Raw genomic sequence first — 57,671 nt, 5'->3', positions numbered from 1 at the left:
GCGCCTGCCGCGGGTTGCGCGCCCAGTCGGCCCAGTGGCCCAGGTGCAGCCGGATCAGTGAGGAACGGGCCTGGGCGCCGCCGTCCTCGGCCTGCCAGTCCTGGCCGTTGATCCCGTTCGCCGAGATCGACACGGTCACATAACCCTGGGACGCCAGCAGCCGCTGGTCGCGGAGGTAGCCCCGATGGCTCGGTATCGGGAGCGTCCCGGCCGGGCAGGGCCAGGCGCCGACGGCCTGCCCGTCGTCGCCGTGCGGGGCGTAACAGGTGGCGTGGCGGCCGTGCAGGAACAGCGCGAGCGGGCGCGGGCCGGCGACCCCGGTGGGCGCGACCACCACGGCGCTCATCTCGACCGGGACGGAGAACCCGGGCAGGCGCACCGACTTGAGGCGGTACTCGCCGGTGGTCGTGCGGTAGCGGCCGGGCTTGCCCGGATCCACCGGGCCGGCGGGCAGTGGCGCCGGCGGCCGGGCGGCCGGCCCGGGTGCCTCGGTGGCCGCGGACCGGGTGTCCAACCGCCGTCCGCCCGACCAGACCTGAAGGTCTGTCAGCTCACCGGTGCGGGCCGCGTCGAGACCGAGCCGGAAGGTGTGTCCGTCCCGCTCCGGCTTCGGCACTCCCAACAGCCGTCCGTCCGACCGGAATTCCACCCTTGCGTCGCCCATCGGCACCTGTCTGCCGGACCGCCACACCAGTTGGGGCGCCGAACGCCCCTCGTCGATGCGCCAGCCCGGCGGCAGTTTCCCGCCGGACTCGGCGGCCGCCGGGGCCGGCCGGGCGTGCGCGGCGGTGCCGGACACCCCTCCCACGAGCGCGAGCACCGCGGCCGCGGTGACCCATATGCGCCGGGTACGGACCAATGTTCCCTCCTCGGAAGGCGAGCACGGGCTCCCCGGCCGTCCCGAGGAGCCCCTCGCGCCCCGGAGGACGGGGAGCAGGGGCTGTGGGTTGCCTGTGAAGGAAGAGGGATTGGTTACTTACGGAAGAGGGATTGGTTACTCACGGGAGGGGAGGCGGAGCATCCCCTCCCAGGGAGCCGGCTGCCGCGCGACGGGATTCCCGACCGTCAGCTCCACGCCCGGTACGGCTCGTCGAGCAATTGGAAGACCGGCTCGCCGCGCACCGGGTCCTTGGCCGTGGAGAGCTTGACCCGGTCGCCGCTGTGGATGCCGATCGGCGGGCCCATGACGCGGCCCCGCACGACGAATCCCTCGGCCATCTCGATCAGGGACACATTGCGCGCGGCGGGCGTGTTGCGATGCACCACCGAGGAGTGGCGGACCGTGCCGATGCCCTCGCTGCGCTCCGTGCGCAGTTCGCTGCCCTGGCAGACCGGACACAGCAGCCGGTGGTAGGTGGCGGTGCCGCACCAGGTGCAGCGCTGGAAGACGATGGCGTCCTTGTGCTGGTCCGCGTGGCGGTGGTCCGCGGGCGCGGGGTCGAGAACGCTCGTCGCGAATCCGACCGCCGACTGTGCGGCGCTCGCCGAGTGGTGGTACACGCTGGTCAACTCCCTGCGCTCGCCCGGAAACCCGAATCCCGCGTGCCCGGACCCGGCCGCGCACGCATGTGCCCGGTTCGCCGTGCCACCGTGCACGTCGTCAGCGTATGGCACTCAGTGTCATCCGTAAAGGCACTGCGTACCCCAAAATTGCGAGGATTCTGCGGACGGCCACCGGGTTCCGGGGCCCGTCAGGCGCGGCCGAACGCGGTCTCGATCTCCTGCACCACCCGCCACAGCGGGGCGTCCCGCCGGGAGACCAGGACGACCACGTCGTCCGGGTGTCCCGCCGGCCCGCCGAACAGCGCGGCCGACGTCCCGTCCGGCGCGGGCCCGGCGTCCTCGGTACCGAACGCGGCCTGTACGTACCCGAGGGCGTGGTCGACCGTCGCCGCCGCGTCGCCCTCGCCGTCCGAACGCAGCCAGGAGCGCAGGGCGTTGTTGTGCGCCGCGACCACGGCCGCCGCGATCACGTCGGCCCGCAGCGTCCCGTCCGGGCGGCCGGCGTACCGGCCGCGCAGATACTCGGCCAGGGCGCGCTCGTAGCGCCACACCACCGACAGTTCGTACGCGCGCAGCCCGGGCACCTTCTTGGTCAGCCGGTAGCGCTGCACCGAGAACGTGGGGTTCTCCGCGTACATCCGCAGCACCAGCCGCGCCGCGTCGCACACCCGCCGCACCGGCTCGCACCCCGGCTCGCTCGCCGCCAGGAAGGCGGTCATGTCGGCCAGACAGCCCTCGTGGTCGGGGAAGACCACGTCCTCCTTGGAAGGGAAGTAACGGAAGAACGAGCGCCGCCCGACCCCGGCCAGGGCAACGATGTCGTCGACGGTCGTCTGCTCGTAGCCGTGCTCCAGGAAGAGCCGGAAGGCCGCCGCGATCAGGGCGTCCCGCATGGGTGGCTTCGCGGGCGGCGCCGTGCTGCTGGAGCTCATGGACGCGAACGTAGCATTCCACCGCGCCTCATGGCACTCAGTGCACGCCAGACGGGGAACTGAGTGCACTCCCCTTCCGCTGGTCCTGCTCGGTCTGAACCGGCGGACCGGTCCCGCCGTATGTGTTCTCGGGGATCGCGGACACCCGTGCGCACGGGACGTAGAAGGAGAGCAGTGTGTCGACACCGCCCGACCCTGAGCAGCCGCACCGCGGGCCGATCCTGGAACCGGTCCGGGTCCTTCGCCCCCGCCGACTCGACGCTCTCGCGGAGCTGATGCGCGAGATCCGCGAGGAGGCGGAGGCCGACGAGAAGGCGAGAGAGACCGGGAAACAGACCGGCAGGCAGACGGGGAAACAGGCCGGGAAGAAGGCTGGGAAGCAGCCGGGTCCGGCGGACTTCGAGGCCTTCGACGGGGACCGCTGGCCCGGTGCCGGCACGGAGGACGAGACCCAGGAGCTGCCACCGGTCGTCGACGGCCCGCGTGGCCACGGCCACGGCCGTGGCGCCCGTTCGTCCCATGCCTTCGGCTTCGGCCCGGGGCTGCGCCGGGCCGCCGCCGTGGTGGCCGTCGGTGCGGCCGCCCTGGTCGGCTTCGGCTGCGCCCTGCTGCTGCCCGGCCGCGAGGGCACCGCCGCGGCCGCCCAGCCCTCCCCGTCCGCCACCACGGCCCCGGTCACCACCCCACCGGCCTCGGACACCTCCACCGACCCCGACGGCGCCGGCACCCTGCGCGAGGGCGACACCGGCCCCGAGGTCGTCGACCTGGAGCAGCGCCTTCTGCGCATCCCGGACGTCTACCGCGACGGCTCCACCGGCGGAACGTACGACGCCGCCCTCACCGCGGCGGTGGAGCGCTTCCAGATCTGGTACGGCATCAGCGGCGACGAGCGCGGCGTCTACGGCGACGACACCCGCAGCGCCCTGGAGTCGCGCACCAGCCCGACGGACGGCTGAGCGGGGACGAACGGTCCGGTCGGCCGGTCCGGCGCGCACCTTCGAACGCCGGGCAATGGATCAGGAAAATGCCGTGATCGTGCGAGGAGCGGGCGTCACCATGGGCAGCCACCCGGCAGCTCCGTGCCGCCGTGTCCCCACCGTACGACCCCGAAGGCCATGCCGATGAACGGCTCCCGCATCCCGGGCCTGCTGCTGCCCGCCGTGTTCCTGCTGGCCCTGGTGGTGGGCCTGTTCTGGTACTGGCGGCACCGTGACGACGACTGATCGCCGCGGCTGCTCCGCTACTCCTCGTCCGCCGTCGGCACCCGGATGTCCAGCACGCACACGTCGTCCCGCCGTTCGCCCTCCAGCATCGCGTCGAGCAGCGCGTTCAGGGACCCGGGTTCGGGGGTGCGGACGGCCTCGGCCAGGCGGGTCAGGCCCAGTTCGATGTCCTCACCGAGCCGCTCCACCAGGCCGTCGGTGTACAGCAGCAGCCGGTCGCCGGGCTCCAGCCGGAACTCGGCGGACTCGTAGACCGGGTCCGCCGAGGCCCCGAGCAGCATGCCGTCGGGGCGGTCGAGCCGCCGGACCTCGCCCGCGCGCACCAGCAGCGGCGGCAGGTGACCCGCCTGGGCCCAGACGAGACGGTGCTCGGCGGGCTGGTACCGGGCGAGCACGAGGGTCGCGGTGGACTGGCTGTCGCGCGAGTGCAGGAGCAGGAAGTTCAGCCGGGCGAGCGCACCGGTCAGCGAGGAGCCGGTGGTCACCATGCCCTTGGCGGTGAACCGGAGCTGGGCCATGGTCGCGACGGCGTCGACACCGTGGCCCGCCACGTCGCCCACGACGAACAGCGCCGAGTCGTCGGGAAGTTCGATGGCGCTGAACCAGTCGCCGCCGACATGCACCCCCGCCTGCGCCGGCAGATAGGCGACCTCGACCCGCAGTCCGCACAGCTGAACCGGCCCGTCGGGCAGCGGGAGCAGCGCGTGCTGGAGCCGGATGCCCAGCGCGCGCTCGGCCTCCAGGACTCCGCGCTGCACCAGCATCGCCCGCTCGCTGTCCACCAGGGCGAGTTCGGCGCTGCGTTGCGCGGTGAGGTCCTGGACGAAGCCGTGCACCTCGACGACCATGCCGTCCGCGGCGGTCACCCCCTCCGCGACGGCCCGCAGATGCCGTACCGTGTTGCCGGTCCTGATCCGGAACGGAACGTCGAACGACCCGCCGGTGCGGGTGAGTTCGGCGACCGCGCGGGCCAGCGCGGGGGCGTCCTCGGGCAGCACCAGGTCCGGCAGCTGGTCGAGCGCGACCGCACCGCGCCCCGGGTCGCGGCCCAGGATCGTGTACACCTGGGACGACCAGGTGACCTGACGGGTGAGCAGGTTCCAGTTCGCCCAGCCGAGGTTGCCGAGCCGCTGCACGTCCGCCAGGCGCTGCTCCTGGCGCCCCTCCATGTCGTGCCGCAGCCAGGTCACCAGCAGCCCGTCGCCGAGCCGCGTGGCCCGTACCGAGTAGGCGGCCCGCACGGTCGTCCCCGCGACGACCTCCTCGTGGACGAACGGCTCACCCTCGTACGGCTCCCCGTCGAGCGCCTTGAGGTACCCCTGCCACAGCGACTCCCCGGCGACGGAGGGATAGCTCTCCAGGATGCGCGAGCCGACCAGCTCGCGGCCGGTGCGGCCGAAGATGTCGACGGCGTTCGGGGTGGCCGCCTCGATGCGGTAGTCCTCCACCTCTCCGATGGCGGTGCGCAGCGGGGTCAGCAGGACCGCCGCTCCCGGCAGTGCGTCCAGCACCGTCTGCGCCGTCCCGCAGAAGTCCGGGGCCGGCGGTTCAGCCGGGGCGCCGAGAGCGGTGAGCCGGCCCGCGCACAGCCGGGTGACGGCCCGCAGCAGCTCGCGTTCCGCCGGCACGAAGACCGCGTCCCGCCGGCGCAGCACACCGAGGGTCACATCGGTCGTGACCGGCAGCCAGGCCCGGGACAGCCAGCGCCCGGGCGGTTCGTCGATGAGCCGGTGGTCCCGCCGGTCCTGGGCGAAGTGCTCCAGCCAGAGGGGCTCACCGGTCTTGAGGGTCTCCAGCGGGGCGAACCCGCTCAGCGGCGGTACCCGGTGCCACTGGGCGGCGAGTGTCGCGTCGACACCGGCGTACCCGATGAGTTCGAGCCCGTGGCCGGGCGGCCGCCGGTACAGCAGCACCGCGTCGGCGCCGACCCCGGGGGCCAGGTGATCGAGCAGCGTCCCGGCCAGCTCCTGCGGGGTACCGACGTGCACCAGGGCCGTGCTGAGGCGGCCGAGCGTCTCGGCGGTACCGGGCGGGGCGGGCGAGACGCGGGGTTCCGCCGGGGCGGGCGGTTCGGTGCCGGGATCGACGGCCGGGGGCACGGCGGCCACCAGGGCGCCGAGGGTGAGCCAGCACTCCTCCAGCAGCGTGCGGTTCCCGGCCTGGGCCCGCCGCAGAAGCGCCTCGTGCGCGGCGTCGGGGGAGCAGCCCGTGGTGGCCATCAGGGCGCCCTTGGCCCGCTCCACCACGGCGGAGACGGCCACCTGGTCCCGCAGCCGGTCCAGTTCGGCGCGCTGCCGGGACACGACCTTGGCCAGAGCCGCGGACTCGGCGACGGCGCCGTTGCCGACAGGCGGCGCTTGCTCGCTCATCACGGATCGAGCATGGCACAGGAGGGCGGGTCCGATCACACCCGTGCCAGATCAGTGAAGGGTCTGGGCATCCCCGGACCGGAACCGGACCGGAATCGGACCGGAACGATCAGCGGCCGGTACTGTGCCCGACGAGCGCCTCGGTGACGACGCGGACGCTGCGCGCGATGTGCTGGAGCTGCAGCACCTCCGCCGCGTACAGCTTGATCGTGTGCTCGATGACCGACTCCGGCAGCCCCAGCAGGGGCAGTTCGGCCCGTGCGGTCTGCAGTGCCGTGCGGGCCACCCGGATCTCGTGCTGGACCTGGATCTGCGCGTGCCGGGCGAGCAGCACGGGGTGCCGGATCAGCGCCGGGTAGCTGGCGTAGCGGGCCGGCACCAGCTCGCGCAGCCACTTGGTGGCGGAGCGCTCCCAGTCGTAACTGCCCGGCGTCTTGACCTGGCAGGGCCAGTCGGGACTGATGCGGGTGGTCGTCGTCAGGGTCATGATCATCGCTTCCGGGGTGCGGCGTCGGAAAGGGTGGTCGACGGAAGTCTGGGCGGCTCCGGCCTAGGGGATGACCGGAGCCGCCGCGGGCGAATCGCGCAGGCGATGCCCGTTCGAACACCCCGGGCGCCGACGCGGGTAGGAGACGGCGGCTGGGGGTGTCCGTGCAGGGACCCCGGGCGTCGGCCGCCGGCACTGCGGATGGTGCTGCGTGCGCATGGGCGGTCCGTCGGCTTTCTCGGGGCGGGTGCGAGCGGTGCGTCCTTTGTGCGGAACGTGCCCGGAGGGTGCCGGGGTGATCCGTGAGCAGTATTTATATATGCCATCCGGTTTGCAAGACGTATGAAAACATTCATGCGTGAATTGCGCTGAATAATCCCGCTACGGGCCGCTGCGGCGGGGAGAGGAAGGGACGGCCGGTGGGCCCCGGGTCAGTCCTTGAGGAAGAACTGGTGCTGCTCGGCGACGTGCTCGTACTCCTCCAGGCGTGCCTGGGTGCGCTCGGGGTCGGCATCGGTCATGGCCTGGAGCAGGGCGGCGGCCATCAGGCCGGGCGCCGCGTAGGTGTCGAAGACCAGGCGGGACCCGATGCCGGTGCTGAAGGTGACGTCGGCCTCGTCGGCCAGCGCGCCGAGCGCCAGGTCGGTCACGAGCGCGACCCGCAGACCCGCGGTGCGCGCCACCTGGATCGCGGTGAGCGTCTCCTGCGCGTGCCGCGGCATCCCGAACGCCAGCACCCAGGTGCCGCCCGCCTCCCGCGACTGCAGCAGCGCGTCGTAGGCCACACTGCCGCCCCGGGTCACCAGCCGTACGTCGGGGTGGATACGGCGGGCGGCGTAGGCGAAGTACTCCGCCAGCGAGACGGAGATGCGCAGGCCGAGCACGGTCAGCGGGGAGGACTGGGACAGCTCGCGGCCGATCCAGATCACCCGGTCCGGGTCGGCGAAGTCCCGGCGCAGGTTCTCCAGGTTCTCGATCTCGGCGTCGACGGCCGCCTGGAGTTCGTTGCTGCGCTGCTCGGTGGCGGCCCCGGTGCCGCCCGCCAGGGTGCGCAGCGCGATCGACTGGAGCCGCTCACGCAGCGCGGGGTAGCCGTTGAAGCCGACCGCGCCCGCGAACCGGGTCACCGACGGCTGGCTGACCCCGACCCGCTCGGCGAGGTCGGTGATCGACAGAAAGGCCGCCTCGGTGATGTGGTCGATCAGGTACTGGGCGATGCGCCGCTGGCCGGGGGAGAGCCGGGGGCCGTCGAAGAGCTCGCGGAGCTGGGAGGTGGGCGCGGCCTCCGCCTCCGGCACCGTCTTGCCCGAGGTGATCGCGGATGCCTGGGCGCGAGCCTGCTGCGGCGATGGCACCGAAGCGCCTCCTTTGTCTCCCACGAGGACTCAACATAGCTCACCGACCGTGGTGACCAGGGGTTGTGCGGTACGCCGGACCGTCCCGGCGCCGAACGCACAGGATGCGGAAACCGCACCGGGATTCCGGTGCTCACCGGCGACGGTTGCGGTGGTCGTCGCCGGTCGATCGGATGGATCGTACGGTCACCGCCGATAGATGGTGATCGAATGCCCGACATCATCGACCGGACGGCTGGTGTCGATCAATTCGGCCAGTCTGCCCCGCGCCTTGGCGACCGACGAGTCCGAGACGACCAGCAGCCCGTGCACCTCGCGGGGCGGCACCGTGCGGGGATCGGTGGCGTGGATGCCGTAGTACGACGGAATGCCACTGCCCTTGTAGACCAGCCAGATCCGCTCGCCCGGGTAGCGCTCCCGCAGCCGGTCGGCGAGCCGGCCCAGGTCCTGGCCCCAGTCCACGTTGGAGTCGTGCAGCCGCAGATGCGTCCTCGCCGGACCGCCGAACGCTTCGTTGGAGTACGGCAGATAGAACGGGAACGTCCGCAGCGAACTCACCGCGACGAACAGCAGCAGCGCCCCGCCCACCGGCCGTGACCACCGCCACCGCACCGCCAGCACCGAAGCCCCGCCCACCGCCAGGAACATCGGCATGAACAGCGCGTACCGCGTCCCGAAGTCCCGCGACCCGGTCATCGCCGAGGCCAGCAGCACGGCCGGCGGCAGCAGCACGTACGGCGCGGCCGGCCGCAGCCGCCGTACCGCCACCACCGCGACCGCACCGGCCGCCCACAGCGCCAGCATGCCCAGCGGGGTCTTCACCAGCAGGGCGGCCGGCAGGTAGTACCACCGGGAACCGGTGTAGAGGTGCCCGAACAGATAGCCCTGCCAGGGGTAGTCCTCCAGGCCGAACTGCAGGCGCATGCCGTCCCGGTAGGCGTGCGGAAAGGGCATCAGATCCACCAGCAGGCCCCGCGGACCGTGGATCGCGGGGACCGGCACCGCGGACACGGAGCGCAGCCGTGGATCGACGGCCAGATAGGAGAGCCACACGACGGCGACCGCCGTCGCCGTCACCACCGCCGCGGCCGTGAGCGCGCGCCGTACCCGGCCCGGGCGCACACCCCACACCGACAGCACCGCCAGCGCGGGCAGCACCGGGAGCGCCGGCAGCACGCTCATCTTCGTCGCCACCGCCGCGCCCAGAGCGGCCCCGGCGAGGGGCAGATACAGCCGGGGGCGGCGGCGCGCCCGCCACAGCAGCCAGGCCGACGTCAGCACGAACCCGGCCGACGGCACGTCCAGGGTGGCCAGCGAACCGTGCGCGATCAGGTCGGGGGAGAAGCAGTACAGGGCGAGCGCGAGGAGCCCGGCGGCCGTACCGAGGACCTCGCGGGCGAAGGCGAAGACCACCAGGGCGAACAGCAGCGTCAGCACGATCACCGGCAGCCGGGCCCACAGCATCAGCCGCCAGGGGTCGTTGCCCGACGCGTACAGCAGATGCCGGCCCACCTGCCCCTGGTCGCCCTGGTACGACGGGTCGTAGTGCGGGTCGGCGACCGCGATCCCGGCCATGACGACGAGCTTGCCGAGCGGCGGGTGCTCGGGGTTGTAGCGCAGCCGGTGCTCGTGGAGGTAGTCGGTGGCCGCGGCCACGTAGACCGGCTCGTCGATGGTGGGTGTCTGCTGGACCGCGGTGGTCACCATCGCGACCGCCATCTGGGCGAGCAGCAGCGCCACCAGGACCGGCACCAGCCACCGGCGGCGGGCGCGCAGGGCGGCGGTCAGCCGGGCCGCGGGTGCGGGCCGTGGGGCGGGTGCGGGGTCGTCGAGGTGGCCGGGATCGAGGACCGACTGCTGTTCGATTGCCATCATCCGCCCCGCGGGGACACCGGGCCCGCGGTGACGGGAACGATCACGGGCCGTCATGGGCCCTACTGTCGCATCGCTCCCGCCACCGGGCGCGTCACCGCTTCACGAGTCGTACCGACAGACCGTCTGCCGTGTACACGGGTACGGCCCGCAGCTTGTCGGAGTTCAGCTCGATGTGGTCGAACTGTCCGCGCAGCCGGGGAGCGTCGAGCACCGGGAGGGTGCGGCCCACGGCCGGCGGATGTTCGGTGTCGAGCTCCAGGGACAGCGTGCTGCCCTTGCCGAGCACGGCCAGGTGCTTGACCTGGAGCGGCGCCTTACGACCCGTCCCCAGGGCCACTTCCAGGGTGCCCGCGTCCTGCGTGTAGGTCCCCCGCACGAACAGGTCCCCGGCCACCCGCAGCGTGCCGGCCTCGATCCGGACGTCGCCGCGGCCCAGCGCCTGGTCCGAGGCGGCGACCAGGGTGCCCCCGGCCACCACGGTGCCGCCCCGGTAGCCGTTGTCGCCGGTCAGCGTCAGCGTGCCGGTGCCCTTCTTGGTCAGGCCGCCGTGGCCGTCGATGTCGTGGCGCCAGCTGTCGGCCGCCGAGAAGCCGCCGGCCGCCGCGTCCAGGGTGACCGTGACGTCCGTGTCGAAGGCGCCGTAGCCGTCGGCCGCGGCGAACAGGTTGAGGCGGCCCCACTGCTCGACGCCGTCCAGCAGCACATAGCCGGCGGGCAGGGCGGTGCTGCGCAGCACCTCGCGGCGCTGGTCGGCGGTGAGGTAGGGCTGGCGGGTCTCCAGGAGCACCTCGGCGCCCTTGGGCACGGTGAGCGGCAGGTCGCCGCCCTGCCGCCGCAGGATGTACGTCAGCCGGGGGGTGGCCGCGCGCTCGTTGGCCGCGCGGTCGGCGTACGGGTCGGCGGCGGGGCCGGCCGAGTGGGCGTAGGCGTACAGGGTGTCGGCGGTGGCGCCGGTCCGCGCCTCGAAGTAGGCGAGGGCCTGGGCGCGGGCGGCCGCCTTGAGGGCGGCGTTGGCCGGGTCGGCGAGGGTGGCGGCGGCCAGGGCGGTGGCCATGATGCGGCCGCCGATCACGTCGACCGTGTTGTGCATACCGGCGATGATGCGGGTGTCGCTCAGCTCCAGGGCGCGGGCGACCAGCTCCTGGAAGCGCTCCGGCACCGCGTAGGCGTAGGCGAGGCCCGCCAGGTGGAAGGCGTTGGTGTGGCCGGAGGGGAAGCCGCCGTCGTCGACCGGGGAGGTGCTGCGCTGGCGCAGCAGCTGCGGGGCGACGACCACCTCGGAGTCGTAGACCGGGAAGCCGTAGGCGTCGGTCGCGCCGGTGTCGACGACCTCGCTGTCCTCGTTCATGCGCCACGGACGCGGGTACTGGTAGGCGTACTTGGAGGGGTTGCCGGAGGCGTAGTTGCCGCGCACGGTGTCGACCAGCTCGGCGACCTTGCCCAGCGCCGAGTCGTGCGAGCCGGCGCCGAGCGTCGAGCCCGCCGGGGCGTCGGCCGGGACGGCGTCGTTGACGGTGGTCGCGGGCGTCCCGTCGGGGGCGCTGGTGATCGAGGTGACCGCGAGCGAACCGGCCTTGTACACGTCCGCCAGCGGGCCGAGACCGGCGATCATCGCGTAGCTCTGGTGCTGGCGGTCGTAGAGGAACGCCTTCTTCGCCTCGGCGGCGGAGCGCTTGGCGGTGATCTTGGCGCAGTAACGCATGTTGTCGCGCAGGATGTCGGCGCGCAGCACGGTACCGGTGTTCCAGGCGGAACCCGTCTTCCATATCCGCGCGAAGCCGCCGAGGATGCGGACCACCGCGTTGGTGTCGGCGGTCAGGTTGGTGCTGATGTTCGTCTTGTAGTCGTCGACGAACGCGAGGGCGGCGGTCGCGGCCTTGGCGTCGGCGGCGGCGAGCCAGCCGGCGAACGTCGGGGCCGCCAGCACACCCGTCGACGCGCCGAGCGAGGTCTTCAGGAATCCCCGTCGGCCGACGGCGAGTCCACGGGCCGGTGAGGAGGTGCGGTGCCCGGCAGGTGACGGCATGGGTGTGCCTCTCTTGAGTTCTACGGCCCGGCGGCCGGAACGGAGTTCACACGAACATCCGGTGCGCCCGATGCGCGTGAGCGTGTGGGTTCGCGTGGGAAAAGTGTTGAACGAGCGAAGTTCTAGGGCGAGTTCGTGTCCCGGCGGTCATCGCCCGACGACCGCCACGTGACCCGGAGTTGAACGGCACCCCTGTGGTTCACAGGAAGTACCGCCCGGGACCTGCGCGTTCGCAGCGTCGAACAGCCCGTGGTCCAGGCGCGCGAGACCGGAGGGGCTGCGGACGGGTTTCTCACAGGATCGAACGCGCCAGCGCCACCGCTCCCTCGACCGGCGGGAGTCGCAACGGCCGCGGCCGCGCCCCGGGTACGGCCTCGGCGAGCGCGGTCGTGAAGGCGTCGTACAACCGCGGCTGGGAGAGGATCGTGCCGCCCGCGACCACCACGTCGTCCACGGCGAGACCGCGGGCGGCGAGCCGGACCACGAGGCCGGCGAGAGCGCGGCCCCCGTCGGCTATCACGTCGGCGGCGAGCCGGGAGCCCGCGTCGGCCGCGGCGAAAAGCGCCGGGGCGTGCCGGCCCCACTCGGCGGAGACGTCGGAGGCGCTCTCGAGGGCGGCGCCGAGCGCAGGTACTTCGGCCACTTCGAAGGCGGCGACGAGTCCGGTCGCGAGGGCGTCCGGGGCCTCGCCGCGGTCGTGTGCGGCCCAGACGGCACGGGCGGCCTCGCGGACGAGCCCGGCGGCGCCGCCCTCGTCGCCGAGGACCGCGCCCCAGCCGCCGACCTGCACGGGGCTGCCGTCGGGCTGCCGGCCGACGGCCACCGAGCCGGTGCCGGCGACCAGGCCGACACCCTTGTCCAGACCGGCGGCGGGGACGAGGAGTTCCGCGTCGCCCACCACCTGGACGGGCACCTCGAGGAGCTCCGTCAGCGCGGCGGCGATACCGGCGCACTGGCGGGGGGTCTCACAGGCGTGCCCGCCGACGGCGAGGGCGGCGGGGCGGGCGCCGGCCGGCAGGGCCTCGTGGACCAGCGCGGCCAGCCAGCGGGCCGCGGCGGCCGGGTCGTGCGGCCGCCAGCCGCTGCTGGAGCGGACGTGATCGGCGACCATGTCCGCGCCGCTGAGCGCGCGGAGATGGGTTTTGGTGCCCCCCACGTCGATGCCGACCACGAGCGGGAGAGAAGGTGTGTCCTGCACGGATCCTCTTACGTCGTCTGGGCGGACAGCGCCGAAGAGCCCGGCACTCAGGGCCGGCCGCTGCGGTGCGGCAGCGCCCCGAAGGGGCGCCGCGGGCGAACGACGGCGCATCGCGGCGCTTCCAGCGGAGCGTTTGGCTGCGACGGCGGGCGAACCGTGCCTGGCCGAACAGGAGTTGAGCAAGTCGGGAAGCCCCGGGACGGGCTTCTTGCGGAGCACGGCAGGCGAGTACCGTGTACTTCGTTAGGAAGTTAACTAACGAAGTACAGTGCGTCAAGAGTTGCCGCGGACTCGATCAACGGGACGCTGTCGAGGCCACAACCGCGCGGCACAAGGGCACCGCATCGCCGCATCCCGCGACACCCGGGGGAGCGCGGCCCCTGACCCATGGGGGAACTGTGGAACACGTCGTGACTGAGGTCCCCCGGCTCACCGAGAGCGCCGGTGCGGTCTTCGCCGTGCTGGCCCAGGCCGGCAGCGCCACCCGGCCGCAGCTCGCGAGCCTCGCCGGCCTCTCCAAGCCGACGGTCTCCGCCGCCGTCGCGGAGCTGGAGGGGGCCCGGCTGGCCACCCACTCCGGCACCGCGTCCGGCGGCACCGGCCGCTCCGCCGCCGTCTACGGCCTCGGGCCCGCCTCCGGCTCGGTCCTCGCCGTCGACCTCGGCCCGGCCCACACCCGGGTGCGCGGCTGCGCCCTGGACGGCACGCTGCTCGCCGAGGCGGACACGCCCCGCACCCGCGCCGCCGACGCCGTCCGCGAGGCCCTGGCCGCGCTGCCCGCGGGCGCCCCGCTGCGGGCCATCGTCGTCGCCATCGGTGACGTCACCGCCCCCGACCTGGCGGGCACCGGGATGCGTCCCGCGACCGCCAAGGCCGGGCCCGTCTTCGACGCGGTCTCGGTCGCCCTCCCGCCGGGGGTCCCGGTCCACCTGGAGAACAACGTCAACTGCGCCGCCCTCGCCGAGCTCCACGAGGGCGCCGCCCGGGGCCGCCGCACCTTCGGCTACCTGCGGATCGGCGTCGGTATCGGTCTGGGCATCGTGATCGGCGGCCAGGTCCTGCGCGGCGCCAACGGCGCGGCCGGTGAGCTGGCCCGGCTGCCCTACCCCTGGGACGACGACCGGGAGCCCCGTCAGGAGGCCCTGGAGGCGTACGTGGGCTCCCAGGCGCTGCTGCGCCGGGCCGCCGAGGCCTGGCGGGATGGCGACGGCCCACGCCCCCGTACCGCCGAGCAGCTGTTCGCGCTGGCCGCCGAGGGCTGCGGTCCGGCCCGTTCCCTCGTCGCCCGGCATGCCGCCGACGTGGGCCGGCTGGCCGCCGCCGTGGCCGCCGTACTGGACCCGGGGCTGATCGTGCTCGGCGGCAGCACCGGCGCGGACCCGCAGCTCCTGCCCGGGGTGCGGGCCGAGCTGGGGCGGCTGAGCTGGCCCACCGAGGTGGTCAGCAGCCAGATCGGCGATCTCGGTACCGTGGTGGGTGCCGCTCGGCTCGCCGTGGCCAAGGGAGTCCAAAACGTGACCGAAGGCGCGCAGGTGAAGGATTGACGGCTTCCTTATCGGTCTGCCAATGTCCGGACAAGCGCTTTCTAAGCCGGACGGGACGCCGGCTTGGGGTGAGCCTCCCAGCCCGTACGCGACGTACGGCAACCGCATGAGGGCGTGCCCGTGCGGTGACGGCCAGGACGGCCGGGGATCTCGCCCCGCGTGGACGATGCGGCCGGGCGAGGCCGCGCCCCCCGGAAAGCGACTTTTCCTTCAAAATGCACCCGTGCCGCCTCAGTCGGCGCCGTGCTCCGTCCGTTCGACGAAATGGGAACGAAGATGACCACTGTGGGTGTGCGGCGCTCCCGCCGACTCGGCCGCGGCGGTATGCGCCGCCTGATTCCCCTCGCTGCCGTGGCCTCGGCAGGAGCCCTGCTGCTCTCCGCCTGCGGGTCGGGGTCCGGCTCGGGCGGGACCTCCAAGTCGCTGACGTTCTGGATCTCCACGGTCCCGGGACAGGACGCGGGCTGGAAGAAGCTGGTGGCGCAGTACAAGAAGGAAGCCGGCGTCAACGTCAAGCTCGTCAACATCCCCTACGACGGCTACCCGACGAAGCTGCACAACGCCGCGCAGGCGAACTCCCTGCCCGACGTCGCGGACGTGCCGGCGCTCGACCCGATCTGGTCGAACAAGCTGATCGACCTCAGCTCCATCGCCAACAACAAGAGCTACAACATCAACGCCAACTTCCTCGCCAAGGACTCGTCCGGGAAGGTGCTGTCCATCCCCTCGGACGTCACCGCGTCCGGCCTGTTCATCAACAAGACGCTGTTCAAGAAGGCCGGCGTCGCCGTCCCGACCTCGCCCTCGGACACCTGGACGTGGACCGAGTTCATCGCGGCGGCGAACAAGGTCCGGGAGAAGACCGGCGCCAAGTACTCCCTGACCTTCGACCAGTCGCCGTCCCGGCTGCGCGCCATGGTGTACGAGATGGGCGGGCAGTACGTCCACGCGGACTCCTCCGGCAAGTTCTCGGTGGACGCGGCGACCACGAAGGCCGTGAAGTACTTCGTCGGTCTGAACGACGACAAGGTCATGCCGAAGTCGGTGTGGACCAGCGGCGCCGACCCGTCGGCCATGTTCCAGAGCGGTGACGTGGTCGCCTACTGGTCCGGCGTCTGGCAGGTCGCCTCCTTCGCGGACAGCATCAAGAAGTTCGACTGGGCGAGCGTCCCGACCCCCGCCCAGCCGGTGCAGGCCAGCGACGTCAACAGCGGCGGCATGATGGTGGGCTTCAACAACAACGGCGCCGCGTCCACCGCCGCGAAGAAGTTCCTGTCCTGGGTGTACGAGCCGAAGCAGTACACCGAGCTGGTCCAGGCCTCCGGGTTCCTCCCGGTCGAGAGCGGTCTGACCCCGAAGTACCCCTTCACCTCCGCGGCGGCGCAGGCGGCGTTCAAGCTGTACAACGAGGAGATTCCGCTCTACGCCCCGATCTCGGGTTACTTCAACGGCGCGCAGACGAACTGGGTGCTGAAGGGCAAGAGCCTCACCACCGACCCGACCAAGACGGAGATGGGCAAGGCGATCAACGGCCAGCAGTCGGTCGACAAGGCCCTCCAGAACATCGTGGACGGCTACAACCAGCAGGTCGGCGGCTGATCGTAGGCCCAAGGGCCCGGGTGGCGGGGTCGAGACACCGCCGCCCGGGACCGGTCGCCCACCTGATGCCGGGCTCACGGCGTGAGTCCACAGCAACCCATCCACCAGCACGGAAGTCAGGAAGATGACAAAAAGTGCCGCGGCAGTGTCCGTGAGGCCGCCCAGGAGACGCAGTACCTACACCCTCGCGCCGCTCGTCCTCATCGCGGCCAATGTCGTGCTGTTCGCGCTGTTCTTCGCGTGGCCGGCGGTGATCGGGCTCGTCTACTCCTTCACGAACTACACGGGTGTGGGGGCGTACCAGTTCATCGGGCTGGACAACTACCACAACCTGTTCGGGGACTCCGCCTTCTACGACGCGCTGACCCGGACGCTGCTGTACACCGTCCTCTTCGTTCCGCTGAACTTCGCGCTCTCACTGCTCGCCGCCAACCTGCTGGTGAGCAAGCACGCCAAGGGCGCGTCCGTCGCCCGTGTCATCTTCTTCATTCCATGGCTGCTGTCGCCCATCGTCGTGGGTGTCCTGTGGCGGTGGCTGTTCGGCGAGAACTTCGGACTGGTCAACTACGTCATCGAGAAGCTCGGCGGGTCCGCCGTTCCATGGCAGTCGAACGCGGACCTGTCGCTGCTGGTGGTGGTGTTCGCGGCATCCTGGGCCTGGACGGGTTTCTCGATGCTGCTGTTCATCGCGGCGATCAAGAACGTACCGGTGTCGTACTACGAGGCGGCCTCGCTCGACGGGGCCGGCCCCTGGCGCCAGTTCATCAGCATCACGCTGCCGAGCATCGCGCCCACGTCGTTCATCGTGATCCTGCTCAACACGATCAACGCGATGAAGGAATACCCGGTGTTCGTCTCCCTCAACAACGGCGGACCCGGCACGTCGAACAATCTGCTTGTTCAGTACATCTATCAGACCGGCTTCCAACGGGGCCAGATCGGCTACGCGAGCGCCGCGTCGTTCGTGCTCATGCTCATCCTGATGGCCGTCGCGATCATCCAGCTGATCGTCAACCGGCGGGTGGAGAACCGATGACAACCACAGACACGCCGCGCCCGGTCGACGCCGGTCCCGGACGGCCCGTTTCCAGAAAGCGGTCCCGCGGTGCGAGCAGCGGCGGACTCCGGCGGGCGGTACCCGCGACGACACTGCTGTGGATCATGGCGTGCCTCTACGGGCTGCCGGTGCTGTGGTTCATCCTCAGCTCCCTCAAGCCGGCCGGGGACCTGTTCTCCTATCCGCTGACGCTGATTCCGCACCACCCCACCCTGTCGGGTTACTCCCAGGCGTGGCGCAGTGCCAACTTCTCCCAGTACTTCATCAACACGACCATCGTGTGCGTGGTCACGACGATCCTCACGGTGGGCGTCAGCTGCTGCACCGGCTACGCGCTGGCCAAGTACGACAACAAATGGCTCAAGGCGTTCTTCATCTGCATCCTGGCCACCACGATGCTGCCGGGCGAGGTCATGCTCGCCCCCGAGTTCCTGGTGGTCCGCAACCTCGGCCTCTACAACTCGTTCGCCGGCATCATCCTCCCGGCCGTGCTCACCGCGACCGGCTGCTTCATGTTCCGCCAGTTCTTCATCACGGTCCCCGACGAACTCGTGGAAGCCGCACGCATCGACGGCGCCCGCGAACTGTCGATCTTCCTGCGGATCATGGTGCCGCTCTCCCGGCCCATCATGCTGACCCTCGCCATCCTGTCCTTCCAGTGGCGGTGGAACGACTACATCTGGCCGCTGCTCATGCTGAACGACCCCAACAAGTTCACCGTGCAGATCGGCATCCAGAGCATCGTCGGCGCGCAGAACATCAACTGGTCGGTCCTGCTCGGCGCATCGGTCATCTCCATGATCCCGCTGATCGCCATCTTCCTGGTCTTCCAGCGCTACGTCATGGGCGCCGACATCAACGCCGGACTGAAGGACTGACCTTGTCCACCCCGCTCGACCACGAGTTCGTCCGCGCGGCGGCCGGCGCGGCCGACCGGCTGGCCGCCCCCCTGGCGGCTCACCCCGACGAGGAACCCGCCGGGGTGACCCACCGCGCTCTGGCACGCCGGGTGAAGACCCTGGTCGCGGCGTACCGCTCCCCGGACTCGGCACTGCACGGCAGCGGACGGGCCATCGCCGCCGCGATGGCCCACCTCGGCGCCCTCCGGGCCGTACAGACCGGCACCGGCCTCTTCGCCGGCGGCGACAACGTGCAGTCACCGCCGGACTCCGCGTTCACCGTCAACGACGTGTGCGACGCGCACGTCCTCGCCGCGGGCGCGGGGCCGGAACTGCGCGACGTCACGGCCGCGCTCGCCGAGATCGCCGACGCCGCCTCCGGCGCCCTCCTGACCGGTGGGGTGCACACCCCGAACCACCGCTGGGAGCTGTCCGCGGCGCTGGCCCGGCTGCACCGGTCGTTCCCGGACCGCCGACTGCTCGACCGCGTCGGCGCATGGCTCGCCGAAGGTGTCGACATCGACGAGGAGGGCCTGTACTCGGAGCGCAGCGCCAACTACGCGGCCCACGTGTCCAACCCGTCGCTGCTGCTCCTGGCCGACGTCCTCGGCCGTGCCGACCTGCGGGACGCCGTCGAACGCAACCTCACCGCGACCCTGGACCTCATCAGGCCGGACGGCACGGTGGAGACCGTCCACTCGCGCCGCCAGGACCAGAACCGTCCGTTCCCGCTGGCGCACTACCTGGCGCACTACCGGCTGCTCGCGATCCGCACCGGCCGGGGCGACTTCAGCCGGGCGGCGCGGCTGGCGGCCGCCGACGGCATCGACGACCCCGACCTGCTCGCGCAGACCCTCCTCACCCCCGACCTGTGCCGCGTACTGCCGGCACCGGCGCCGGAACCCCTTCCCCGCGCCCGCTACCTCACCACGGCCCGCCTTGCCTCCCATGCCTCCGCCACCGCGCACAGCGTCTTGTACGGCGGCTCGGACGTGCCCGAGCACCGGCGCATCCGCTCGGGCCTCGCCTGCAATCCCACCTTCCTGCGCCTGTTCGCCGGTGACGCCGTCCTCGACGCGGTCCGGCTCTCCCGGGGATTCTTCGACCTGGGTCCGTTCCGCGCCGCCGGCATGGAACAGCTCGCCGACCACCGGTACCGGCTCACCGAAACCCTCACGGCCGCCTACTACCAGCCGCTCCCACCGGACCGGCGACGGGACGACGGCGCCTACTACGTGACGGACGAGGGACGCTTCTCGGCCGCGATGGCCTTCCCGGACCGGCCCCGGGACGAGGTCTCCCACACGACCCGCGTCGAAGCGGAGCTGCGGGACGACGGTGCCGACCTGCGGATCGACATCAGCGGACCACGGGTGCCCTGGGCCCTCGAACTGACCTTCCGGCCGGGCGGCGTGCCCGAGGGCGCCGTACCGATCGGCGACGGACGCTGGTGCCTGACGACCGGGCCGATGACCTACCGGGTCGGCGCCGACGAGATCCGGGTCGAGGCCGACGTCGAGGCGGGCGAAGCCCTTGCAGGGCCGGACCGGAGCGACGTACTGCGGTACGACCCGGGTCAGGATCACACCGTGGTGGGCGGCACCGACGCGACCACCGGGAACCGCGTCTACCTCGGTGGGCACGGCCCGCAGACACTGAACGTCACACTGCGCGCCCGCCGTCCCTCACCCGTCGTCCGACCCTGACCACCCACGCCACGGCCACCTCCGGAATGAAGGGCTGACCCCCTCCGATGCACCTGCCGCGCCAGCTCGGCCCGCTGCACGACCTGCCGTCCACCCCCGAGGCGTACGACGCGGTCCTCGCCGACGTCGCCGAACAGGCCCTGGCCCGCCTCACCCCCGAGGGCAACCTCGAACACCCCGACGCGGACGACGACATCGGCGACACCTCCCTCGGCGTCACCTCCCTGCTGGCCCTCGCCTGGCAGCGCACCAAGGACCCGCGGCTGCCGGAGGCCGTGCACCGCAGCCTCGCCTTCCATCTGCGCGAGCGGGTCTACACCGAGGACAACCCCGGCTACCCGAACCTGACGGTCCGCGACTCCGGCCTCCCGTACGCCCGGTACGTCCTGGCGCCGGGCGCGCACCCGATCGGGGACTGGCCCAGCACGGTCTGGGCGCTCCTCCAGGCCGTCAACGTCCTCGACCTCGCGGACGGCCTGGTCGACGACGAACAGCGCGCCGCGCTGACCGAGGTGAGCCGCGGCTACTGGCGCTGGCTGATCGAGGCCACCTTCTTCAACCCGCAGGAGGCCGGCAACCAGGCGATCGGGTGCGTGGTCGGCGGGCTGATGCTGGCCCGCCACCTTCCCGCCGGGGACGGCGAGCGGGTCCGCGGGCGGGCGCTGGCCCTGTACGCCGAGAAGATCCGCGCCCACCGCGTCCTGGACCGGGGTGCCCTGCTGCCCCCCGAGCACGGCGGCGCCTACGACAACAACTACGGCCCGATCTCCTTGTCCTTCCTCGCCCAGGCCCACCGGATCAGCGGCGAGCCGATGTTCGCGGAGGACGGCGACGCACTCGCCCGCTACCTCGACGCCCGGCTCCCGGGCGGCGGCTTCGACAACGGCGGCCCCCGCTACAGCGAACAGCACTCCGGCTTCGAGTCCGTCCTGGGGCTGCGTTACTTCGGCGCCCGGATCGGTTCCGACCTGGGCCGCTACCGGGGCGACACCCACTGGGGCCGGCACGCGGTCAAGGCGGACGGCGGTGTCGACGGGCACTTCGCCTGGATGCTGGTCTGGCAGATCCAGGACACCACGCCCTGGCACCGCACCCCCTCGACCGTCCCGGCCCGCCACCAACTCCGCGCGGGCACCGTCTCGGTGGCCTTCGACCACCGGATGACCCCGGCGCTGATCGAGGCGGGCGGGACCTACCACCTCCCGGCGGCGGTGAACCGGCAGCACGGCTTCGGCCCGGTCCTGGACGGCTTCCTGTACTGCCGGCCGATGGGCGAGGTCCGGGTCCGGGACGTCCACGCCGACGGCCTGACCGCCAAGCTGGTCAGCAAGCCGGTCGTGGGCCGTGACCACGTGCTGCGCCATGTGCGTTCGCTGTACGTCACGGACGGCACCCGCCTGTGGGTGACGGTGGCCGTGGAGCGCCTCGACGGGACGCCGTACCTGCTGGCCGGGCTGCCGTACGCGGCGGACGACGGCGACCGGGTGCGCCGGGTCGCCGAGGGCGAGGTGGCCGCGGCGGGCGCCCTGCGCCTCACGCACCCCGCCCGGCAGGGCGTGGACCACTTCGACGCCCGCGCCGAACTCACCCAGGAACAGGCCGCGTTCGCGCTCGCCGCCGACCCTCGCGGCTACGGCAACCCGGACGAGGGCTGGCGCCACCTGGTCGCCTCCACGGCGTACGAGGCCGAACCGGCGCCGGGCGCACCGCCGCACCTGCACGTGTTCGCCGTACGGTACGGGCCCGGCGGGGCATTCGCGCCGTCGTTCGAGGGCGATCTGACCGTGCACACCGAGGCGTTCACGGCCGTCGTCGAGACCGAGGACGCCCACGGCGATCCCGGGCTCGCCCTCACCGGCTGCTGAGCGCTGCGCTGCAAGTACCGTGCCGTCGTTCGGCTGCCGCGCCGTCTTGGCTGGTCGCGCAGTTCCTCCCCCGGCCTTCGGCCGGGGGTACCCCCGGCGCCCCTTACGGGGCGCTGCCGAACCGCGCTCAAAGCAGCGCCGTCTCCGGCACCACCAGGTCCGCCCGGTCCCGGGTCGCCGCGACCAGGTCGGCGTTGCGCTGGTCGGTGCCCGCCACCCAGGCCACCGCCTGCTCGTGCCCCTTGCCGAACTCCTCGTGCCGGGCGACCAGTCGCCGTATCCGTTCGGCCTCGTCGATCTGGCAGAACCACACCTCGTCCAGGGCCGGCCGCACCCGCGCCCAGGGTCCCTCCGCAAGCAGCAGGTAGTTGCCCTCCGTCACCACCAGCCGGGCCGAGGGCGGCACCGGGATCACGCCCGCCAACGGCTGCTCCAGGACCCGCTCGAAGCCCGGCGCGTACACCACCTCGCCGGTGTCCTCGCGCAGTCGCCGCAGCAGCGCCGCGTACCCGGCCGCGTCGAACGTCGCGGGCGCGCCCTTGCGGTCCCGCAGGCCCAGCCGGTCCAGTTCGACGTCGGCCAGATGGAAGCCGTCCATGGGCACCTGCGCCGCCCACGGCTCGCCGGAGCCGTTCAGTTCGCGCACCAGATGCTCGGCGAGCGTGGACTTGCCGGCGCCGGGGCCGCCCGCGATGCCCAGGATCGCGCGCGGACCGCGTCCGGCGAGTGAACGGGCCCGGTCGAGGAGGTCGTCGAAAGTCAGCGGCACGCAAAAAGTGTGACACCGGGCCCGGGATGTGGTGTGTACCACCCCCTGGAAGCCGCCGGGTGGGGAAGATGCCGGACATGACAGCACTCGGTCTGCCCGACACCATCCAGGCCTGTCTCTTCGATCTCGACGGGGTCGTCACCAAGACGGCCGTCGTGCACGCGGCGGCCTGGAAGGAGACCTTCGACGCCTTCCTGCGCGGCTACGACGGCCAGCGGCCCTTCGACTCGGTCGCCGACTACGACGAGTACGTCGACGGACGTCCGCGCGCCGACGGGGTCCGCGCCTTCCTCGACTCCCGCGGCATCCACCTGCCCGAGGGCACCCCGGACGACCCGCCGGACGCCGCCACCGTGCACGGCCTCGGCAACCGCAAGAACGAACTGCTCCTGGAGAAGATCCACACCGACGGCGTCGAGGCCTACGACGGCACCCTGCGCTACCTGGAGGCGGTCCGCGCGCAGGGGCTGAGCACCGCGATCGTCTCCTCCAGCGCCAACTGCCGTGACGTGCTGCGCTCGATCGGCGCCGAGCACTTCTTCGACGTCCGCATCGACGGAGTGGTGGCCGCCGAACGCGATCTGCCCGGCAAACCGCACCCCGACACCTTCCTGGCCGCCGCCCACGACCTCGGCGTCGAGGCCGCCCGTGCCGCCGTCTTCGAGGACGCCCTCGCCGGCATGGACGCGGGCCGGGCCGGCCGGTTCGGGTACGTCGTCGGCGTGGACCGCGTCGGACAGAAGGACGCCCTGTACGCGCACGGCGCGGACACCGTCGTGACGGACCTCTCCGAGCTGGGAGGCAAGGAGTGATCACCCACCGGTCGTACGCCGTCGAGCCCTGGGCGGTCCGCGAGACCGCCCTCAACCTCGACGTGCTCGCGCAGAGCGAGTCGGTGTTCGCGCTGTCCAACGGGCATGTCGGCTGGCGCGGCAACCTCGACGAGGGCGAGCCGCACGGCCTGCCCGGCAGCTACCTCAACGGCGTGCACGAGGTGCACCCGCTGCCGTACGCCGAGGCAGGCTACGGCTATCCGGAGTCCGGGCAGACCGTCATCAACGTCACCAACGGCAAGATCCTTCGGCTGCTCGTCGACGACGAGCCCTTCGACCTGCGCTACGGCCGGCTGGTCACCCACGAGCGGGTCCTCGACCTGCGCCGGGGCGTGCTGGAGCGGACCTGCGAGTGGACCTCGCCCGCCGGCTCCACCGTGCGGGTGCGCTCGACCCGGCTGGTGTCGCTGACCCAGCGGGCGGTGGCCGCCGTCGCCTACGAGGTCGAGGCCGTCGACCGGCGCTGCCGGATCGTGGTCCAGTCCGAACTGGTCGCCAACGAACAGCTGCCCGGCGCCAACGGCGACCCGCGTGCCGCGGTGGCGCTGGAGTCCCCGCTGGAGCAGGAGGACGACTTCGCCTCCGGGCGCCGGCTGCGCCTGGTGCACCGCACCCGGCGCAGTGGCCTGCGGGTCGCGGTCGCCGCCGACCACACGATCGCCGGCCCCGGGGGGACCACCACGGACGCCGAGAGCGACACCGACATGGCCCGGCTGACCGTCGCCTCCGTGCTGGAGCCGGGGGAGCGGTTGCGGGTGGAGAAGTTCGTCGCCCACGGCTGGTCCGGGGTGCGCTCGCTGCCCGCCATGGCCGACCAGGTCGACGCGGCCCTGGCGGCCGCCGCGCACGAGGGCTGGCAGGGGCTCGCCGACGAACAGCGCGGCTACCTGGACGACTACTGGTCCCGCGCCGACGTGGAGGTGGACGGGGACGAGGAGGTCCAGCAGGCCGTCCGCTTCGCCCTGTTCCACGTGCTCCAGGCCGGGGCCCGCGCCGAGCAGCGCGCGATACCCGCCAAGGGGCTGACCGGCTCCGGATACGACGGGCACGCCTTCTGGGACACCGAGATGTTCGTGCTGCCCGTCCTCACCCACACCGCCCCCGGCGCCGTCGCCGAGGCGCTGCGCTGGCGCTACAACACCCTGCCCGCCGCCCGCGAACGCGCCACCCAACTCGGCCTGGACGGCGCCGCGTTCCCCTGGCGGACCATCGCCGGCTCGGAGGGCTCGGCCTACTGGCCGGCCGGCACCGCGGCCTTCCACGTCAATGCCGACGTCGCCGACGCGGTGGTCCGCTATGTCGCCGCCACGGGCGACACGGACTTCGAACGGGACACCGGCGTCGAACTGCTCGTGGAGACCGCCCGGCTGTGGCGCTCGCTCGGCCACCACGACAGCCGCGGCGCCTTCCACATCGACGGCGTCACCGGCCCCGACGAGTACAGCGCGGTCGCCGACGACAACACCTACACCAACCTGATGGCCCGGGCGAACCTGCTGGCCGCCGCCGACGCCGTCGAACGCCACCCCCGGCAGGCGGCGCGGCTCGGTGTCGACGCGGAGGAGAGCGCCGCCTGGCGGGACGCGGCCGACTCCGTGCACGTCCCCTACAACCAGGAACTCGGCGTCCACGAACAGCACGCCGGGTTCACCCGCTACCAGCGGTGGGACTTCGCCAACACCAGCCCCGAGCAGTACCCGCTGCTGCTGAACTTCCCCTACTTCGACCTCTACCGCAAACAGGTCGTCAAACAGGCCGACCTGGTGCTGGCGATGTACACCTGCGGGCCGTACTTCGACGAAGAGCACATCGCGCGCAACTTCGCCTACTACGAGCCGCTGACCGTGCGCGACTCCTCCCTGTCCGCCTGCTGCCAGGCCGTCGTCGCCGCCCAGGCAGGGCATCTGACGCTGGCCCACGCCTACACCGCCGAGGCCGCGCTGATGGACCTCGACGACCTGGAGCACAACACCCGCGACGGACTGCACATCGCCTCCCTGGCCGGTACCTGGATGGCGCTGGTGGCCGGCTTCGGCGGGATGCGCCACTACGACGACGGCGCCCGGTTCGCGCCCCGGCTGCCGGAGCGGCTGCGCCGGCTCGCCTTCAATCTGCAACTGCGGGGCAGCAGGCTGCGCGTGGAGATCGGCGCCGACAAGGCGACCTACACCCTCCTCGACGGCCCACCGCTCACCGTCCACCACCACGGGGAGCCACTGACGGTCAGCACGGACAGCCCGGCGGTGCGGGCGGTGCCGCCGGCCAGGCCGGGGCCGACACCGGGCCAGCCGCCGCACCGGGCGCCGACTCGGCCTGCCTGAGCGGCAGCGCCCTGTCTTGGGGGCGCTGGGGGTATCCCCAGCGCCCCTGAAGGGGCGCTTCACATGACCGTGTGGAAAAGCAGGCCCACCAGATCGGTGGTCGCGTCCGCCGCGAACACCGCGGCGAGTGCGCCCAGTGCGAGCACGCCCGTCGCGGCCGGCCACAGAGAGGGCGGCGGGCTGGTCTGGAGCGCCGCGACCCGGCGGGTGACCGCGCGGTCCGTGAAGCTGAGGGCGCAGGACGCGCGGGCTCGGCCCGCGCTGAGGGCGGCGCGGGCCAGCGCGCGGGCCGTTGTCACCCGGTCGCCGACCTCCGTCGCCGCCTGCTCGTCCGCCCACCGCTCCACCAGGAAGGTCACGGCCGCACGGACCGGTCCGAGCAGCGGGTTGGCGGCCGCCGCGAGGGTCACCGCGGTCACCATGCGGCCGTGCCGGTGCGTCAGATGGGCCCGCTCATGGGCCAGCAGCACCCGCCGCTCCGCCGGTGCCAGCGCGCTCAGCATCGCCGAGGTGACCAGGATCCGGCCCGGCCGGCCCGGGATCGCGAACGCCCGCGGCACCTCGCAGTCGGCCACCATCAGTTCGGTGTCCCCCGGATGCCCCTCGCACAGCCGGCGCAGCGCCCGCCGGGTCCGGCGCTCGGCGCGCACCGCCCGCTGCATCCGCCACACCACCACGGCCAGCGTGAGGCAGGCGGCGACGCCGATCACCTCGGGCACCGGGTCGGTCAGCGGGCGCCCGTCCTCGCGGGCCTCCCGGATCACCGGCGGGGCGTCGCCCAGCAGCGCGGTCGTCAGCAGCACCAGGGACCAGGTGGTCGCGGCGGCGGTCAGCACGGCGGCGGAGGTCAGCACGCGCGCTGCCAGGGCCGGAGCCACCCGGCGGCCGATCACCGCGCTGACCGACGGCAGCAGCAGGGAGACCAGCAGCGGGGTGTAGACGTCGAACCTCATGCGCCGCCCCCGGCGAACAGATTGCGCAGCGCCCGCTCCTCCTCCGCGCTCAGCCCGGACACGAACTGCTGGAGGGCGGCGATCGGGTCGGGCCCCCGGTCCAGGGCCTCGTGCATGGCCTCGGCGGTCAGCTCGGCCGCGTTCTTCGCCGGCCGGTAGGCACCGCGCCGCCCGTCGGCGTCCCGCAGTACCAGCCCTTTGTCGTACAGCCGTTTGAGGATGGTGTGGACCGTGTTGTAGGCGAGTCCGCCGCCGATCTCGGACTGGATCTCGACCGGGGTCAACGGGCGTTCGGTCGCCCACAGGGCTGCCAGCACTTCGCTCTCGAGCTCTCCGGCGCTGCGCCGCTCCGCCCTGCCGCGGGACCCTGTGCCAGCCATGGCACAACCTTACAGCGCGTAGTGCCGCTGTTCGTATGGACGTACCTGCGCGGCCTACGCCGGTAATTGTGGATAGTTTGTCAGTGTTTGTCCCTGAAGCCCAAGAACGGTCCTGCGAGCTGTAGGGGAACAGGGGTGGGTGCCGCCATGGTCCCGAACGTGAACGCCACGCCCGTCACGGGCCGCCGGGGTGTCTACTGGCAGACCGGTCTCTGCCTCGCCCTGCTGGCCGGTGCGGGCTGGCTGCTCCGCCGGCACTGGCCGACCGTGGAGCACGGGGCGCTCCGGCTCGCCGTCGCCGACCAGGGCTGGCTGCTCGTGGCGGCCCTGGCGGCGGTCGGGACCTGGGTGTCCTCGGCCCTCGCCCAGCAGGGCGCGGTCGCCCGCCGGCTGCCGGGCGGGCGCCTGGTCGCCGCGCAGTTCGCCGCCTCGGCCGCCAACCATCTGCTGCCCGCCGGGCTCGGCGCGGGCGCGGTGAACCTGCGTTTCCTGATGCGGTGCGGACTCCCGGCCGGCCGCGGCGCGTCGGCCCTCGCGGTCAAGGCGGCCGCCGGTGCCGTGGTTCGCCTGGCCCTGATCGCCGTCCTCGCCCCCGCCTGCCCGGGGCTGCTGCGGATCCCGCACCTGTCCCTCGCCGCGCTCCTCGCCGTGACCGCCGCGGCCGTCCTGCTCGGCGTCCTGATCCGGGCCCGGGTGTGGGCCCGTTGCCGGGGTGCGGTGACCGCCGTGGCCGCCGACATCCGGGCCCTGCATGCGCGCCCCGTCCGCGCGGCCGCGCTGTGGGGCGGCTCCCTCGCGTTCGCCGGGCTGCACGCCCTGGTCCTGATCGCCGTGACCCGGGCGGTCGGCCTTTCGCTGTCCCCGGCCAGGGTGGCGCTGCTCTACCTCGCCGCCAGCGGCGCCGCCGCGCTGCTGCCCACCCCGGGCGGACTCGGCTCGCTCGACGCGGCCCTCGCCCTCGCCCTGACCGCCTCCGGGACCCCGGCCGCCGCGGCCGCCTCCGCCGTGCTCGGCTACCGGCTGCTGACCGTGTGGCTGCCGCTGCTGCCGGGCCTGCTGGTGCTCGGACTGCTGGTCCGGCGCCGGGCGCTGTGACCGGGCGGCCCGCGCCGGGCGGGGTCCGGTGGCACCGGCCCCGGCCTCAACCGCCGTTCTTCCCGCCGGTCTCCGTCACCGGACTCTCCGGCACGTCGTCCGGGGCCCCCGGATCCGGCATCCGACGGGCGGCCACGTACCAGCAGATCCCGAGCCAGCCGACCGCGAACAACCAGCCGCCGACCACATCCGTGCACCAGTGCACACCGAGGAACACGCGGGTGGCCCCGACGGCGAGCCCCCAGCAGGCGACGGCCACGCACCACGCCGTACGGCCGCGCGGGTCCCGTATCCACAGTGCGAGGACCACCAGCCCGGCGGCCAGTGCGGACGTCGTGCTGTGGCCGGACGGGAACGACCAGCCGGAAGCATGCGTCTGCCAGTCGGCCTGCGGCGGCCGGGCCCGGGCGATCAGCTCCAGCACGCCGAACCGGGCCGCCTGGCCCAGGGCGAGGCAGGTCACGCAGAGGAGCGTGGCGGCCAGTCGCTGCCGCGGGGTGCGGCCCGCGAGCAGCCCGGCCAGCACGGCCAGGGCGTACGGCACGACCCCGGTGCCGGTCGCGGTGAGTCCCCGGGCCACGGCCACCGCCACGTCCGGGCGGTGACCGAGGGACCAGGCCAGCAGGGTGCGGTCCACGGCGAGCGGGGCGCCGTGGTGGCCGGCCACGACGAGGGCCAGCACGGCGAACGCGGCCCACGCGCCGAGGCCGATGCTCGCCGCGTACTCCGCGGTCCTCTTGTGGTTCATGACCTCGGTGGCGGCCCTTTCCTGCACGATATCGGTCTACTGGACTGTAGACGATCGCCGGCCGGCCCGTGTTCCCGGGCGCGCGAGTCCGGATGTGCTCGCGACTTTTGCCGCACCATTGCCGGTTCATGACCGACCGACTACACGGGTGTAGTCATCATGGTCGACGGAAGTAAGGCATGCCTTCACTAAGTTCGAGCCACTGGGCGGGGACGGGCCTGCCGGGGAGGGCTGCGGCGGATGTGGGACGACGCGTTTCCGAGTTTCCTGATCGGACTGAGGGAGGGCCTCGAGGCCGGCCTGATCGTCTCGATCCTCGTCGCCACCCTGGTGCGGGCCGGCGCCAGGAACCGGCTGCCACAGGTCTGGACGGGTGTCCTCGCCGCGATCGCGCTGGCGATGAGCTTCGGCGCGGTCCTCACCTTCACCGCCGCCTCCCTCTCCGCGACCGCGCAGGAGGCCTTCGGCGGGACCCTCAGCGTGATCGCGGTCGCCTTCGTCACCGCGATGGTCTTCTGGATGCGCCGCTCGGCCCGCAGCCTCTCCGGCGAGATCAAGGAGAAGGTGACCGGCGCCCTGGCCATGGGCTCGGGCGTGCTGGTCGTCACCTCGTTCCTCGCCGTCGGCCGCGAGGGCCTGGAGACCGCGCTGTTCCTGTGGACCACCGCCCAGGCGGCCGGCGAGTCCGCGGGCCCGCTGACCGGCGCCGGGGTCGGCCTGGTCCTGGCGGCGGCCCTGTGCTGGGGCCTGTACCGCCGCGTCCTGAAGATCAACCTGACGAGGTTCTTCACCCGCACCGGCGCCGTCCTCATCGTGATCGCGGCCGGTGTCCTCGGCTACGGGCTGCGGGACCTCCAGGAAGGCGGGGTCTTCCCCGGCAGGACGGCCTACGCCTTCGACCTGAGCGGCAGCATCGACGCAGGCTCCTGGTACGGCACGCTCCTCCAGGGCGTCCTCAACATCACCCCGGCCATGACGTGGCTCCAGGCGATCGGGTACGTGGGCTATCTCGCCGTCGTCATGACGCTGTTCGTGCGCGGAGTGCGGTCGTCCGTACCGAAGCAGGCCGCGGAGCGGACCGAGCCGACGGCTGCTGCCGCCGTCCGGTCGGAGTCGGAGTCGGGCGAGGTCGCGTCGGAATCCGCAGGTGGCGGCTCTGTGCCGGATTCCGCCGCGGACCGGCCCGAGTCGCGGCCCGAGCCTGCCGCCGTCGGCTCGGCGCCGCTGCCCGCCGCCGGGGAGCCTGAACGGCAAGCACGGCCGGACCTCGCCGACGACCGGCCGGAACCCGGCCCGCGAGCCGTCGGCGGGCCGCGCCGCCGCCCCGCCTGGGTGATCGCCGTCGCCGTCGTCGCCGTCCCGGCCGTGGTCGCCGGACTCGTCGTGGCCTTCGCCCGGCCCAAGTCCACGGGCGGTGAGACCGTCGCCGTCTCCGAGACCGAGTGCGGCAAGGGCTTCACCGCGCCCGAGCCGGGCCGGCAGACCTTCCAGATGCGGAACACCGGCAGCAGGACCGCCGAGGTGTACCTGATCGACCCCAGCAGCAACGCGGTCTACGGCGAGGTCGAGGGCCTCGCCCCCGGTACCACCCGCGCCCTGGTCGCCACCGTCGCCGGCGGCACCTACGCCTGGCGCTGCGTCCCCTCCGGCGGCAGGGCCGTCACCTCCGCGCCGGTCACGGTCACCGGCGGCGCGAGCGGCGCCCAGGCCGTCGTACCGGTCTCCGAGCAGGACCTCGCGACGCCCCTGAAGGCCTACAAGGCGTACGTGGAGCAGGGGCTGGCCACCCTCGTGGCCCAGACCCGCACGCTCGACGCGGACATCGCGGGCAACCACCTCGCCCAGGCCCGCACCGACTGGCTGACCGCCCACCTCACCTACTCCTCCCTCGGCGCCGCCTACGGCACCTTCGAGGACTTCGACAAGAAGATCAACGGCCGAGCCGACGGCCTCCCGGGAGGGGTCGCCGACCAGGACTTCGCCGGGTTCCACCGGATCGAGTACGGGCTGTGGCACGCGCAGACCGCCGGGCAGCTGAAGGCTCCGGCCCAGGCGCTCGCCGACGCGGCGGCCGGACTCCAGAAGGCGTTCCCCACCCAGGACTTCGACCCGGGCGACCTGCCGCTGCGCGCCCACGAGATCCTGGAGAACACCCTCCAGTTCGAGCTGACCGCCGACACCGACGAGGGCAGCGGCACCAACCTCGCCACCGCGAACGCCAACCTGGCCGGCACCCGCGAGCTGCTCACCGTACTCAAGCCGCTGCTGACGACCCGAGCGCCCAGGCTGCTGCCCACCGTGGACGCGGACATCGCCCGCCTGCAGCAGCTCCTGGACGCCGGGCACCGGGGGGCGGCCTGGACCCCGGTGGAGCAGCTCGACACCCTCACCCGGCAGCGGATCAGCGGGGCCACCGGTCAGCTCCTCGAGGACCTCGCCCCGGTGCCGGACCTCCTGGAGATCAGGAAGTCCGCCTGATGGACACCGCACAGCACCAGCACCCGTACGACGAAGGGAACCCTCCGATGTCCGCTGCCGAGACCCCGTCCTGCCCGATGGGCGCGGGCCGCCGTTCCTTCGTGCGGACGGCACTGGGCGCCGGCGCCGCGGGCGCGGTCCTGGCCGGCGGCGGTTTCGCGCTCGGCCAGGCCGGCGGCACCGCGCAGGCCGCGACCGGCGACGCGGGCGGCACCGCCAAGGTGCCCTTCCACGGCACCCACCAGGCGGGCATCCTCACCCCCGCCCCGGCCGCCGCCACCTTCGTCTCCCTCGACGTCATCGCCGACACCCGGCAGGACCTCGCCGACCTGCTGAGGACGATCACCGAGCGGGCCCGCTTCCTCACCTCCGGCGGTACCCCCGCCGACCTCGGCGTCGGCGCGCCGCCCTCCGACAACGGCATCCTCGGCCCCGAGGTCCCCTCCGACGCGCTCACCGTCACCGTCGGCGTCGGCGCCTCCCTCTTCGACGACCGCTACGGCCTGGCGAAGGCCAGGCCGGCCCGGCTGACCCCGATGCGGACCTTCCCGAACGACAACCTCAAGCCCGCCGAGTGCCACGGCGATCTCTCACTGCAGATCTGCGCCGACAGCCAGGACACCGTGCTGCACGCGCTCCGCGACATCGCCAGGCACACCCGCGGCGCCATGCAGATCAAGTGGCGCGTGGACGGCTTCCAGAACGCCCCGCGCCCCACCGGCGCCCAGCGCAACCTGCTCGGCTTCAAGGACGGCATCGCCAACCCGGACGTGAACTCGGCCCGGGAGACCAGCCGGCTGATCTGGGTCGGCGACGGCCAGGGCGAGCCGGCCTGGACGGCCGGCGGCAGCTACCAGGTGATCCGGATCATCCGGATGCTGGTCGAGTTCTGGGACCGGGTCTCGCTCAGCGAGCAGGAGCTGATGTTCGGCCGCCGCAAGGACACCGGCGCCCCGCTGGACGGCGCCAAGGAGACCGACGTCCCGAACTACGCCAAGGACCCGCAGGGCAACGCCATTCCGCTGGACGCCCACATCCGGCTCGCCAACCCGCGCACCGCCAGGACCGACAGCTCCCGCATCCTGCGCCGTGGCTACAACTACGACCGGGGCGTCGACAGCGTCGGCAACCTCGACATGGGCCTGGTCTTCTGCTGCTACCAGCAGGACGTCCGGCGCCAGTTCGAGGCGACCCAGACCCGGCTGATCGACGAGCCCCTCGTCGACTACATCTCCCCGACCGGCGGCGGCTACTTCTTCGCCCTGCCCGGGGTGAAGAACGGCAAGGACTGGCTGGGCAGCGGGCTGCTCGCCGGCTGAGCACCTTGCCTTCCCTTTGCCTTCTCATGGGAAAGGCCTGTCACTGCCTTTAGTGCGAACGATTTGCAAGTACGGGAAGATGACACGAGGCTGCTGACCGCGCCTGCTCAACCTGCTCGACCGAAGGATGCACCTCCCGATGACGGCCGCCCCTGGTTCCGCTCCGTCCCTCCCCGCCCAGGCCGAGACCAAGCGCTCGGCCTGGCACCGTGTCCGGGGCTCCATGACACGGCAGGAGTGGATCAGGGTCGGCGGGATGGCCGCCTTCGTGCTCGCCCTGCACGTCATCGGCTGGGGCACTCTGGTCGGGATCATCGCCCCGCAGCACTTCAGCGTCGGCACCGAATCCTTCGGGATCGGCATCGGCGTCACCGCGTACACCCTGGGCATGCGGCACGCCTTCGACGCCGACCACATCGCCGCGATCGACAACACCACCCGCAAGCTGATGGGCGAGGGGCAGCGCCCGCTGTCCGTCGGCTTCTGGTTCTCCCTCGGCCACTCCAGCATCGTCTTCGGCCTCGCCCTGCTGCTCTCGTTCGGCATGAAGACCCTGGCCGGCCCGGTCCAGGACGACGGCTCGCACCTCCACGAGGTCACCGGCCTCATCGGTACGACGGTCTCCGGGACCTTCCTCTACCTCATCGCCGGCATCAACCTCGTCATCCTGGCCGGCATCTGGAAGGTCTTCCGGCAGATGCGCTCCGGCGCCTTCGACGAGGCCGCCCTGGAGACACAGCTGAACAACCGCGGCTTCATGAACCGCTTCCTCGGCCGGGTCACCGGCTCGATCAGCAAGCCCTGGCAGATGTACCCGCTGGGCCTGCTGTTCGGCCTCGGCTTCGACACCGCCACCGAGATCGCCCTGCTGGTGCTGGCCGGCTCCGGCGCCGCCTCCGGTCTGCCCTGGTACGCCATCCTGACCCTGCCGGTGCTCTTCGCGGCCGGTATGTCGCTGCTCGACACCATCGACGGCTCGTTCATGAACTTCGCCTACGAGTGGGCGTTCTCCAAGCCGGTCCGCAAGGTCTACTACAACCTCACCATCACCGGCCTGTCCGTCGCCGTCGCCCTCATCATCGGCACGGTGGAACTCCTCGGCCTGCTCGCCGACAAGATGGACCTGCACGGCTTCTTCTGGGACTGGGTCTCCGGCCTCGACCTCAACACCGTCGGCTTCGTCATCGTCGGTCTGTTCTTCGCCACCTGGGCGATCGCCCTGCTGATCTGGAAGGCGGGCCGCATCGAGGAGAAGTGGACGACGGGCCTCGCCCGGTCCGCCGAGCGGACCGAGGCGTAGCCCGCCGCCGTCAGCCGCGGATCTTCAGGTCCGCCCGCCACTTGGCGATCTGCTTCTCCGCGTCACCGGTGTACGACCACGGGGTGCGGGTCACCCGCCGCCCCTGGATCCGCAGCAGGGCCGAGGCGATGTCCGTGACCCCCGCCTGACAGGCCGCGTGCGTCAGGTAGTTGAGGTCGCGCAGTTCGCCGGGGGCGACGGGTTCCTCGCCGCGCTGGGCGATCCAGCGCTCCCAGGTGCGCCGCACGTCGCTGACCGCCCCGTCGTGTTTCCAGTGCTGGCCGTGCCCCACCGAGGTCTGCTGTCCCTGCGCCTCGTCCAGGGCGAAGCGGAACTCCTCGACCCTGGCGTACTGCACCAGGACCGGCAGCGCGCAGCCGGGCGGGGCCACCCCGGCCGCGTCCCGGGCGAAGTCGTACATCAGGCCGTGCGTGCCGTGCCAGCGCGCGGAGTAGTAGTGGAGCACCTGGAGATGGCCCTCCACGTTGTACGGGTCCCGCCGGTGCAACTCGTCCCACCAGCGGGCGAGTTCCTGCCGGCGCACCCCGGTCGGATACAGCCGTGCCACCGAGATCAGGGAGACCCAGGGGGTGGGGTCCTGCGGGTACGCCTCCGTGGCCGCCAGACAGGCCAGCACGGCGGCGTCGATCCTGGACCGGTCGATCGGGGCACCCCGGCCCGCCGAGATGGCCAGGGTGAACGCCCGGGCCGTCTCGGTCGCCGCCCGCAGTGCCAGCGCGTCCGCGCCGTGCGGTTCCGCGGCCAGCCAGGACTCCGCCGTCGAACTGCCCGCGCAGGCCTGCGCAAGCAGCCGCACCCGGTGTCCCCGGACCAGCCAGTCCGGGCCGGTGGCCCGCAGCAGGTCCCTCAGCCCCTGCCAGCGGCCGATGACGATGTCCTGCCGGGCCGAGGTGAGGGCGGTGTCCCCGCAGTCCGGGTCGAAATCGGGGACGAAGCGGTCTCTCGCCATCGGGCTCCTACCTCAGAAATCCGTGGGGAGGCCTTCGTAAGCCTGGGCCTGTGCGGTGACATGGTCGTCGGGCACGTAGTCGGTCTCGACGGTGTGGGTGGCGTCCAGCTTGGCAGGCCGGTAGTAGTCGCTGCCCTGCTTCCAGTACCAGAGCATCGGGATCAGGCCGACGGCCAGACCGCCGACGCCGATCGCGATCGCCGCGCTGCTCAGCTCGCTCAGCGACTCGACGAAGATCCAGAACATGAACACCGCGCCGAGCAGCGGCCACACCCCGCCGAGCAGGAAGTTGCCCGCGGACTTGAAGAGCATCTTGCGGTAGGCGACGACCACCGCGAGACCCGCGAGACCGTAGTAGACGGCGATCTGGAGGCCGATCGCCGAGATGGCGTCGGAGAGGATCTCGCCCACCGAGCCCAGCGCGTTGGAGGCGATGAACATCACCAGCGCCACCGCGCCGACGACCCCGATCGCCACGTACGGGGTGTTCCAGGTGCGGTGCACCTTGCCCAGCGCGGCCGGCATCGTGCGGTCGCGGCCCATGGCGAACAGCGAGCGGGTGACCTGGATGAGGGTCGTCTCCAGGGTGGCGATGGTGGACAGCATCACGGCGACGATCAGCAGCTTGCCTCCCCAGCCCGGCGCGATCTCGTCGCCCAGCACGGCCAGCACGTTGGCGTCGTTGGCCGCGATCTGGTCGGAGGAGAGGATGACGTTCACGGCGATGGTGAACACCTCGAAAAGGGCGAAGACGATGCCCACCCCGATCAGGCCCGCGAGCCCGGTGGTACGGCGGGAGTTGCGGGTCTCCTCGCTCAGGTTGCTGGTGACGTCCCAGCCCCAGTAGTAGAACGCCGCGATCAGCGCGCCCGAGGCGAAGCCGGAGACGCCGTCGAAGTGGCTGAAGCCGAGCCACGACCAGTGGAAGACGCGGGCGTTGCCGGAGTGGAAGAGGGCGAGCACCGCGAACAGCAGCAGGACCGCCAGCTCGATGCCGGACATCAGCAACTGGGCGCGGACCGTGAGGCGGGCGCCGCCGAGCACCACCGCCAGCATGACCAGGAACCAGGCGGCGCCGACCACCGTGGACAGCGCCACGTTGTCGGCGAGGTCCGCGTCGAACAGGGACAGCGTCATCGAGCCGGCGGGCAGGGAGCCGGCCACCATGAAGATGGTCGCGGACACCACCAGCGCCCAGCCGCTGACGAAGCCGAGGAAGGGGTGCAGGGTGCGGCCCACCCAGGAGTAGCTGGCGCCCGCGTTCACATCGATGCGGCCCAGGTAGCTGAAGGCCAGCGCGATGCCCAGCATCGGTATCGCGCACCACAGCAGCGCGGCCGGACTGGCCAGCCCCACCGCCCCCACCAGGACCGCGGTCGTCGCGGCCAGCGAGTACGCCGGTGCGCTGCCCGCGACGGCCATGACCACGGTGTCGAACGTGCCGAGAGCGTTGGCCTGCAGACCTCTGCCCCTGTTGTTGCTCATGGTTGTGCTGCTTTCCGGTCGTGCAGGGCGCACGGGAGTGCAGGCCCGCGGTGGTACGGGGGTGCACGACCCGCCTCGCAGCCGGTGAGGGATGGCCTCGGGCAGGGGGCCGGTCGGAAGAGACAAAGGGGTGGTGAGGGCCGCATGCCGAGAGTTGGCGAACGGTCACACCGCGTGTGTGGGTGTGACTATAGCGGCACCCTTTGACCTTTCAAGCTGACCGACCGGTAATCACATATGCCACTTGGGGTGGCCAACCCCCTCCCCGGAAGCAGTGGTTCCCTGAGCCCCTCAGTCCTCCAGTCAGTCCTCCAGCCGGTCGAGCTGTCGCAGCTTGTTGGTGGCGTCCAGAGCGGCGACCTTGTACGACTCCGCGAGCGTCGGGTAGTTGAAGACGGCGTCCACCAGGTAGTCGACCGTGCCGCCGCAACCCATCACCGACTGACCGATATGGATCAGTTCTGTCGCTCCGGTACCGAAGCAGTGCACACCGAGCAGCCGACGGTCGTCGGGGGAGACCAGGAGCTTGAGCATCCCGTGCGAGTCGCCGATGATCTGGCCCCGGGCCAGCTCCCGGTAGCGGGCCACCCCGACCTCGAACGGCACGCAGTCCTCGGTGAGCTGGTCCTCGGTCCGGCCCACGAAGCTGATCTCCGGGATGGTGTAGATCCCGATCGGCTGCAGGTCGTCCATCTGCCCGACCGGTTCCCCGAAGGCGTGGTAAGCGGCGACCCGGCCCTGTTCCATCGAGGTCGCGGCGAGCGCCGGGAAGCCGATGACATCGCCGACGGCGTAGATGTGCGGCACCTCGGTGCGGAAGTGCTCGTCCACCTTGATCCGGCCCCGCCGGTCCGCGGACAGGCCCGCCTTGTCCAGGTCGAGTTCGTCGGTCAGGCCCTGCCGGCCCGCCGAGTACATCACCGTGTCCGCCGGTATCTTCTTGCCGCTCTCCAGCACGGTCAGGGTGCCCCGGGGGTGCCGCTCGACGGCGGCGACGGTCTCGCCGAACCGGAAGGTGACGGCCAGGTCCCTGAGGTGGTACTTGAGCGACTCGACGACCTCGACGTCGCACATGTCGAGCATGGCCGCGCGCTTCTCGACCACGGTGACCTTGCTGCCGAGCGCGGCGAACATCGAGGCGTACTCCATGCCGATCACACCGGCACCCACGATGACCATGGAGCGCGGTACCCGCTCCAGTGACAGCACGTTGTCCGAATCCATGATGGTGCGGCCGTCGAACTCGACGCTGTCCGGGCGGGCCGGCCGGGTGCCGGTGGCGATGACGATGTGTTCCGCCGTCAACAGCCGCTCGTCGCCGTTCGGTTCGCGCAGGGCGACGGTGTGCGGGTCGACGAACCGGCCGGTGCCGGAGCAGAGGGTGACGTGGTTGCGGGAGAGCTGGTTGCGGATGACGTCCACCTCGCGGCTGACCACGTGCTGGGTGCGCGCGGTCAGATCGGCGACGGTGATGTCCTCCTTCAGCCGGTAGCTCTGGCCGTAGAGATCGCGCTGGGTGAGACCGGTCAGATAGAGGACCGCCTCGCGCAGGGTCTTGGAGGGGATGGTGCCGGTGTGGATGGACACACCGCCGACCATCTCGGGGCTGTCGACCACGGCTACCCGGCGGCCCAGCTTGGCCGCGGCGATGGCGGCCTTCTGGCCGCCGGGTCCGGATCCGATGACGAGCATGTCGAAGTCTGGCACCTTGCGGAGTCTGTCAGCAGGCGCCCCCGCTTCGAAAGAGAGAACGGGCAACCTTCCCGTGAAATCCGCTACGGACCTGGGCTGTTGCGCCTCCCGCGCAGCACGGCCGGCTCATGGCCCTCTGCCCGGCCGTCGCGCGCGCAGGATCTGGGCCCGCCGGAACAGCGCGTCCGTCGTCCCGGCGAGGACGCCTCCGAGCAGCCGGGAGGCGTAGAAGGACCTGGCCGCGTCGGCCACCTCCCGCGCCGGGATGGCGATCTGGACGAGGCCGGTGCGGCCGAGCCCGTCCATCGAGGTGCCCCAGACGACCTGGCCCACGCCCGCCCAGGCGCAGGCGCTCATGCACATGGCACACGGTTCCCCGGTCGAGTACAGGGTGGTGGCGGCCCAGCCGTGGTTGCCGACCCGGCGCACATAGTCGGCCATGGCGACCATCTCCCCGTGGTACGCCGGGTTCTCGGCCGAGGAGTTCACCCCCCGTCCCAGAACCCGGCCCGCGCCCACGAGCACCGCGCCGAAGGGATAGCGGGGGTTTTGGCGCGCCTGGTCGACCGCGGCCCTCATGAACCGCGCGTGATCCTGGCGGTCGACGCCCGTGGGTCCGGCGCTGTCAGGAGCGGACGGCACCACGCCCGCCGAACCGAGAAGTCCGAGGAGGCGGCGCCTGTCCAACGTCAATCGACTCTCCTCACGGCAGGAGCCTCTCGACGCAGTTCGGTCCCTCGCGCTCCATCTTCTTCCTGGCCCATTCCAGCGTGGCCGGGGTGACGTCCCGGCCCGACGCCATCACCAGGTCTTCGGGCGCCACCCCGGTGCCGGGGGCGCTGTGCAGCAGGGAGTCCGGGGTGGCGCGGTCGTCGGACGGCCGGGACGCTTCGGGTTCTGTGGTCGACATGGTCTCTCCTTCGCGGAGCGGGGTGCACACTCTCACGATTGCCCGCCCGGCCGCACCCCGCATCCCGAGCGGTCCGGGACCCTTCCCGGCCCGGGTACCCGGTGCGGTAAGGAAATTATCCCTTTCAAGATGTAATGTGCCTATACATCCTTTCAGGGGAGGCCGCCTCGATGATCGAACAGCGGTTCTTTCGGAACGCGTCCGGTAGCCCCCGCTACCTGACGATCGCCGAGCACGGGCTGATCGGCGATCTGCGCACCGTGGCCCTGGTCGGCAGCGACGGCACCATCGACTGGTACTGCTGCCCGTCCTTCGACGCCCCCAGCGTCTTCGCGGCCGTGCTGGACGCCGAGCGTGGCGGCCACTTCGCGCTGGCCCCGGCCGTACCGGCCCGCACCAAGCAGTTCTACTTCCCCGACACCAACGTGCTGATCACCCGGTTCTTCACCGACGAGGGCGTCGGCGAGGTCCAGGACTTCATGCCGGTCGCCGGCGATTCCGGCGACAGCGAGCGGCACCGGCTCATCCGCCGGGTGATCTGCGTGCGCGGCACCGTACCCTTCCGGGTCCGGGTCGCCCCCCGCTTCAACTACGGCGCCGACCCGCACACCCTGACCATGCTCGACGGCACCGCCCTGTTCGAGTCCGAGACGATGTCTCTGACGCTCACCGCCACGGTGGCCATGGAGAGCGACGGAGCGGACGCGCACGCCGACTTCAAACTCGGCGAGGGCGAGTCCGCGGTCTTCGCCCTCGACCAGGCCGGCGAGCACATCGCGCCACGCGGCTGCGCCCATATCGAGGCCGAACGACAGTTCGAGGCCACCGTCCGCTACTGGCGGCGCTGGCTGTCCCGGTCCCGCTACCGGGGCCGTTGGCGCGAGATGGTGCACCGCTCCGCACTCACCCTGAAGCTGCTCACCTACGCGCCCACCGGCGCCATCGTGGCCGCGCCCACCACCAGCCTCCCCGAGCAGTTCGGCGGCGAACGCAACTGGGACTACCGCTACGTCTGGGTCCGCGACGCCGCCTTCGCCGTCTACGCCCTGCTGCGGCTCGGCTTCACCGGCGAGGCCGAGGCCTTCATGAAGTTCCTGACCACCTGCATCACCCCCGGCGACGGCGCCGCCTCGGGGCCGCTGCAGATCATGTACGGCATCGACGGCCGCACCGACCTGCCCGAGCGCGAGCTCCCGCATCTGGAGGGCCACTGCGGCTCCGCCCCGGTACGCGTCGGCAACGCCGCGGCCGACCAGCTCCAGCTGGACATCTACGGCGCCCTCATCGACTCGATCTACCTCTACGACAAGTGGGCCCAGCCCATCTCCAGCGGCCAGTGGGACGACGTCACCCGGCTCGTCGCCTGGGTCTGCGACCACTGGGACCAGCCCGACGAGGGCGTCTGGGAGACACGGGGCGGCCGCAAGAACTTCCTCTACTCGCGTCTGATGTGCTGGGTCGCCATCGAGCGGGCGATCCGGCTGGCCCGCCGGCGTGGCCTGCCCGCCGACCTGGGCCACTGGCTGGGCGCCAGGGACGCCATCTACCGGCGGATCATGGAGCGCGGCTGGTCCGAGCGGCGCCGCGCCTTCGTCCAGTACGAGGGCGGGGACGTCCTGGACGCCTCACTGCTGATGATGCCGCTGGCCAAGTTCATCGCCCCGACCGATCCCAAATGGCTCTCCACCCTGGACGCCCTGGGTGAGGACCTGGTCTCCGACTCCCTCGTCTACCGCTACGACCCGCAGGCCAGCCCCGACGGCCTGCGCGGCGACGAGGGGACGTTCTCCATCTGCTCGTTCTGGTACGTGGAGGCTCTGGTACGTGCCGGACGCTTGGACGAGGCCCGGCTCGCCTTCGAGAAGATGCTCACCTACGCCAACCATCTGGGCCTGTACGCCGAGGAGATCGGCCGCACCGGCGAGCAACAGGGCAACTTCCCGCAGGCGTTCACCCATCTCTCGCTGATCAGCGCGGCCTTCAACCTGGACCGGGCGCTCGGCTGACGGTCACGCGAAGCGTGAACTGCGCACCGGTCCCGATGAGTTGACGCGGGCCCGGTCGCCGGTGAGCCAGCTGTCCCGGACGGACTCCGCGAACGCGGCGAACGCCTCGTCCGGGTCGGCGGGCCCCTCACCGTCGCCCTCGTCGGGGGCCGCGGCGGCCCGGACGATCTCGGCGGCCGGCTCCTCCTCGGGCCGCTCGTCGGCCGCCTCCCGCTCCGCCTCGCCGTTCGCGCCGACCCGCAGCCGCTCGCCCCACGGGGCCGCCACCGACTGGTGCAGCAGACCGACGCTGTCCGCGGTGACGGCCGGGGTGTCGGTCCAGCAGCCGGCGTGCTCGTGCAGCACCTGGCCCGGCACGCGCTCGAAGAGGCTGCCGATGACCTCCGGGCCCGACGGATGCCCGGCCAGCTCGTTGAGGTCGTACGCCACGACGACGGTGTCCCGTCGGTCCGGCTCGAACGGCACGGCCGGCAGGTCCAGCACCTCGGCGGCGGCCAGGCCCAGGATCCGCGAGCCGCGGTCGGGCAGCAGGGACACCGAGCGCGGGTCCACCCGCGTGGTGGCCAGCAGGATCGCCAGCCGCCGCAGGCCGGCCAGACACAGCGCGGGGCTGTCCTGGAGCCAGGCGTAGCGGCCCGCCATGCCGGCGGCGAAGCCGAACGGGGAGAGCGTGCCCAGCACCTGGCCGCCGATCACGTACTGCCAGTCACGCAGCCCCGACGGTTCGCCGAGGGCGGCGGCCCGCTCCAGCATCCGGGTCTGGCGGTCCCTGGTGGGCTGCCACTGCGCGTCCTCCGGCTCGGTCAGCCGCGCGTGCTGACGACGGGCCGTGTCGAGGTCGCCCGCCATGAGCGCGTTGTACACCAGCAGATACCGGTCCGGCCAGTCGGCGAACTCGCCTTCGTGCCGGGCCAGTTCGGTCATCGCCTCCTGGTGGCGCTCCTCGCGCTCGTACGCCGACACCAGCTCCCGCAGGACCGCCGGCGCACCCGGGTTGTGGTCCAGCACCGTGCGCAGCGGCGGGATCGCCAGGAAGGACAGGCCGCGTTCGACACACGCGTACCCGAAGTCGAAGAGGTGTTTGGCATGGTCGGGCCGGGCGGCGAGCGCGGCGGCGGCCTGTTCGAGGTCGTCGAAGCCCGCGGCCCGGGCGGCCCGCTCGACCACGAGGGCCACCTCGACGACCGGCGCGTCCTCCCCGGCGGCCCGCAACTGCCGTACCGCTCCGGGAAGATCCCCGGAGTCCAGGCACTCCCAGGCCTTGACGAGGTCGGCGGACTTGGGGCGGCGGTTGCGGCGCGAGAACATGTCCGAGATCATCACCCACGGGGTGACGTGTCCTCAACACAATTGTGCGGGGGCTCAGGGCAGCGGCTGCTCCGCCCAGATGACCTTGCCGGCGGGCGCGTACCGGGTGCCCCAGCGCTCGGCCATCTGCGCGACCAGGAACAGGCCCCGGCCGCCCTCGTCGGTGCTCGCCGCGTACCGCAGATGCGGCGAGGTGGTGCTGGCGTCGGAGACCTCGCAGATCAGCGTCCGGTCACGGAGCAGCCGTACCCCGATGGGCGCACGGCCGTAGCGGATGGCGTTGGTGACCAGCTCGCTGAGGATCAGTTCGGTGGTGAACGACAGCTCGTCCAGGTCCCAGTCCGCGAGCTGACGGGTCACCCTGGACCGCACCTCGGAGACGGCCGCCGGGTCGGCCGGCACCTGCCACTCGGCGACCTGCTCCGCGCCGAGTGCCCGGGTGCGGGCGACGATCAGCGCCACGTCGTCGCTGGGACGGGCCGGCAGCCGCTCCAGGACGGCCGCACAGGTCTCGTCGGGGGTGCCGCCGGCCGCCGACTCCAGGGCACCGGCGAGCAGGTCGAGACCCTCGTCGATGTCCCGCTGCCGGTCCTCGACCAGCCCGTCGGTGTACAGGACCAGACTGCTGCCCTCGGGCAGCTCCACGTCGGCCGTCTCGAAGGGCAGGCCGCCCACTCCCAGCGGCGGACCGGCCGGCACCTCCGGGAACTCCACACTGCCGTCGGGCCTGAGCAGCGCCGGTGGCGGATGACCGGCCCGGGCCACCGTGCAACGCCGGGAGACCGGGTCGTAGATCGCGTAGATGCAGGTCGCGCCCGTGACCGGGGCGGTGTTGTCCGTGGGGGTCTCGTCCTGGTCGATACGGCTCACCAGCTCGTCCAGCAGGCTCAGCAGCTCGTCGGGGGTCAGGTCCAGCGCCGCGAAGTTGTGCACGGCCGTGCGCAGCCGCCCCATGGTCGCCGCCGCGTGCAGCCCGTGCCCCACGACGTCCCCGACCACCAGCGCCACCCGGGCCCCGGACAGCGGCAGGACGTCGAACCAGTCGCCGCCCACGCCGGCCTGCGCCGGCAGATAGCGGTAGGCGATGTCCAGGGCGCTCTGCTCGGGCAGGCTGCGCGGCAGCAGACTGCGCTGGAGTGCCACCGCCATGCTGTGCTCGCGGGTGTAGCGGCGGGCGTTGTCGATGGAGATGGCGGCCCTGGCCACCAGCTCCTCCGCGAGAGCGAGTTCCTCCGTGTCGAACGGCGCGAGCTTCTCCGAACGGCAGAAGTTGGCCAGCCCCAGCACCAGGTTCCCGGCCCGCAGCGGCACCGTGATCAGGGAGTGGATGCCGAACTCCAGAATCCGGCCGGTGAGTTCCACGTCCTGCGCCCGCCAGCCGGGCGCGTCCCGCAGCCGCGGTTCGACGACGGACTCGCCGGAATCCAGAGACCGGGCCTGCGGCGAGGACGGCACGAATCGGATCCGCTCACCGACCTGGTACAGCGGTGCGTCCTTGTCGAGCCCGGCGAACGCGACCCGGCGCAGCGCGTCCCCGGGCTTGGGCTCCTCGCCCTTGAGGACCGCGTCGTACAGGTCGATGGCGGCGTAGTCGGCGAACCGGGGCACGGCCAACTGCGCCAGTTCCTCGGCGGTGCGGGTGACGTCCAGGCTGGTGCCGATGCCCACCCCGGCGTCGTACAGCATGTTGAGGCGCTCGCGGGCCACCTCGGCGCGCCCGGAGAGCGCGCGCAGCTCGGTGGAGTCACGCAGGGTGATGACGCTGCCGGGCGGGCCGCCGCGCACCTCGAAGGGGCGCTGGTTGACGGCCAGCAGCCGGTCCTTGACCAGGTGCACCTCGTCGGTGGCCATCCGGCCCGAGGCGATCAGCTCCGCGGTGTCGCTGTCCAGGCCGAGGTCCCGGATCCGGCGGTGCTCGGCGTCCGCGGGCAGGTCCAGCAGACGCTGTGCCTCGTCGTTGGCGAGCATCAGCCGGCCGTCGCCGTCGACGATCAGCACCCCCTCCCGCACGGAGTGCAGCACCGCGTCGTGGTGCTCGTACATGCGCGTCATCTCGTGCGGGCCGAGACCGTGCGTCTGGCGCCTGAGCCGGCGGCTGACCAGTGCCGTGCCCGCCGTCGCCAGGGCCAGCGCGGCGGCGGCCGAGGTCAGCAGCAGCGGCAGTTGCTGGTCGGCGGTGCCGCCCACGTGCGCGGTGGTGATGCCGGCCGACACCAGCCCCACCACGTTGCCGTCGGTGTCCCTGACCGGGACCACGGCCTGCACCAGCTCCCCGATGGTGCCCTTGACCTCCTCGGTGACCGTGCCGCCGGCCACCGCGGGCCCGATGTTCCCGACGAACTTCTTCCCGATGCGGTCCGGCTTGGGGTGCGTGTAGCGGATCCCCTCGGTGTTCATGACGACGATGAAGTCCACGCCGGTCGCCTTGCGGACCGCCTCCGCCTTGGGCTGGAGCACGGCCGTGGGGTCGGGCAGCCGCAGCGCGGCGGCGGTGCCGGGCGCGTTGGCGAAGGACTCGGCGACGGCCAGGGACCGGTTGCGGGCCTCCGTGCTGCTGTCGTGCCGTACCTGGAGGACCTGTGCCACCACCGCCGACACGACGAGCAGCAGCACGATCACCACCTGCAGCATGAACACCTGTCCGGCCACGCTGCGACCGTTCTGCGCCGACCACCGCCGCCCGGACGGCATGGGCCCGGGCCGGGTCGCCGTCTGCTCCCGCTCTGCGAGCGGCGCGCGCGGAGTCCCGGAAGGGGGCGGCCGAGTGTCGGACCGGCCGGGCAGACGGACCATGAGCCCATGTCTACACTGCCCGGCCCTGCGAGGCGAGAGGGTCTCAGGAGGTATCCGGCTCGATCGCCCGTCGTGCCGTCTCACCGGTGGTCCCCCGACGTCCGGCGGCGGGTGGCGAGCAGCAGTGCCACGTCGTCGGGCCGGTCGGCGGAGAGCCGGGCCGTGGCGGTGAGCCGGTCGGCCACTCCGGCCAGTGAGCGGCCGCCGCGCCGGCCCGGCGCCGAGCCGGCCCTCGCCAGGGCCAGCCGCAGCGCCGTGATGCCGTCGTCGATGTCCTCGCCGGGCCGCTCCACCAGCCCGTCCGTGTACAGGGCCAGGATCGCGTCCGGCTCCAGCTCCAGTTCGGTCACCGGGTACCGGGCGCGCGGGTCCACGCCGAGCACGACTCCGCCGGCGATGTCCACGACACGGGTGCGGCCGTCCGGGGCACGCAGCAGGGGCGGCGGGTGACCGGCCCGGGCGATCCGGGCCAGTCCGGTGGCGGGGTCCAGGCGCAGATAGCAGCAGCTGGCGAACTGGCCCGGGTCGAGGTCGATGAGCAGATGGTTGGTACTGCTCAGCACCTCGTCGGGCGGCCGGTCGCCGAGCGCGAACGCCCGTACCACACTGCGTAGTTGTCCCATGGTGGCCGCCGCCTGCACCCCGTGCCCCTGGACGTCCCCGATGACCAGGGCCAGTCCGTCGCCGGCCTCGACGACGTCGTACCAGTCGCCGCCCACGTCCATCCCCTGGGTGCCCGGCAGGTACCGGCCGGCGGTCTCCACCCGGGGGTGCGTCGACAGCCGGCGGGGCAGCAGCGCCTGCTGGAGGCCGCGGGCCAGGGCCGCTTCGGTGTCGTAGCGCTGGGCCCGCTCCATCGCGTGCGCGATCAGGCCCGCGAGCGCCGTGAGGACGGTGCGCTCCTCGGTGGTGAAGCCGCGCTCGACGTCGAAGCCGAGGATGCAGGAGCCGACCGGGCGGCCGGAGGCGATCAGCGGCAGGAAGGCGCGGGCGCCCACGACGGCGTCCAGGGCGAGGTCCGGGTAGGTGTCCGCCAGCTGCCGCATCGACTCGAAGAACAGCGGTCTGCCGGTCGTGAGGGTCTCCACGCCGGGGATGCCGGCGTCGAGACCGACCCCGTCGAAGGGAGCGAGGAAGCCCGTTGGGAAGCCGTACTCCCAGGCCAGGTAGAGATGCCGGTCCTGGAGGAGGTAGATGGCCAGCCGGCGGCCGCCGAAGGCCGGGAGCAGTTCCTGCATCACCACCGCCGAGACCTGCCGGGCGGTCACCGCGTCGGTCAGCGCGATGGCCAGGGCGATCGGCCGGTACAGCGGGGTCGCCGAGGGGCCGCCGACGGGGGCCGGACCGCCCGCGACACCCGGCTCCGGCGGGCTGGACAGGCGTACCGCCGGGTCGATCCGGTGGGCGGGGACGACCGTTGCGGTGATGACGTCGGGGCCCGGGTGCAGGGACAGGGCGAGCCAGTCGCCCTCCCCGGTGTCCCCGTGGCGGACCTGGAAGTGCACCGGGTCGGGGGCGAGCAGCGCACCGCGCCAGTGGTCGTCGCACGGCGATCCGCTCAGCCACGGCATGACCTCCCACACGGGCCGGCCGAGCAGCTCGTCGGGCGGCCGGCCCGTCAGGCGGGCGGCGGCCGGGTTGACGTAGCGGAGCAGCCCCGACCGATCCAGGCAGAACACGCCCTGGGGGAGCAGATCGGCCACCCCGTCGGCGGACCCGACCGGGCCCGGGTCCACGACGATCCCGGAGACCAGCGTCGGGTCCGCGGCGCCGGGCGGCGGCCACAGTGCCAGCAGGCGGGTGGCGCCGTCCGCGGCCCGCACGCGCAGCGGGGACTCCGGCGGCCGGCCGGCCGCGGTCTCACGGAGCGCGGTCAGCACCCGCTGGGTGTCGTCGGGCGTCACGGCCGCCGCCAGGTCGGCGCCGGTGGCGGGGCAGTCCTCGGGTGCCACGCCGAGCAGGGCGCGCAGCCGGTCGTCCGCGCGTACCGCCGAGGTGACCGGGTCCCAGGTGAAACGGCCGGCCCGGGCCGGCCCGGGGCACAGCTCGGGCGGGCGTACGCACACCGGCTCGCCCTCCCAGGCGACCGCCGCCTCGCCCTCCTCGGCCACCAGCGCGCGCAGCCCGGCCCCCAGGTCCTCGGCCAGCCGGCCCAGGTGGTCCAGGCCGGGCAGCTCGTCCTCCGTGTCAGGGACCGCCGGACGCAGCACCGTGAGCACCCCGAAGGACGGCGCAGCCCCCGGCACGGGCGTGTACACCGACCCGAACTGGAACGGCAGACCGGCCGCGAACTGGGGGTAGCGGCGCACCATCTCGGTGGCGTTCGGCAGCACCACCCGTACCCCGAGCCGGTAGGCGTCCGCGACCGGGAAGGGCCGGTCCATGTGCAGCCGCCACCAGGGCCTGAACAGCGGGCCGGGCAGCCCCACCAGCGTCGCGAGCCGCAGCAGACCGGGGGTGCCGGAGCGCAGGTACACCCCGGCGACGTGGCCGCCCGCCGCGCCCAGGGCGTCGGTCGAGGCGTCGACCAGCAGCGCGGTCAGCCGTTCACGCGCCCGGCCCAGGTGCTCGCCGCTCCCAGTCATCCGGTCCTACCTCGTCCGTGCACCGCCGGGTGGGGACACAGCAAGAATGCGCCACGACGCCCACGGAAGCACCCGGGCGGCACCGACCGGTCGGTCCGCGCGGATCGCCTGCTCAGCCGTCGGCGACCGGGCGCAGCACCAGGTGACCGTCCTCCCGGGCGGCGGCCATGGCGAACGGGAAGGCGTCCGTCTCCAGGCACAGCGGTACGTCCTCGGGGTGGATGCCCTCCCAGCCGAGCCGTGCCCCCTCGGCGAGCCGCGCGGCGGCGCCGGAGTTCCGGGCCCGGTCCACGAACGGACCCGGGTCGAGGCCGTCGTCGGTCACACGCCCGGCGATGTACTGGGCGCAGGCCAGGTCCTCCTCGGCCCGCCCGCCGTCCCCGGTGACGACGAAGGTGACCGCCTCGGGCCGCTCCCGCCGCAGGACGGCGGCGGTGGCCCCGGCGACCACGAAACTCGCGCACAGCAGCAGCCGGGCCCCGGCGACGGCCAGCGCCCCGGCCGTCCCGGCGGTGGTCCGCTGGACGACGGTGCGGCCCGCGACGTCCAGCGAGCGCAGCCGGGCCGGTGAGTTGGCCAGGTCGAAGCCCGGTACCACCGGACCGTCCTGGAAGGCCAGCCAGCCCGGGTGGCGGGACTTCAACTCCAGTGCCTCGTCGAGGGTTTCGGCGAAGACGATCCGCTCCGCCCCCTGCCGGAAGGCCCCGGCCGCCACGGTGAACGCCCGCATCACGTCGATGACCACGGCGACATCGGGCGGCGAGGAGAGCCCGGAGACACCGGTGAACGTGGTTCGCATCAGCCCATCATGCCCTGGGCGGCTCAGAGTTCGGGCTCCTCTGTCGGCAGTACCCGGGCCGCCCGCATCGAGCGCAGGGCCAGCAGGAGGACGCCGATGTCGTCCAGGTAGATCGGGTCGGGGAGCAGGTCGGTCGGCAGCACCAGGTACAGGACGGCGCCCCAGAACACCCAGCGCGGTCCGGTGGGCAGTCCGGCCCGGCGCAGCGTGCGCCGGGTACGGACCAGTCGTACGAGCACGGTGACCGCCCCGGCGAGCAGGGCGGCCGCGACGATCGCGCAGATCACGAGCACGGTCGTGGTGGTGTCCATGGCTGTCCTGTCGTCCGGCCCCGGTCCGGCCCGGGGTTCCTCACTTGTCCGTCTTCCCGGTTTCCTCGTCGGGCATGGCCGTCGGTTCGGCATTCTCCTTCGGCGGTCGCAGACCCTTGAAGACCCGAGTCAACTGCTGGAAGGGGGAGGCGGCTTGGGCCGTGGGCAGGGCGGGGGAGGGTGTGTCGCGGAGGGCGGCGAGCGCCTCGTCGGCCCGCTCGGCGGCCTCCCGGTACAGGTCGCGGGACCTGGTCATGGCCTCCAGGGCCTCGGCGTACTGCGCGACCCGCTCGCGTTCGCGTGCGAGCTCCTCCTCCAGCGTCATCAGGGTCCAGTTGTCGCGCAGATCGGCCAGCGCCTCCGCGGCGCCCTGCGGCGCGGGCTTGGGCAGCGCGGCGAACCGGCTCAGGGCGGCGATCAGCTCGGTGGACTCCGAGCCGTCCAGGAAGACGCTGCGCACCGCGTACTCCCGCGCGTCGTAACCGGACGGTGCCGGATCCGGGGGCAGCAGGACGGCGCCGCCGCGCGGCACCTCCACGCCGAGGTCGCGCACCGCCCAGTTGACGGCACGGAACTGCTGGGGCGTGGCCCGGTGCTCCACGACACGGTGGGCGAGACCGGGCGGCAGCTGCCGGACCAGCGGCAGCCGGCCGAGCGCGTCGGGCGTCATCGCCTCGTGCACCACGAGGTTGACGCACCAGGCGTCCTTCGCGGCGTCGCGCAGCACCCGCCGCATGTCCTTGTCGTCGGCGGGCAGCGGATTGACCGTGCGCAGCCGCAGGCCCGCGACGGCTGGGTGGTAGTCCCAGGCGGCCTCGCCCCCGTCACCGGCCTCGTCGCCGTCGGGCCAGAACATCGTCGCCGGGGAGGGCCAGGTCTCGTCCCAGGGCCGCTCGGCCTCGGCGACGAGCTGCCACTCCCGTCCGGCCTGCCGTGTCGCGAGGGTCAGCCGGGCGCGCACCGTCACCGTGCCGTCGTCGACGCGCCAACGGGCCTCGAAGACCCGCGGACCGGACTCCCCGGGCAGGGCGGCCTCCCCGGGCACGGCGGATCCGGCGGGCACGGGGGGTTCGGCGAAGTCGTCGAGGGCGCCGGTCTCCTTGCGGCGGCGCAGGATCCGGCGGATCACCTCCTCGGAGTCCGGGCCCGTGTGGCGGCCGCGAGCGGGCCAGACGGTGGGCGGAAGGACGGCACGGTCGGCGGCGGAGTTCGACATGGGCCAATCTGCTGATGGGAGCGGGGTGTGCGTTCCAGTATCACCGCCCGGGAGCGTGTCTCACAGGGCGGGGGCCGCCCGCGCACGGGGAACGCGCCCCGCACCCGGGGTGTGCACCGTGTGCGTCGTACGACTCCGGTTCACCCGTGTCCCTGACCAGGCGGATTCCGGACAATGGTGCGGCGAACGGGGTCTGCCCGTCCATCCGCACAGGGGCCGGCCCCGTTCGCCCGGCCGACGGTGAACACGTGAGGGGGGCCGACGGCGATCCGTCGGCCCCCCTTCGAGCCCTTCGGGCGGTTCAGCGTCGTGTCACGCGCCGCTCTCCCGGAGCATGTCCTCGCGCTCGACGAGCTTGACGCGCTCGCGGCCCTGCGGCTCGCCCAGCGCCCGCTCGGCGGCGTCCAGCTTGTACCAGCCCTCCCAGGTGGTGAAGCGGACGTTCCGCTCGGCGAGGAAGGCGTCCACGGCCTCCGGCGCGGGCGACTCGGGGGTGCCCAGCCGGCCGTTGGCGTGGTCGTCCAGCAGGTTGGAGACCGTCTCGTTGGCGTCGCCCTTGGTGTGCCCGATCAGACCGACCGGGCCACGGCGGATCCAGCCGGTGACGTACGTCGACCGGAGGTGGTTGCCGCTCTCCTCGATGACCCGGCCGCCCTCGTCCGGGACGGTGCCCGAGTCGATGTCCCAGGGCAGCTTGGGCAGCTTGTCCGAGAGGTAGCCGACCGCGCGGTAGACCGCACCGAGCTCCCAGTCCTTGAACTCGCCGGTGCCCTTGACGTTGCCGGTGCCGTCCAGGGCGGTGCGCTCGGTGCGCAGGCCGATGACCTTGCCGTCCTCGCCGAGGATCTCGGTCGGCGACTCGAAGAAGTGCAGGAAGAGCTTGTGCGGGCGGTCGCCGACATCGCGGATCGCCCAGTTCTCCAGGGTCTTGGCGACCATGTCGGCCTGCTTGTTGCCGCGCCGGGTCTCGATCGAGCCCTCGTCGTAGTCGATGTCCTCGGGATCGACGATGACCTCGATGTTGGGGGAGTGGTCCAGCTCCCGCAGCTCCATCGGGGAGAACTTCGCCTGCGCCGGGCCGCGGCGGCCGAAGACGTGCACCTCAAGGGCCTTGTTGGCCTTCAGGCCGTCGTGGACGTTCGGCGGGATCTCGGTCGGCAGCAGCTCGTCGGCGGTCTTGGCGAGGATGCGGGCCACGTCCAGGGCCACGTTGCCGACGCCGAGGACCGCGACCTTCTCCGCCTCCAGCGGCCAGGTGCGGGGCACGTCGGGGTGGCCGTCGTACCAGGAGACGAAGTCGGCGGCGCCGTAGGAGCCGTCCAGCTCGATGCCGGGTATCCGCAGTTCGCGGTCGGCGGTCGCGCCGGTCGAGAAGATCACCGCGTCGTAGAAGGAGCGCAGGTCGTCGAGGCTGATGTCGGTGGGGTAGTCCACGTTGCCGAAGAGGCGGATCTGCGGCTTGTCGAGCACCTGGTGCAGGGCCGTGATGATGCCCTTGATGCGCGGGTGGTCGGGGGCGACGCCGTACCGGATCAGGCCGAACGGGGCGGGCATCCGCTCGAAGAGGTCGATGGACACGCCGGGCTCGGCGGCCACCCCGGACTTGAGCAGGGCGTCGGCGGCGTAGATCCCGGCGGGGCCGGCTCCGACGATGGCTACCCGCAGGGGGCGCGGCATGATCAGGTTCCCTTCGAGTGAGGACAATCGATCTCGAACGGGAAGCCTAAACTAAGGCAGTCCTAAGTTTGTACGCGGGTCCGGTCTATGACCTCATAAGCCGATCTTATGACGTGTATCCGGTCCGGCTTATGACTTCCGCGCTGTCATGGTGGTCTCCCGGTGCTTGGCGGACGCCCCGGGCATGCACCAACCTGTCCTCTGCGGCGCACCGAGGCGCGGTGGCCGAAGGGCGAGGGGTGAGAGCGTGGACGCACGCGGGGAGACGACCGTCGCGGTCACCGGCGGCAGCGGATTCGTCGGCAGCCATCTGGTGCGCAGGCTGCTGGAGCGCGGCTACCGGGTCCGCGCGACCGTCCGGCGCCTCTCCGCCGCGGCCAAGGTCCGGCCCCTGTGGGAACTCCAGGAGGCCTTCCCCGGCCGGCTCGCCCTGTTCGAGGCCGACCTGCTCGAGGACGGCTCCTTCGACGAGGCGTTCCGCGGCTGTGCGACCGTCTTCCACGTGGCCTCACCGTTCCTGATGCCGGAGCGGATCAAGGACGGCCAACGGGACGTGGTGGACCCGGCGTTGCTCGGCACCCGCAACGTGCTCGCGAGCGTGGACCGTACCCCGGACGTGGTGACCCTGGTCTTCACCTCCACCGTCGGCGCGATCTTCGGCGACTACTCCGACGTCCGCGAGATGGCCGGCGAGATCCTGACGGAGAAGTACTTCAACACCACCAGCACGGTGGCCGGCAATCCCTACCACTACGCCAAGACGGTCGCCGAACGAGCCGCCTGGGACGCCGAGGCCGCCCAGGACCGCTGGCGCATGGTCTCCGTCAACCCCGGCCTGATTCTGGGCCCTTCGCTCACGCCCGCCTCCGAGTCCGGCAGCCTGTTCCTGCTGGACGAGCTGTTCAAGGGCTACTTCTGCTACGGCGCCCCGGACTTCAGCTTCACCACCGCGGACGTCCGCGACGTGGCCGACGCGCACATCGCGGCGGCGGAGAACCCGGCGGCGGGCGGCCGTTACATCGTGGCCAACGAGACGATGACGTCCTTCCACGAGATGTCCCGGATCATCCGCACCCGCCGTCCCTGGGATCCGCGCCTGCCGCGCACCGCGCTCCCGCACTGGCCGGTACGGATCCTGGGTCCGTCCTTCGGTCTGACCCAGGACTACATACGCAAGCACCTCGGCATCCGCTTCCGCGTCGACAACAGCCGGGGCGTCCAGGAACTGGGCCTCACCTACCGGCCCGTCGAGGAGACCCTCCTGGACCACCACGAGAGCTGGCGCACGCGGCGGCGGAGGGTCTGACCCCGACGGCCGGGTCTCAGGCCGGGCGGATCACCCGGTGGATCGCCGACTCCCCGGCGTTGTAGATCGACTCCTCGCGGATGGACGCCCCCGGGCTCGGCGCGTGGATCATCATGCCGTTGCCCGCGTAGACCCCGACGTGGCTGTCGTTGTCGAAGAAGAAGACCAGGTCGCCGGGCTCGATGGCGGCCAGCGTCAGCGGGGTGCCGGCGAAGGTCTGGTCCGGCGCGCTGCGCGGCAGCGACACCCCGGCGGCCCGCCAGGCGGCCTGGGTGAGGCTGGAGCAGTCGTACGACTCCGGACCGGTCGCGCCCCAGACACAGGGCCGCCCGATCTGCGCCCGGGCGAACGCCAGCGCCTTCATGGCCTTGCCGGGCTCGGCCGCGGCACCGGGCACGAGGAAGGATCCGGTGTCGGTGACGGCGCCGGGCGCGAAGGTGACCGCGGCGGCCGGGGGCGCGGTGGGGAGCGGGGCGGTGACCACGGGCGGCGCGGTCGGGACGGGGGCGGTGACCACCGGGGGTGCGGTCGGCACAGGGGCGGCGGTGGGGAACGGGGCCGGGGCGACCGGAGCCGGGGCAACCGGGGCTGCGGTGGCCATCGCCATGGGGGGCGCGCTCATCGCGGCGGGGGACGCCATCATCGCCCACGGAGGGTCCGTCACCGCCGTGGGTATCACCGCCGTGGGTATCGGCGCCTGGGGCGCGGGCATCGCCGGGGCGGTGGCGTAGGCGGCGGCCGCGGGCTGCATCGCGGCCGCGTAGGCGCCCGTGTCGGCGGCGGGCGCGTCGGGGTAGGCGCTGGTGCCGAAGTCGGCCGGGGGCATGGCGGCGGGGGCCGGCATGGCGTAGGCGGCGGGATAGACGGTCTCCGCGGCGGCCGGGGGCGCGCCGGCGTAGGCGGCGGTCGCGGCCGGCGCCATACCCGGGAAGAAACCGGTGTCGATCGGGCCCGAGACGGGCGCGGCGGCCATGGCGGGTGCGGCGGTCGGGAAGGCGCCGGTGTTGGCGGGGGCCGCGGTCGGGAACGCGCCCGTGTTCGTGGGTGTCGCGGTCGGGAACGCGCCCGTGTCGTCCGGCATCGGGAACGTGCCGGTGGCGCCCGGAGTCATGACCCGGAAGGAACCGGTGTCGCCGGGGCTCGCGGGCGGCACGGCACCCACGTCCATGGCGGTCACGGCCGGGAAGGCGCCGGTGGCGCCCGGGGTCATGATGCGGAAGCCACCCGTGTCCGCCGGGGACATGGGCTGGGCGGCGCCCGGGGTCATGACGCGGAAGGAGCCGGTGTCCGTCGCGGGCACCGCCGGGATGGCGCCCGTGTCCGTCACGGTCATCGCCGGGAAGGCGCCCGTACCGGTCAGGGCGTCGGTCTGGAAGGCGCCGGTGTCGCCGTACTGGCCGGGCATGCCGGCGGGGGCCGGCCACTGCTGCGCCGGGACATGCGCCTCGGGCGTGGGCCAGGGGGCCTGGACGGCCGGGGCCGGCTGCGGGGCCGGCGCGGCCGGTTCGAGCGCCGCGATCGCGCGCTGCCCGGTGCGCCGGGACAGCACCTCGCGCGCCTTGGCGATCTTCAGCTGGCTCTTGGTCTTGGACGTGCCCGGGGTGGCACGCTGCGGCGCGGCGGGGGGCAGCGCCTTGGGCGCGCTCGACGAGCCCGGGGGCAGCGCCGCGGGGGACCCGGCCGTCAGTTCCAGCTTTGGACGCTCCGGCAGTTCACGGACGACCTCGATGTCGCTGTTCGCGGACGGCCCCGCGGTCAGCTCCGGCCGGGACGGCCCGGAGTCCTCCAACTGGCCCAGCAGGTCGGCGGCCATGGCGCTGACGGGCCGCCGCGGGCCGGGCCGGGTGGGCTGCCGGTCGGAGGGCAGCGCCGCCGGGACACTCGGCCCCAGTCGCGATCGCGCGCCGTCGAACCACTCCCGGGCGATGCTCTCGAGGCCCGGGTCGTCACGCCGGGGCCGCTTGAACAGCGGGACACCGCGGGACCGCGAGCCCCCGTTCATCGCACGTGTGGCGTTGTAGTTCCCGGTGGCGTTCTCGGCCTGGTCGTAGAGGCTGTCGATCCGCTGTCGAACCTCGTCACGGCTCTCGGGCGCCATGGGGGTCGTGCTCCTTCCGTGCTCCGCCTACCGAGTTAGCTGTCGGGTTCGGGCGGGTCGATCCGGAAGGCATGCCCTACGGTCCTTGCCCCTAAGGGCAGTTGACCGATTCACCCCAGTGGTTCGGTTGGGTCCCCGGCTCCGGAACGCCCCGTTGGGCACCGGATTAGGCGGAGGCCGCGCGGCCCGACGGGATTCGCCGGGGGGAGCCGAGCGGCTTGCCCGTCAACTTAGCCAACTTGTGTCACTCGTGTGAAGGTTGAAGTGCGTAATGTCCGATACGTAATTGTGATGTTCGTCGTAGCGTTCGAGATCCGGCCGTGCGGGACGGTATTTCGCCCGCACCCCGATCGCCGTCGCGCGGCCGTCGCAGCGGTGCCGTCGGCTGCCCGAGGAGTTCGCTTCCTGTGAGGTCACCGTGAATTTCCGGGACAGTTGAACACAGTGGCGCCACGCCGCGTATAGGGCGAGGGATTTCCATGTCCGGCCGACCACGACACGCAGGGGAACGACCTTGAGACCCAACAGGCGCAGACGCCCGACCGGCGCACAACGCGCGACCTTCGCAGCGGTCGCTCTGATGCTCGGCGGCGGAACACTGGTCGCGGTGAACGTCTACGCCTCGGCGACCGAATCGGACCAGTCCGGGCAGACCGCCACCGCCCAGGTGCTGTCCGCGCCCACCGTCTACTGCCCCGACGTCGGCAGTCGGCTGACGGACGTGCCCGACGCGGCCCGGGCCGACGTGGACGGTGAACTCGCCCAGCTGGACCAGCAGATCGCGGCCGCCTATCAGCAGCTCAAGGAGTCGGCCGCGGCGATCCAGCAGAACCCCGGCCTCGCCGACCAGACGATCCTGGATCCGCTGAAGGAGAAGCGGTCCGAATCCCTCCAGCGCATCGCCGACGCCATCGGCCGCGAGGGCGACCGCCCCCAGGGCCTCGACGACCTCGCCGCCTGCACCCTGCGCTCCTCGGACCAGGGCGCCGGGCAGTCGGCGTCACCGCAGGACGGCGCCACACCGAGCCAGAGCGCCAGTGCGAGCGCCGGCGCCAGTGCGAGTGCCGGCGCGGGTGCCGGGATCGGCGGCCAGGGCGGCAACGGCCCCGTCGCCGCCGACTACGCCGACATCACCACCGTCCAGCCCAATGTCGCGACCCCGGCCGAGCAACCCGGCGGCTCCACCGGCACCTTCGCCTCCAGTTGCGGTGTCAACGCGAACGGCCTGTTCAACTCGGACAACGTGATCGTCGCGCCCGGTGTCTCCAACGGCGCCCACCACTTCCACGACTACATCGGCAACCAGTCCAACAACGCCTTCGCCAGCGACGACGACCTCGCCAACGCCGACACCAGCTGCGCGGATCAGGGCGACAAGTCCACGTACTACTGGCCCGTGCTGCGGCTGCAGAACGGCAAGCAGGAGCGGGACGCCGACAAGCCGGGCGGCGGCACCGAGGGCAACGCCGGGCAGATCGTCACGGCGAAGCAGGTCACGCTGACCTTCGAGGGCAACCCGACCTCCAAGGTCACCGAGATGCCGCGGCTGCTGCGCATCATCACCGGTGACGCCAAGGCCTTCGTCAACGGCCCGGCCAACGCCAACGCCTCCTGGAGCTGCACCGGTTTCGAGGACCGGCAGCTCAAGGACAAGTACCCGCTCTGCCCCTCGGGCAGTGACGTCGTACGCACGTTCAAGTTCCAGAGCTGCTGGGACGGCCGGAACATCGACAGCGCCAACCACCGCACCCATGTGGCGTTCGCCGCGGCCGACGGCAGCTGCCCCGCCGGTTTCCAGGCGATCCCGCAGCTGGTGCAGCGCATCGTCTACGACGTCGACGCACCGAGCCTCCAGGACGGCGGCCGTACCGTCCCGCTGTTCTCGGTGGACTCGTTCCCCGAGCAGCTGCACAAGCCCGTCACCGACCACGGCGACTTCATCAACGTCTTCGACGAGGGCCTGATGCGGAAGATGGTCGACTGCATCAACTCCGGCCGTACCTGCGGGGCGGGGGCCGACGAGCAGCCGCCGTCGCAGAGCGCCGAACCCGACCCGTCCGAGTCGGCGAGCCCGGAGAACCCGCCGTCCGAGTCGGCGAGCCCGGTCACCGAGCCGAGCGAGACGGCGACCCAGGCCGACCCGCCGGCCGAGACCGAGAGCGCCCAGCCCTCCGAGCCGCCGGCCGAGCCGTCCGCCACGAAGACCGCGGGCGGCAACACCGGTCTGCCGCAGGTCTACACGAGCGCCTCGCCCAAGAAGTCGTCGGGCACGGGGGGCGGTGTCATCAGCCGGCCGACCGAGCGGCCCGAGACCCAGACCCCGGCCGGCACGGCGACCGGCACGGCGACCGAGGCCGGTGCCGCTCCGGCGGGCCAGGAGAACCCGTCCACCGCACCCCAGACCGAGCCGCAGGCCGTCCAGGGTGATCTCGCCGAGACCGGCGCCCACCTGTGGCCGGCTCTCTTCGGCGGACTGCTGCTGGCCGCCGGGTTCGTGCTGCTGTGGCGCACCCGGTGGAGGAACTCGGCCTGACGCGGCCGACACGGCTCCGCCCGGCCTCGGGGGGGGGGGGGGGGGGGGGGGGGGGGTGGGGGGGAGGGGGGGGGGGGGGGGGGGGGGGGGGGGGGGGGGGGGGGGGGGGGTGGGGGGGGGGGGGGGGGAGGGGTGGTGGGTCCTTGTT

42 protein-coding genes and 1 riboswitch (1 of these 43 running past the window's edge) are annotated in these 57,671 nt (G+C 72.5%); of the genes, 16 read left to right on the top strand and 26 right to left on the bottom strand.

From position 1 onward, the window contains the following. From ACZ5K7_RS18285 to ACZ5K7_RS18275, 3 genes are all read right to left on the bottom strand, one after another. On the bottom strand, window positions 1-859 hold the start of the coding sequence (locus tag ACZ5K7_RS18285; protein WP_468914572.1) for an alpha/beta hydrolase. The gene continues 1,907 nt to the left of window position 1, outside the view; the window shows 859 of its 2,766 coding nt (coding positions 1-859); its start codon is at window positions 857-859; its stop codon lies off the left edge, out of view. 206 nt (window positions 860-1,065) lie between these two features. Further along, on the bottom strand, window positions 1,066-1,500 hold the full coding sequence (locus ACZ5K7_RS18280; RefSeq protein WP_351697253.1) for a Zn-ribbon domain-containing OB-fold protein: 435 nt from the start codon (window positions 1,498-1,500) through the stop codon (window positions 1,066-1,068). 191 nt (window positions 1,501-1,691) lie between these two features. Next, window positions 1,692-2,435, bottom strand: a complete 744-nt coding sequence (locus ACZ5K7_RS18275; RefSeq protein ID WP_468914570.1) for a TetR family transcriptional regulator — start codon at window positions 2,433-2,435, stop codon at window positions 1,692-1,694. 176 nt (window positions 2,436-2,611) lie between these two features. On the opposite strand from ACZ5K7_RS18275, the gene ACZ5K7_RS18270 reads away from it, so the two are divergent. Then, window positions 2,612-3,391: a peptidoglycan-binding protein gene (locus ACZ5K7_RS18270; protein ID WP_468914569.1), complete on the top strand. Its 780-nt coding sequence runs from the start codon at window positions 2,612-2,614 to the stop codon at window positions 3,389-3,391. Window positions 3,392-3,675: 284 nt separating this feature from the next. On the opposite strand, the gene ACZ5K7_RS18265 is transcribed toward ACZ5K7_RS18270, so the two are convergent. The 6 genes from ACZ5K7_RS18265 to ACZ5K7_RS18240 all read right to left on the bottom strand — a co-directional run bounded on the left by ACZ5K7_RS18265 (window position 3,676) and on the right by ACZ5K7_RS18240 (window position 12,968). Beyond that, window positions 3,676-6,027 (bottom strand): SpoIIE family protein phosphatase, encoded by a 2,352-nt coding sequence (locus ACZ5K7_RS18265; RefSeq protein ID WP_468914567.1) that lies wholly within the window; start codon window positions 6,025-6,027, stop codon window positions 3,676-3,678. A gap of 109 nt (window positions 6,028-6,136) precedes the next feature. Continuing rightward, the gene (locus ACZ5K7_RS18260) at window positions 6,137-6,520 is read right to left on the bottom strand and encodes a hypothetical protein (RefSeq protein ID WP_351696863.1); all 384 of its coding nucleotides are present in this window, start codon (window positions 6,518-6,520) and stop codon (window positions 6,137-6,139) included. Between the two features lie 425 nt (window positions 6,521-6,945). Beyond that, window positions 6,946-7,869 (bottom strand): MurR/RpiR family transcriptional regulator, encoded by a 924-nt coding sequence (locus ACZ5K7_RS18255; protein WP_351696860.1) that lies wholly within the window; start codon window positions 7,867-7,869, stop codon window positions 6,946-6,948. 186 nt (window positions 7,870-8,055) lie between these two features. After that, window positions 8,056-9,744, bottom strand: coding sequence for a phospholipid carrier-dependent glycosyltransferase (locus tag ACZ5K7_RS18250; protein WP_450971918.1), 1,689 nt, complete (start codon window positions 9,742-9,744; stop codon window positions 8,056-8,058). 91 nt (window positions 9,745-9,835) lie between these two features. Next, window positions 9,836-11,770: a phosphatase PAP2 family protein gene (locus tag ACZ5K7_RS18245; protein ID WP_468914565.1), complete on the bottom strand. Its 1,935-nt coding sequence runs from the start codon at window positions 11,768-11,770 to the stop codon at window positions 9,836-9,838. A gap of 292 nt (window positions 11,771-12,062) precedes the next feature. Continuing rightward, entirely contained in the window at window positions 12,063-12,968 is a 906-nt protein-coding gene (locus ACZ5K7_RS18240; protein WP_468914563.1) for an N-acetylglucosamine kinase, read from the bottom strand. Between the two features lie 398 nt (window positions 12,969-13,366). Between ACZ5K7_RS18240 and ACZ5K7_RS18235 the strand changes: the two genes are divergently transcribed. From ACZ5K7_RS18235 to ACZ5K7_RS18210, 6 genes are all read left to right on the top strand, one after another. After that, on the top strand, window positions 13,367-14,512 hold the full coding sequence (locus ACZ5K7_RS18235; protein ID WP_351696850.1) for an ROK family transcriptional regulator: 1,146 nt from the start codon (window positions 13,367-13,369) through the stop codon (window positions 14,510-14,512). A gap of 276 nt (window positions 14,513-14,788) precedes the next feature. After that, on the top strand, window positions 14,789-16,111 hold the full coding sequence (locus ACZ5K7_RS18230) for an extracellular solute-binding protein (RefSeq protein ID WP_468914562.1): 1,323 nt from the start codon (window positions 14,789-14,791) through the stop codon (window positions 16,109-16,111). A 124-nt stretch (window positions 16,112-16,235) separates the two neighbouring features. Continuing rightward, the gene (locus tag ACZ5K7_RS18225; protein ID WP_351696844.1) at window positions 16,236-17,147 is read left to right on the top strand and encodes a carbohydrate ABC transporter permease; all 912 of its coding nucleotides are present in this window, start codon (window positions 16,236-16,238) and stop codon (window positions 17,145-17,147) included. Beyond that, window positions 17,144-18,046, top strand: coding sequence for a carbohydrate ABC transporter permease (locus ACZ5K7_RS18220; protein WP_351696842.1), 903 nt, complete (start codon window positions 17,144-17,146; stop codon window positions 18,044-18,046). Before ACZ5K7_RS18225 ends, ACZ5K7_RS18220 begins: the two co-directional genes overlap by 4 nt. Window positions 18,047-18,048: 2 nt before the next feature. Next, on the top strand, window positions 18,049-19,773 hold the full coding sequence (locus tag ACZ5K7_RS18215; RefSeq protein WP_468914560.1) for a hypothetical protein: 1,725 nt from the start codon (window positions 18,049-18,051) through the stop codon (window positions 19,771-19,773). 47 nt (window positions 19,774-19,820) lie between these two features. Beyond that, window positions 19,821-21,638 (top strand): hypothetical protein, encoded by a 1,818-nt coding sequence (locus ACZ5K7_RS18210; RefSeq protein WP_468914559.1) that lies wholly within the window; start codon window positions 19,821-19,823, stop codon window positions 21,636-21,638. A gap of 127 nt (window positions 21,639-21,765) precedes the next feature. Here ACZ5K7_RS18210 and ACZ5K7_RS18205 read toward each other — a convergent pair whose 3' ends face one another. Beyond that, on the bottom strand, window positions 21,766-22,407 hold the full coding sequence (locus tag ACZ5K7_RS18205) for a nucleoside/nucleotide kinase family protein (protein ID WP_468914557.1): 642 nt from the start codon (window positions 22,405-22,407) through the stop codon (window positions 21,766-21,768). 77 nt (window positions 22,408-22,484) lie between these two features. On the opposite strand from ACZ5K7_RS18205, the gene ACZ5K7_RS18200 reads away from it, so the two are divergent. Further along, the gene (locus ACZ5K7_RS18200; RefSeq protein ID WP_468914555.1) at window positions 22,485-23,219 is read left to right on the top strand and encodes a beta-phosphoglucomutase family hydrolase; all 735 of its coding nucleotides are present in this window, start codon (window positions 22,485-22,487) and stop codon (window positions 23,217-23,219) included. After that, a complete protein-coding gene (locus ACZ5K7_RS18195; protein ID WP_468914553.1) occupies window positions 23,216-25,561 on the top strand; it encodes a glycoside hydrolase family 65 protein in 2,346 nt (781 codons plus the stop codon). Before ACZ5K7_RS18200 ends, ACZ5K7_RS18195 begins: the two co-directional genes overlap by 4 nt. Before the next feature lie 59 nt (window positions 25,562-25,620). On the opposite strand, the gene ACZ5K7_RS18190 is transcribed toward ACZ5K7_RS18195, so the two are convergent. Both ACZ5K7_RS18190 and ACZ5K7_RS18185 read right to left on the bottom strand, forming a co-directional pair. Further along, window positions 25,621-26,514, bottom strand: a complete 894-nt coding sequence (locus ACZ5K7_RS18190) for a M56 family metallopeptidase (protein ID WP_468914551.1) — start codon at window positions 26,512-26,514, stop codon at window positions 25,621-25,623. Then, window positions 26,511-26,894: a BlaI/MecI/CopY family transcriptional regulator gene (locus ACZ5K7_RS18185; protein WP_351696823.1), complete on the bottom strand. Its 384-nt coding sequence runs from the start codon at window positions 26,892-26,894 to the stop codon at window positions 26,511-26,513. The genes ACZ5K7_RS18190 and ACZ5K7_RS18185 overlap by 4 nt, the downstream gene beginning before the upstream one ends. Before the next feature lie 147 nt (window positions 26,895-27,041). On the opposite strand from ACZ5K7_RS18185, the gene ACZ5K7_RS18180 reads away from it, so the two are divergent. Then, window positions 27,042-27,989 (top strand): lysylphosphatidylglycerol synthase domain-containing protein, encoded by a 948-nt coding sequence (locus tag ACZ5K7_RS18180; protein WP_468914549.1) that lies wholly within the window; start codon window positions 27,042-27,044, stop codon window positions 27,987-27,989. Window positions 27,990-28,035: 46 nt separating this feature from the next. Here the strand turns inward: ACZ5K7_RS18180 and ACZ5K7_RS18175 are convergent, their stop codons facing one another. Further along, window positions 28,036-28,737 (bottom strand): phosphatase PAP2 family protein, encoded by a 702-nt coding sequence (locus ACZ5K7_RS18175; RefSeq protein ID WP_468914928.1) that lies wholly within the window; start codon window positions 28,735-28,737, stop codon window positions 28,036-28,038. 240 nt (window positions 28,738-28,977) lie between these two features. Between ACZ5K7_RS18175 and efeU the strand changes: the two genes are divergently transcribed. From efeU to nicT, 3 genes are all read left to right on the top strand, one after another. Then, entirely contained in the window at window positions 28,978-31,215 is a 2,238-nt protein-coding gene (efeU, locus tag ACZ5K7_RS18170) for an iron uptake transporter permease EfeU (RefSeq protein ID WP_468914547.1), read from the top strand. 47 nt (window positions 31,216-31,262) lie between these two features. Then, window positions 31,263-32,534: an iron uptake transporter deferrochelatase/peroxidase subunit gene (gene efeB / locus ACZ5K7_RS18165; RefSeq protein WP_468914545.1), complete on the top strand. Its 1,272-nt coding sequence runs from the start codon at window positions 31,263-31,265 to the stop codon at window positions 32,532-32,534. Between the two features lie 139 nt (window positions 32,535-32,673). Further along, window positions 32,674-33,834, top strand: coding sequence for a Nickel transporter NicT (gene nicT / locus ACZ5K7_RS18160; RefSeq protein ID WP_468914543.1), 1,161 nt, complete (start codon window positions 32,674-32,676; stop codon window positions 33,832-33,834). 10 nt (window positions 33,835-33,844) lie between these two features. On the opposite strand, the gene ACZ5K7_RS18155 is transcribed toward nicT, so the two are convergent. The 5 genes from ACZ5K7_RS18155 to ACZ5K7_RS18135 all read right to left on the bottom strand — a co-directional run bounded on the left by ACZ5K7_RS18155 (window position 33,845) and on the right by ACZ5K7_RS18135 (window position 38,891). Further along, on the bottom strand, window positions 33,845-34,804 hold the full coding sequence (locus ACZ5K7_RS18155; RefSeq protein ID WP_351696812.1) for a hypothetical protein: 960 nt from the start codon (window positions 34,802-34,804) through the stop codon (window positions 33,845-33,847). A gap of 12 nt (window positions 34,805-34,816) precedes the next feature. Next, entirely contained in the window at window positions 34,817-36,289 is a 1,473-nt protein-coding gene (locus ACZ5K7_RS18150; RefSeq protein WP_468914541.1) for an APC family permease, read from the bottom strand. 303 nt (window positions 36,290-36,592) lie between these two features. Beyond that, a complete protein-coding gene (gene sthA, locus ACZ5K7_RS18145) occupies window positions 36,593-37,996 on the bottom strand; it encodes a Si-specific NAD(P)(+) transhydrogenase (protein WP_351696807.1) in 1,404 nt (467 codons plus the stop codon). Window positions 37,997-38,107: 111 nt separating this feature from the next. Continuing rightward, window positions 38,108-38,674 carry a nucleoside deaminase gene (locus tag ACZ5K7_RS18140; RefSeq protein WP_468914540.1) on the bottom strand — a complete coding sequence of 189 codons (567 nt, stop codon included), beginning with the start codon at window positions 38,672-38,674 and terminating at the stop codon, window positions 38,108-38,110. Window positions 38,675-38,684: 10 nt separating this feature from the next. Next, window positions 38,685-38,891, bottom strand: coding sequence for a hypothetical protein (locus tag ACZ5K7_RS18135; protein ID WP_351696802.1), 207 nt, complete (start codon window positions 38,889-38,891; stop codon window positions 38,685-38,687). 170 nt (window positions 38,892-39,061) lie between these two features. Here ACZ5K7_RS18135 and ACZ5K7_RS18130 point away from each other — a divergent pair, with 170 nt between their 5' ends. Beyond that, a complete protein-coding gene (locus ACZ5K7_RS18130) occupies window positions 39,062-40,897 on the top strand; it encodes a glycoside hydrolase family 15 protein (protein WP_468914537.1) in 1,836 nt (611 codons plus the stop codon). Between the two features lie 3 nt (window positions 40,898-40,900). Here the strand turns inward: ACZ5K7_RS18130 and ACZ5K7_RS18125 are convergent, their stop codons facing one another. The 7 genes from ACZ5K7_RS18125 to ACZ5K7_RS18095 form a co-directional block, all read right to left on the bottom strand. After that, the gene (locus ACZ5K7_RS18125; RefSeq protein WP_468914535.1) at window positions 40,901-42,217 is read right to left on the bottom strand and encodes a hypothetical protein; all 1,317 of its coding nucleotides are present in this window, start codon (window positions 42,215-42,217) and stop codon (window positions 40,901-40,903) included. Window positions 42,218-42,259: 42 nt separating this feature from the next. Continuing rightward, window positions 42,260-44,896 carry a SpoIIE family protein phosphatase gene (locus tag ACZ5K7_RS18120; protein ID WP_468914926.1) on the bottom strand — a complete coding sequence of 879 codons (2,637 nt, stop codon included), beginning with the start codon at window positions 44,894-44,896 and terminating at the stop codon, window positions 42,260-42,262. A 182-nt stretch (window positions 44,897-45,078) separates the two neighbouring features. Further along, a complete protein-coding gene (locus tag ACZ5K7_RS18115; protein WP_468914534.1) occupies window positions 45,079-47,583 on the bottom strand; it encodes a SpoIIE family protein phosphatase in 2,505 nt (834 codons plus the stop codon). Window positions 47,584-47,695: 112 nt separating this feature from the next. Next, window positions 47,696-48,382, bottom strand: a complete 687-nt coding sequence (locus ACZ5K7_RS18110; RefSeq protein WP_468914533.1) for a 2-phosphosulfolactate phosphatase — start codon at window positions 48,380-48,382, stop codon at window positions 47,696-47,698. 23 nt (window positions 48,383-48,405) lie between these two features. After that, on the bottom strand, window positions 48,406-48,693 hold the full coding sequence (locus ACZ5K7_RS18105) for a DUF1232 domain-containing protein (RefSeq protein ID WP_351696789.1): 288 nt from the start codon (window positions 48,691-48,693) through the stop codon (window positions 48,406-48,408). A 40-nt stretch (window positions 48,694-48,733) separates the two neighbouring features. After that, window positions 48,734-49,909 (bottom strand): hypothetical protein, encoded by a 1,176-nt coding sequence (locus tag ACZ5K7_RS18100; protein WP_468914531.1) that lies wholly within the window; start codon window positions 49,907-49,909, stop codon window positions 48,734-48,736. 312 nt (window positions 49,910-50,221) lie between these two features. Beyond that, window positions 50,222-51,586 (bottom strand): FAD-dependent oxidoreductase, encoded by a 1,365-nt coding sequence (locus tag ACZ5K7_RS18095; protein WP_468914529.1) that lies wholly within the window; start codon window positions 51,584-51,586, stop codon window positions 50,222-50,224. 247 nt (window positions 51,587-51,833) lie between these two features. Between ACZ5K7_RS18095 and ACZ5K7_RS18090 the strand changes: the two genes are divergently transcribed. Further along, on the top strand, window positions 51,834-52,892 hold the full coding sequence (locus ACZ5K7_RS18090; protein ID WP_351696782.1) for an NAD-dependent epimerase/dehydratase family protein: 1,059 nt from the start codon (window positions 51,834-51,836) through the stop codon (window positions 52,890-52,892). A 16-nt stretch (window positions 52,893-52,908) separates the two neighbouring features. Here the strand turns inward: ACZ5K7_RS18090 and ACZ5K7_RS18085 are convergent, their stop codons facing one another. Continuing rightward, window positions 52,909-54,990 carry a C40 family peptidase gene (locus ACZ5K7_RS18085; protein ID WP_468914527.1) on the bottom strand — a complete coding sequence of 694 codons (2,082 nt, stop codon included), beginning with the start codon at window positions 54,988-54,990 and terminating at the stop codon, window positions 52,909-52,911. Between the two features lie 8 nt (window positions 54,991-54,998). Further along, window positions 54,999-55,173: riboswitch (cyclic di-AMP (ydaO/yuaA leader) on the bottom strand. A gap of 397 nt (window positions 55,174-55,570) precedes the next feature. Between ACZ5K7_RS18085 and ACZ5K7_RS18080 the strand changes: the two genes are divergently transcribed. Beyond that, complete coding sequence (locus ACZ5K7_RS18080) at window positions 55,571-57,523, top strand: DUF1996 domain-containing protein (protein ID WP_468914924.1); 1,953 nt, start codon at window positions 55,571-55,573, stop codon at window positions 57,521-57,523. The last annotated feature ends 148 nt before the right edge of the window (window positions 57,524-57,671 follow it).

It is taken from the genome of Streptomyces sp. NPDC031497, assembly GCF_055580905.1.
Note: the sequence above shows the minus strand (reverse complement) of the source record. Positions and strands in the feature narration are given on the sequence as shown.

What these genes read in the sequence shown, in the direction of transcription:
- ACZ5K7_RS18275 (WP_468914570.1), bottom strand. Translation starts at nt 2,435, where the DNA reads ATGAGCTCCAGCAGCACGGCGCCGCCCGCGAAGCCACCCATGCGGGAC.
- ACZ5K7_RS18265 (WP_468914567.1), bottom strand. Translation starts at nt 6,027, where the DNA reads ATGAGCGAGCAAGCGCCGCCTGTCGGCAACGGCGCCGTCGCCGAGTCC.
- ACZ5K7_RS18260 (WP_351696863.1), bottom strand. Translation starts at nt 6,520, where the DNA reads ATGATCATGACCCTGACGACGACCACCCGCATCAGTCCCGACTGGCCC.
- ACZ5K7_RS18250 (WP_450971918.1), bottom strand. Translation starts at nt 9,744, where the DNA reads ATGATGGCAATCGAACAGCAGTCGGTCCTCGATCCCGGCCACCTCGAC.
- ACZ5K7_RS18245 (WP_468914565.1), bottom strand. Translation starts at nt 11,770, where the DNA reads ATGCCGTCACCTGCCGGGCACCGCACCTCCTCACCGGCCCGTGGACTC.
- ACZ5K7_RS18230 (WP_468914562.1), top strand. Translation starts at nt 14,789, where the DNA reads ATGACCACTGTGGGTGTGCGGCGCTCCCGCCGACTCGGCCGCGGCGGT.
- ACZ5K7_RS18225 (WP_351696844.1), top strand. Translation starts at nt 16,236, where the DNA reads ATGACAAAAAGTGCCGCGGCAGTGTCCGTGAGGCCGCCCAGGAGACGC.
- ACZ5K7_RS18220 (WP_351696842.1), top strand. Translation starts at nt 17,144, where the DNA reads ATGACAACCACAGACACGCCGCGCCCGGTCGACGCCGGTCCCGGACGG.
- ACZ5K7_RS18210 (WP_468914559.1), top strand. Translation starts at nt 19,821, where the DNA reads ATGCACCTGCCGCGCCAGCTCGGCCCGCTGCACGACCTGCCGTCCACC.
- ACZ5K7_RS18200 (WP_468914555.1), top strand. Translation starts at nt 22,485, where the DNA reads ATGACAGCACTCGGTCTGCCCGACACCATCCAGGCCTGTCTCTTCGAT.
- ACZ5K7_RS18190 (WP_468914551.1), bottom strand. Translation starts at nt 26,514, where the DNA reads ATGAGGTTCGACGTCTACACCCCGCTGCTGGTCTCCCTGCTGCTGCCG.
- ACZ5K7_RS18185 (WP_351696823.1), bottom strand. Translation starts at nt 26,894, where the DNA reads ATGGCTGGCACAGGGTCCCGCGGCAGGGCGGAGCGGCGCAGCGCCGGA.
- ACZ5K7_RS18180 (WP_468914549.1), top strand. Translation starts at nt 27,042, where the DNA reads ATGGTCCCGAACGTGAACGCCACGCCCGTCACGGGCCGCCGGGGTGTC.
- ACZ5K7_RS18175 (WP_468914928.1), bottom strand. Translation starts at nt 28,737, where the DNA reads ATGAACCACAAGAGGACCGCGGAGTACGCGGCGAGCATCGGCCTCGGC.
- efeU (WP_468914547.1), top strand. Translation starts at nt 28,978, where the DNA reads ATGTGGGACGACGCGTTTCCGAGTTTCCTGATCGGACTGAGGGAGGGC.
- efeB (WP_468914545.1), top strand. Translation starts at nt 31,263, where the DNA reads ATGTCCGCTGCCGAGACCCCGTCCTGCCCGATGGGCGCGGGCCGCCGT.
- nicT (WP_468914543.1), top strand. Translation starts at nt 32,674, where the DNA reads ATGACGGCCGCCCCTGGTTCCGCTCCGTCCCTCCCCGCCCAGGCCGAG.
- ACZ5K7_RS18155 (WP_351696812.1), bottom strand. Translation starts at nt 34,804, where the DNA reads ATGGCGAGAGACCGCTTCGTCCCCGATTTCGACCCGGACTGCGGGGAC.
- ACZ5K7_RS18150 (WP_468914541.1), bottom strand. Translation starts at nt 36,289, where the DNA reads ATGAGCAACAACAGGGGCAGAGGTCTGCAGGCCAACGCTCTCGGCACG.
- ACZ5K7_RS18135 (WP_351696802.1), bottom strand. Translation starts at nt 38,891, where the DNA reads ATGTCGACCACAGAACCCGAAGCGTCCCGGCCGTCCGACGACCGCGCC.
- ACZ5K7_RS18130 (WP_468914537.1), top strand. Translation starts at nt 39,062, where the DNA reads ATGATCGAACAGCGGTTCTTTCGGAACGCGTCCGGTAGCCCCCGCTAC.
- ACZ5K7_RS18125 (WP_468914535.1), bottom strand. Translation starts at nt 42,217, where the DNA reads ATGATCTCGGACATGTTCTCGCGCCGCAACCGCCGCCCCAAGTCCGCC.
- ACZ5K7_RS18120 (WP_468914926.1), bottom strand. Translation starts at nt 44,896, where the DNA reads ATGCCGTCCGGGCGGCGGTGGTCGGCGCAGAACGGTCGCAGCGTGGCC.
- ACZ5K7_RS18115 (WP_468914534.1), bottom strand. Translation starts at nt 47,583, where the DNA reads ATGACTGGGAGCGGCGAGCACCTGGGCCGGGCGCGTGAACGGCTGACC.
- ACZ5K7_RS18110 (WP_468914533.1), bottom strand. Translation starts at nt 48,382, where the DNA reads ATGCGAACCACGTTCACCGGTGTCTCCGGGCTCTCCTCGCCGCCCGAT.
- ACZ5K7_RS18105 (WP_351696789.1), bottom strand. Translation starts at nt 48,693, where the DNA reads ATGGACACCACCACGACCGTGCTCGTGATCTGCGCGATCGTCGCGGCC.
- ACZ5K7_RS18100 (WP_468914531.1), bottom strand. Translation starts at nt 49,909, where the DNA reads ATGTCGAACTCCGCCGCCGACCGTGCCGTCCTTCCGCCCACCGTCTGG.
- ACZ5K7_RS18095 (WP_468914529.1), bottom strand. Translation starts at nt 51,586, where the DNA reads ATGCCGCGCCCCCTGCGGGTAGCCATCGTCGGAGCCGGCCCCGCCGGG.
- ACZ5K7_RS18085 (WP_468914527.1), bottom strand. Translation starts at nt 54,990, where the DNA reads ATGGCGCCCGAGAGCCGTGACGAGGTTCGACAGCGGATCGACAGCCTC.
- ACZ5K7_RS18080 (WP_468914924.1), top strand. Translation starts at nt 55,571, where the DNA reads ATGCTCGGCGGCGGAACACTGGTCGCGGTGAACGTCTACGCCTCGGCG.